Raw genomic sequence first — 57,671 nt, 5'->3', positions numbered from 1 at the left:
AAACCACCACAAGGGAGCAGTGCCCTTGTGGTGGTTTTTTATTGCTCCAGCATGCTGGGGTCGAACTCGCTAGCCGGGATCACGCGATAACCGTGGCGGAGCAGTAAATCAACGAAGACACCGTTGCCCGCCGTAAGGGTGCCGCTGAATGTTCCGTCGTAGATGCGACCTGCGCCGCACGAGGGGCTGCGGTCCTGAAGGATGCACGCGACTATCTCTTCCGGTCCGCCTGCCTGCTCGCACATATCGAGCGCACGTTGGGCACCCAGGCGAAATTCGCGATCAACCGAGATGCCCTCGCAGGTACGGACCTCGCCGTTCACAATCTCGGACGGCTTGCGCGGCGTGGGCAGGCCGCCAAAGACCTCAGGGCACACCAAGAGGACCTCGGTCCCCGTGCGCTCGCAAGCCTCGATCAGCTCTCGATGATAGTTGTCGAGCCCGTTATACTTGCAGCTCTCGCCCATTAAACAGGCGCTCACCACGATCTTCATTTCCATCCCTCTCAAACAAAACGCCCCATTTGAGAAAGCTACTCAAATGGGGCGTCGGCGTCTACTGGCTCGGCCGCGGCTTTACTGTTGCTTGGGCATCAGTGGGTTTTCGCGCGTGAGGAGGTTCATAAACTCCTCACCCGTGATCGTCTCCTTCTTGTAAAGATAACGAGCGAGCTCGTGGAGCTTGAACTTGTTCTCCTTGAGGATCTGCAGGGCACGATCGTGCGCATCCTCGATCAGCTTGGCGACAATCGCGTCCACACGCTCGGCCGTACCGGGGGCGCAGGTGAGCGACGTGTCCTGGTTAAGGTACGCATTCTGAACGGTACCGAGTGCCATCATGCCAAACTCATCGGACATACCAAAGCGCGTCACCATGTTACGGGCGAGCTTGGTGGCCTGCTCGATATCGTTGGCGGCGCCGGTCGTCATCTCACCAAAGATGAGCTCCTCGGCTGCACGGCCACCGCAATAGACGGCGAGCTTGTCCAGGACCTCCTGGCGCGTGGTCAGGAAGCGCTCATCCTCCTCGACCTGCATGGTGTAGCCCAGAGCACCGCTCGTGCGCGGCACGATGGTGATCTTCGTGACCGGAGCAGAGCCCTTTTGGCGGGCAGCGACGATGGCATGGCCAATCTCGTGGTAGGAAACAACCTGCTTCTCGTGGTCGGAAAGCACCGTGGACTTACGCTGCTGGCCGGCGATGACGACCTCCACCGACTCCTCAAAATCGTCCTGCGTAGCGCGCTTGCGGCCCTCACGGACGGCACGCAGGGCGCCCTCGTTGATGATATTGGCCAGGTCGGCGCCCGAGGCACCGGGTGTGGCGCGGGCAATCGCGGTCAGATCGATCGGAGGCTGAGTCTTCACGCTCTTGACGTGGAGCTCGAGGATGTTCTTACGGCCGGTCAGGTCGGGCAGCTCGACGGGAATGCGGCGGTCAAAACGGCCGGGGCGCAGCAGGGCCGGATCGAGGCTGTCGGGGCGGTTGGTGGCAGCAAGGACGACAATACCCTTGTGGTTATCGAAGCCGTCCATCTCGGTCAGCAGCTGGTTGAGCGTCTGCTCGCGCTCGTCGTTGCCGCTAAAGCCGCCGCCATCGCGCTTCTTACCGATGGTATCGATCTCATCGATAAAGACGATACACGGGGCCTTTTCCTTGGCCTGCTTAAACAGGTCACGCACCTTAGCAGCGCCGCGACCAACAAACATCTCAACGAACTCAGAGCCCGAAATGCTAAAGAACGGCACGCCCGCCTCGCCGGCAACAGCCTTGGCAAGCAGGGTCTTACCGGTACCCGGAGGGCCAACAAGAAGAGCGCCGCGCGGCAGCTTGGCGCCGATCTCCTCGTAGCGCTGCGGCTTCTCCAGAAAGTCGACGACCTCCTTGAGGGACTCCTTGGCCTCTTCCTGGCCGGCGACGTCCTTAAAGGTCACGCCCACGTCCTTGGAGGCGATCACGCGCGCGCCGGACTTACCCAGTCCGCCGCCGCCAAAACCGCCGCCGCCAAAGTTCATCGACGGACCGTCATCGCCCATGGCCTTCTTCATGCGGCGGTTGAGCCACCAGCCAATCAGGAAGAAAATCGCCATGGGAAGAATGAGGGTGAGCAGGTAGTAGGTCATCAAACCCGAGTTTTTATCGGGAACGACCGACTCAAGCGAGGCGCCAGATTCAAGCACGCGATCGGTAAAGCCCGCGTCATTCGGCACACCGGTCGTCTTGTAGGCGATGTTCTCGTCCTCGCCCTTCTTGGTGTAATAAATCGAGTAATCGTCCGTGTTGTACTCGACCTTGTCAACGCTCTTCTTATCGAGCGCTTTGACAAACGTCGAGTAATCGGTCTTCGTAATCTGCTGCGTGTGACCGATGTTGGGGAACAGAACGGTCGAGAGCACGAGGTAGACGACGAAGGCGATGAGCACGTAGAGGATCATATTCCGTCTACGTTTGTTGTCATCCATCTCCATCTGCTTGAACTCCATCTACTGGGGTTGATAATGTTTTTAGAATACCCAACCCGGACGGCGATAAACCGACGCCGGGCACGAAAGGACAGAGATGGCATCACTGGAATTCGGCAAGGTTCAAATCTATACGGGCGACGGCAAGGGCAAGACAACGGCTGCGTTGGGGCTCGCCTTGCGCGCGACGGGCTACGGACTTAACGTGCTTATGCTGCAGTTTGCAAAGAAGCTGCACTGCGCCGAGCATGATGCGGCGCCCCGTTTGGGTCTGCACATCGTACAAGCCGACCGCGACACGCCCGAAGCCTGTGCCGCACAAGTCATGGAGCTGGCGCGCGAGCAGATTAGCCAGGTCGACGTGTTGATCTTGGATGAGCTGGGAGAAGCCATGCGGCGGGGCTTTGTGACGCGCAAAGATGTCGAAGCGCTGATCGCGATGAAGCCCGACACCACGGAGCTCGTACTGACCGGCCGAGGCTTGCTGCCCCTCGCCGACCTTGCCGATCTGGTAACCGAAATGCGCCCTGTCAAACACTACTTCGACGAAGGCCTCCTAGCCCGCCAAGGCATCGAATACTAATTCGGCACTTAGGGACGTTCCCTTTCTGCCGGCTAGGCGGTGGCGCGGCCTAGCCAGTTGCCGCTGTGGTGGTAGATGGTGAACATGGTTGCGGTGATGAGCCAGGTTACGGGATAGACCAGCAGCAGGTGCTCGAGCGACGGATCAAAAGGCATAATCGCAAACACCCAGATTACCCTTAGGACGACGGTACCGAAGATGGTGAGAACCATGGGCTGGAAGCTCACGCCGGCGCCGCGGATGGAGCCCGACGCGTTCTCGATAATCGAGAAGATCGCGTAGAACGGTGCAATGAAATGGATGATGGTCGTGGTGTAACCCGAAATCGAAGCATCATCGACAAACAGGCGCGACAGGGGACCCGAGAACACCAACAGTACACCGGACAGACCGCCGATGAGCAAAAACGACAGCACGAGCGACGTGTGATAGCCCTTTCGCATGCGATCGTAATTACGTGCGCCAAAGTTCTGCGCCGAGAACGTGGTGATGGATACGCCGAGTGCCTCGGTCACCATCCAGATGATGCCGTCGAGACGGCCCGAAAGACCCCACGCCGTCGTAACATCGGCACCAAACGAGTTGACCGATACCTGAATCAGAACGTTGGAAATCGAATACGCCGCCGATTGAAAACCCAGCGGCAAACCGCACGAAAGCATGCTCTTGCAAATACCGCGATCGATGCCGAGCTTGGATATCGACAAACGCCATGCGCCCGGAGCACGCATCATGCGAATCACAATCATCGTGGCATTAGAGCAAATGGTCAGTGCCACCGCGATACCGCAACCCAAGGCCTCCAAATGCAGCACGGCAACAAAAATGATATCGAGCACCACGTTCACGAGGCAGCCGGAGGCAATAATCACGGCAGGGCCACGCGTATCGCCCACGGCACGCAGCAGCGCGGTACCCATATTGAGCAGCAGCGCCGCAAACATGGCGGCAAAATAGCAGCGAGCATAGGCTACGCCCTCGGCGAGAAGCGCGTGCGGCGTATTCATCAAAACGAGCATGGGCTCGACAAGCACTATGCCAAGAATGGAAACGACGATACCGCCCACGAGCGCAAGCGTCATGGCTGTATGGATCGAACGGCTCAAGCGCTCGTCATCGTGCTGGCCAAAAAACTGCCCCGTGATAACGGCGCAACCGGCGCCAACGCCAACGCAAAAACCAATGCAGAGCTCCGTGAGCACCATCGTGGCTTGAATGCCGCCCAGCGCAAGCTTGCCGCCAAACTGACCGACGATATAGGTGCCGATAAGCGTGTAAGCCTGCTGGAAAAACGAACTAAAAAAGATGGGAACGCACAGCGACAGCAATTGCTGCCAAATGACACCTTGCGTTACATCGATAGCCGTAGATTTCTTAGCCACACGCCCTCCCCACTCGTATACGTCAAACAACAAGTCAGCAATTTAAAACCAAAGCCAAAACTAGCTTAGCACCGACTAGCGGCGACCGAAACGCCCCGAATCAGAGCGCGGTGCAGAATATCTGCCTAGTGATACAAACCCGGCTGGTAGTGGTACTCGTTGCTCACGTGCGGGCACAGCTGCCAAAAGGCGACGGCGCTCGCCGCGGCCACGTTGAGCGAATCGACCCCGTGCGCCATCGGAATGCGCACGGCTCGGTCGCAGCCGGTAATGGTCTTGGCGCCCAAGCCGGCACCCTCAGTACCCATAAAAATCGCCAGACGGTCAATCTCGCGCAGCGCAGGGTCGTCCAGCGAAACGGAGTCATCCGTCAGCGCCATGGCGGCACAGGAAAACCCGGCATTGTGCAGCGCCGCCAGGCCATCATGCGGCCATACGCGCGCCTCGCTGCCAACACGAGTCCACGGCACCTGAAACACCGTGCCCATGCTCACACGGGCGGAACGACGATACAGCGGATCGCAGCACGTAGGGCTCACCAGAATACCGTCGACATTGAGCGCGGCGGCCGAGCGAAAAATCGCGCCAACATTGGTGTGATCGACAATGCCCTCAAGCACGCACACGCGCACCGGACGCTCCCCTGCCGCCTCAGCGACGCCGCCGAGAAACTCATCGACCGGAATCTGCCGCGGGCGACGAAAAGCCGCCAGCGCGCCGCGCGTCACATTAAAGCCCGTCAGCTGCTCCATGAGCTCCATCGAGGCCACGAACACCGGAACAGGACCCGCTCCCTCGCGCACGACCAGACGCTCAAACAGCGGCATCATCTGATCGAGCCAGCGCTCGCCCAAAAGAAAACTCACCGGGTCGTAGCCGGCGCGTACCGCACGCTCGATGACCTTGGCGCTCTCTGCGATAAAGATGCCCTTTTGCGGCTCCAGCACGCAACGTAGCTCACGCTCCGTCAGTCGCACGTAGGCATCGAGCCGCTCGTCCTCGAGCGAATCGATTCGCAGCACCTCAACGGCATCAGTCATAGTAGCCAGCCCGCGCCTTTCTTTGCAGCACCTATACAAATATCGGGGCAACGCCATGCGCCGCCCCGTCATTCATTTCATCCCGATAATACCGAAGGGATAATCGGTTTTACGCCTCGATGCGACGATACGTCACGAACTCATAATCGACGCCCTCGTCACCCTCACCGGCGGCAATCGTTGCGACCCCGCTACGCTGCGCAATCTCCCACGCAGGATCGGTTCCCAAATCGGGAAAGTACGTATCCACGACATGCACGCAATGGTTGTGCGTGACCTCGGCCTCTGCGCAATACGGCAAAAACTGCCGATAGACATCGCCGCCACCGATCACCCACGCAACGGGCTCATCGGCAACCGCAGCGAGCGCCTCATCAATACTATGCACCACATCGACGTCCACGGGAGCAAAGTCCACGTCGCGCGTGAGCACGATATTGCGGCGGTTCTTGAGCGGACGCCCCCCGGGAAAACTCAGCAGCGTCTTGCGCCCCATAATGACCGGATGGCCTTTGGTGCACGCAACAAAATGGCGCATGTCGGCGCGATTGGACACTACCATGTCGCCCTCGCAGCCAATGCCCCAGTCGTCACACACGGCGACGATGGCAGAAAGCTTACACGTCATAAGCGCCACCTACACCGCAATAGGAATGTTCTTGACTTGCGGGCCGTGCTCGTAGCCCTCGACGATCAGGTCGTCGGTCGTAAACGCGTAGAAATCGTGCACGTCGGGATTGAGCGAAACCTTAGGCGCCGCAAACTGCGGACGCTCGATAAGCTCGCGGACGATATCGACATGGCGGTCGTAAATGTGGGCATCGGCAATCACATGCAGCAGCTCGCCGGGAATCATATCGACGGACTGCGCAACCATCATGAGCAGAATGGCGTACTGGCACACGTTCCAGTTGTTCGCGGCCAAAATGTCCTGGCTGCGCTGGTTGAGAATCATGTTGAGCGTCGGTTTGTCATCCTGCGGGCGCTGCGTCACGTTATATGTCACGCTGTAGGCGCACGGATACAGGTGCATCTCGGACAGGTCGCTGAACACATAGGTGTTCGTCATGATGCGACGGCTATACGGCGTATGCTTAAGGTCGTACAGCACGCGGTCCATCTGGTCAAAGTCGCCCTCGGCATAATGGCTCTTCTGGCCAATCTGGTATCCGTAGGCCTTACCGATGGAGCCGGTCTCGTCAGCCCACTCGTCCCAAATATGGCTGTGGAGGTCATGGACGTTATTGGACTTCTTTTGATAGATCCACAGGATCTCGTCCATGGCAGACTTAAGCGCCGTGCGGCGCAGCGTGAGCGCGGGGAACTCCTCGCGCAGGTCGTAGCGCGCCGTAACGCCAAAGTTTTTAATGGTATAGGCAGGGGTGCCGTCCTCCCACACCGGACGGACCTTTTGGCCCTCGGTGGTGGTGCCATGGTCCAAGATATCGCGGCACATTGCTACAAACTGTTGATCAGCTTTGCTCATTGACCCTCCTGTCAGTCGCCGATAAGCAATTTTTATTGTAGCCCAGGCGCACAGCATCGGATGGGACACTTGGGCCGGCACACGCAATGCACGGCAGCTCACTCTCAGTCGCAACGGCTTTGCCTTTTTCTGACATATGCCAAAAATGCCTTGCGCTGTTCCGCAGATGCGCTATCCTATTTTTGACATATGTCAGATTTGGAGTGTATATGGCAGGAAGACGCGAGAAACTGCGCCGCGTCGGGATCATCCCCGAATACCGCGGCTTTACCCCCGATGGCCTTGCCAGCGGAGACGCCATCGACATGACGGTCGACGAGCTCGAGGTGCTGCGGCTGTGCGACCTGGAAGGCCTCAATCAGGAGGCTGTCGCCCAACACATGGGCATCGCTCGTGCCACCGTGGCGGCCATCTGCAGCCGCGCGCATCGCAAGGTGGCAAACGCGCTGGTCAACGGGCGCGCGCTGAGTATCAAAGGTGGCAACATCGCGTACTCCCCCATTACCACGACGACGGCCGCATGGCCAGCAAAGGAGGTTGACACTATGAGGGTGGCAACGACGTACGACAACGGCAACATCTTTATGCACTTTGGCCGCAGCGAGCAGTTCAAGATCTACGACATCCAGGACGGCGAGGTGATCGACGAGCAGGTCGTGGGCACCGGTGGCACCGGTCATGGCGCGCTGGCGGGTCTGCTCGCCAACGGCGGCGTCGACACGCTCATCTGCGGCGGCATCGGCGGTGGCGCTATCAACGCGCTTGCTCAAGCCGGCATCACCGTCTATGCGGGAGCCCAGGGCAGCTGCGATGCGTGCGTCGAAGCCCTTATCGCTGGCACGCTCGCACAGAACGGCGAGGCCACGTGCGGCTGCCACGGCCATGACCACGAGCATTCCCATGAGCATGGCGAGTCCTGTGGCTGCCACGGCCATCACGAGCACGAGGGCCATGAGGGCTGCGGCTGCCACTAGCGGCAGGCAATCGATGCCATCACGTGCCTGCTCACACAACAAATAACGCACCAACGACGAAGGCCGCCTGGAATACCATCCGGGCGGCCTTCGCCATACACGACTCAGCCAGTCGCTATTTTTTATTACGCATCTGCGCTTCCATCTGGCGCAGCAGATCCATATCGGACTTGGGGCCGCCCGTTCCCAGGCCGCCCATGCCGCCCAGGCCCATGGCATCCAGGCCGGGAATATTGGGCATGCGCATCTTTTTGCCCTTCTTACCCTTTTTGCCCTTCTTGCCGCCGGCCTGTGCCTGGTTGGCCATCGTGCGCATGCGGCCCATCATCTTGTTCATCTCGCCCCACTGCTTCATAAGGCTATTGACCTCGGTTGGGGTTACGCCAGCTCCCTTGGCAATGCGGGCACGGCGCTGACCGTTGATGATGGAGGGACGCAGGCGCTCCTCCTTGGTCATCGACATGATGATGGCCTCGTTCTTATCGAAGATGCCCTCGTCCAGGTTGCCGCCCATCTGGTTGAGCGCGCGCTGGCCACCGGGAAGCATGCCTAGAATGCCCTTCATGCCGCCCATCTTCTTAACGGCCTTCATCTGGTCGAGCATATCGTTCATGGTGAAGCCCTCGCGCAGCATGCGCTCGGCAGCCTCGAGCTGCTCGGCATCGGCTGCCTCCTGGGCCTTCTCGATGATGCCGACGACGTCGCCCATGCCCAAAATACGCTTGGCCATACGATCGGGATAGAACGGCTCCAGCGAATCGGGCTTCTCGCCCATGCTCACAAACTTGATGGGCTTGCCGGTCACCTGGCGCACGGAAAGCGCGCCGCCGCCACGGGCATCGCCGTCGAGCTTGGAGATGATCACACCGTCAAAGTCGGTGCGCTCGGCAAAGGTCGAGACCACGTTGACGATATCCTGGCCGGTCATGGCATCGACGACCATCAGCACCTGATCGGGCTTGACGGCTTTCTTGATGTCCACGGCCTCCTGCATCATCTGCTCATCGATCTGCAGGCGACCGGCGGTATCGACGATGACCACGTCGCGCAGGTGGTCGACGGCCTCCTGGATGGCGCCTGTGGCAATGTCGACCGGATGCGCACCGTCACCGCGGAAGACCGGCACGCCAATCTCGCCGCCAAGCGTTGCCAACTGGTCGGCAGCGGCAGGGCGGTAGACGTCGCACGCGGCGAGCAGTGGCGAGCGGCCCTGCTTCTTGAGCAGGTAGGCCAGCTTAACAGCCGCCGTGGTCTTACCAGAGCCTTGCAGGCCCACAAGCATAATGACGTTGGGAATACGGTTGCTAAAGACGAGCTTGCTCTCGGTGGAGCCGAGCATCTCGGTGAGCTCGTCGAGCACGATCTTGACGACGTTTTGCGCCGGCGACAGCGACTCCATGACCTCTGCGGTCATGCAGCGCTCCTTGGTCTTGGCGACGAACTCCTTGACGACCTTAAAGTTGACGTCGGCCTCGAGCAGCGCCATACGGATGTCGCGCATGGCCGAGGTGATATCGGCCTCGGTCAGCTTGCCCTTGCCGCGCAGGCGGTCAAATGTGTCGTTGAGGCGATCGCTCAGGGAATCAAACACTAGTCACTCCTTAATTGGACTCGCCCACCAGGGCGCGGCAGAAATCTTTGGCATTGAACTCCTGCAGGTCATCGACCTGCTCACCCACGCCGATGCGCAGGATCGGGAGCTTGAGCTTCTCGGCCACGGCCATGGCTATACCGCCCTTAGCCGTGCCATCGAGCTTCGTCATGATAATACCGTCCAGACCCAGCGCCTCGTTAAACTCGAGCGCCTGGTTCAGACCGTTCTGACCGGTGGCGGCATCAATCACGAGGACAACCGAGACGGGCATGGGGCCGGTGGCCATATTGGCGGCGCGCTTACGCGTCACGTTGACCACCTTGGCAAGCTCGCGCATGAGCTCGGGGCTCGTGTGCAGACGGCCGGCGGTATCGATCAGCACCAGGTCGCTGCCGCGCTTATCGGCCTCGTCGAGCACGTCATAGCACACGCTCGCCGGATCGGAGCCGCGGTCGCGCTTGATGACGGGGACGCCGGCGCGCTGGCCCCACACATCGAGCTGCTCGATGGCGGCGGCGCGGAAGGTATCGGCCGAACCGATCACGACGTTCTTGCCGCGGGCGGCCATGGCGCTCGCGATCTTACCGACTGTCGTGGTCTTGCCGGCACCGTTAATGCCCACAAACAGCACGCAGCTCGGCGTATCGGAAAACGGATCGCGCTCGATGGGCACAAAGTGCTGCTCGAGCTGCTCGGCCAGGGCACGGCGAAGCTGCGGAGCGGTCTTGAGGTTCTTCTTTGCCGCGGCATCGCGCAGGTCATCGGAGACCTGAATGGCAACCTCGGCACCCATGTCACCCATAACGAGGGTGTCCTCAAGGTCCTCCCAAAAGTCCTCGTCAACCTCGCCGCCAAAGTAGAAGACCTCGTTGAGTGCCTCGCGGCTGCGCTCAAGTCCGCGCGAGAGAGCGTCAAAGAATCCCATTATGCATTCACGACCTTTCCGGTTTCGCGATCGAGTTTTTGCGAGACGACGCGGCTGACGCCGTCGGCTTGCATCGAGACGCCATAGAGAACGTCAGCGTCCTCCATGGTACGGCGCTGATGCGAAATAACCAAGAGCTGCGTATCGGAACGCAGCACATCGAGGGCGCCGATGAGCTTGGACAGGTTGGCGTCATCAAGCGCCGCCTCAACCTCGTCCAGCACATAGAACGGCACCGTGCGCGTGCGGTACACGGCAAAGAGCAGGGCGAGCGCCGTCAGACTCTTCTCGCCGCCCGACATGAGCATCATCTTGGTGATGCGCTTGCCGCGCGGCTGCGCCACGACCTCAATGCCCGTCTCGGCCGGATGCTCGGGATCGGTCATCTCCAGATGAGCCTGACCGCCCGGGAAAAGCATGGCGAAGATCTCGCGGAAGTTCGCGTCGACCTTCTCAAACGTCACCAGGAACGCCTTGCGCATCTTGCGGTCGATCGCCACCGTGATCTTGGTGAGCGCCTTGCGCGCGCTCTCCAGATCGGCCAGCTGCTCCTCGATGTAGTCGGCGCGGCGCTTGAGCTGCTCGTACTCCTCCATGGCAACTTGGTTCACAGGGCCCAGGTTGTTGATCTGGCGCACAAGCTGGTTGAGCTCGCGCTCGGCGGCATCGCGGTCCGTGGGCGCGGGAAGCATGAGCGCTTCCTCGAGTACCGTGGTGCCATCGGCGGTAATGGCCTTAATGGCGGCCTCTACCTGCACCTCGAGCTTGCCACGCGCGACCTTAAACTCATTCTGCGTGGCGGTGGCGGTATCGACCCGCTCCTTAGCGCGGGCAACCTCTGCCTTGGCATCCTCGATGGTCTTCTTGAGCGAAGCGGAGTCTGCCTCTTCCAGAGAGGCCTGGTCACGCAGGCGCGCTGCCCAATCCGACGCGCGTTCCAACAGGGCAGAATAGCGTTCGTGCATGGGGTCGACGCGCAGGCGCAGCAGCTCGAGCGAGCGCGAAGCCTGGCGTGTTCCGCGAATACGACGGTCGATGCCCTCAAGACGATGCTCCAGGTCGGGCACGCGGCCCTCCAGCGAACGCAGGCGCTCGCTCGTCTGAGCTAGACGAACCTTGGCGTCGGCGAGCTTGCCAGCAGCCTCGGAATCGTCACGACGAACGCGGTCAAGTTCATCGTTGGCCTCGGCAATCTGCAAGCCCAGGTCGCTCGCATGCGCACGAGCTTCGTCACGCGAGCGAGTAAGTTCATCCACGCGTGGACGAGCTGCACGAACGGCCTCTGCGGCCTGCTCACGGCGCTTGGAAATGCGCATGCGCTCGACCTCTGCGTTGTTGGCGCTTTGCTCTAGGCGGCCGATCTCGGAAAGCAGCGAACGGCGCTCGCCCTCAAGGCGGGCAATCTCGCCGGCGGCATCGTCCTCGGCGGCGCGCGCCTCCTCGACGGCCGCATTGGCCTCGACGACCTGGTCCGACACATGTTCAAACACAGCGGCCAAATCGGGCTCAAGCCCCTCCAACTCGCGGATACGGCGCTTGCGCTCCAAGGCACCCGATGCCTCACCGGCATCGAGACCCACGCGCACCAAGCCGCCGCAGGCAACGCGGGCACCATCAGGGGTCACATAGGTCACGCCATCCACAACCGGCGCCGCCAACGCGGCAGCCAAGTCATCGACCACGTAATAGCCGCCGAGCAGAGCCTCGACAACAGGACCGTAGCCCGCACGAACGGACAGGCGATCGACCAGACGGGTACCGGAGGCGCCCTCAGCGGCGGTAGAGCCGCTCACGCCGCGCGCTACCAGCAGCGCCTCGCCCGAGGCCTTCTTCTGGTCCAGAGCCGCACGACCGGCACGCTCAAGCGCGGACGTATCGTCGAACAGCAGCGCATCGATATCGCCGGCGAGCAATTGCTCAACCAGGCCCTCAAGCTCACGCGGGGCCTCGAGCACGTCGCCCAGACGACCCGAGACATCGTCGCCCAGCGCACCCACCAGGCGGCTCACGAGCGGCGAGCTGTCGGCCATGCGGGCATCGAGTTTCTTTTGACTGGCAAGCTCCGAGCGCACCTCGGATAGCTTGTCGCGTGCCTCGCTCTCGCGGGCACGCAGGTCCTTCAGGGCCGCGCGTGCTGTCTCGGTGGCTTCACGCGCATCGACCTGAGCCTGGCGCGCTTCCTCAAGAGCGCACTCAAGCTCCTCGGCGCGGTCGCGACGGCTCTCGAGCGAAGCCGTGACCTCCTCGAGCTGTTCATCGATCTGCTCCAGGCGCGAGGCGTACATGTTGTCCTCGACCTCGGCATTGCTCAAGGAATCCTTCACCTTAGCGAGCTCGAGCGCGGCGTTATCGGCCACGCGCTGCACATCGCGTTGCTCACGCGTAAGCTGCGAAATCTGATTGTCGAGCGCCACGCGGCGCTCGTGGAGCTCGGCGGCGGCAGGACCAGCGGCGTCAACGTCCTCCTGGGCCTGCATGTGCGCACCGGTCACCTCCTCAAGCTGCGCACGCGCGTCCTCGAGCTCCTCGACCACGCGACGGCGCTGATGCTCGGAGCTCGAGATCTGGCCGCGCATGTCCGACAGGCGCGACACCATGTTGTGGCCCTTTTCCTCGAGCAGGCGCATGTCGGAGTTAATGCGACCGACCACATCTTGCATATGGCGGCGCTGCTCGCCCAAGTCGCCCACAAACAGGCCCTTTTCCTCGAGCATGACCTGGAGCTTCTCGAGCTCGCGCTCCTTTTCGCCCAAGCGATACTGCGCAAGCTCAAGCTCGGCCGCACCCTCCTTGGAGCGGCTCTCCAGGTCGTTCCACTGCGACTGCAGCGAACGCAGCTCATCGACAGCCAGCATCTGCGTAAGCTCGTTCGCGCGCGAGGATAGCTCTTTATACTTGCGCGCGCGATCGACCTGACGCTCCAGCGGCCGCAGCTGACGGGCGATTTCCTTATTGATGTCGCGGGCACGCGTCAGGTGCTCGTCCATCGACTTAATCTTTTTGAGCGCACGCTCCTTGCGGCGCTTGTGCTTGGAGATGCCGGCGGCCTCCTCGATGAGGGCACGGCGCTCCTCGGGGCGGCTCTGCAAAATGGCGTCGAGCTTGCCCTGGCTGATGATGGAATGCGTATCCTTGCCCAAGCCCGAATCGTGCAGGATGTCCTGGATGTCCATCAGGCGGCACGGGCTCGAGTTAATGAGGTACTCGCTTTCGCCCGAGCGATACATGCGACGGGTGATGGCGACCTCGTCAAAGTCGACGGGCAGCATATGGTCCGAGTTATCGAGCACCAGCGTAACCTCGGCGACACCCACCGGCTTGCGAGCCGACGAGCCCGAGAAGATGACATCCTCCATGGCCTGGCCGCGCAGCTGCTTGGCGCTCTGCTCGCCCAGAACCCACAGGATGGAGTCGGAGATGTTCGATTTTCCCGAGCCGTTGGGACCGACGATGACGGTCAGGCCCGGCTCAAACGTCATATGGGCGCGGTCGGCAAACGACTTGAACCCTTTGAGCGTGAGGGACTTGAGATACACGGTTCCTCGCTTACACAGGCTTCTTGTTGAGAATCACGCCGTTAGTGGTGTAGCCCATGCGGTCAAGTGCCTCGAGTGCAGCGGCCCCCTCGGCTTCCTTCTTTGAGGAGCCGGAGCCGCGACCCTGGCGAATACCATCGATCAACACCACGGCGGTAAAGGTGGGCGCATGCGCCGGGCCCTCGGAGCCAACGAGCTTATACGCCGGGGGCTCGTGACCGTCGGCTTGCACGCACTCCTGCAAGAACGACTTGGGGTTCGCAGGGTGCTCGGCACGCTCGGAAGCCAGGTGCGGCTTAAGCGTACGGTGGATGAACTCCGCCGCCGCATCCCAGCCGGCATCCAGGTACAGCGCGCCCACGAGCGACTCGTAGACGTTCTCGAGCGCCGAATGCAGGCCGCGCGCACCCGTACCGGTCTCGGAGGCACCAAAGATGATGATGTCCTCGATGCCCAGCTCGTTAGAAACCTCGGACAGCGTGGCGCCCGAGACAAGCGACACCTTCAGGCGCGTGAGCTTGCCCTCGTCAAACTCCGGATAGGACTCAAACAGGGAGCGTGCGACGACGGCGCCCAAAATGGAATCGCCCAAAAACTCAAGGCGCTCATAGCTGGCAGAAACCGGCTGGCCCTCGACCGCCGAGGGATGCGTAAGGGCCGCGCGCAGCAGCACCTTGTCATTGAACTCGTGGCCCAGAATCTCCTGGGCGCGCGTAAGTCGTTCGGATAAAGCCAAGACCTAAGCCTCCCTGGCGTTTTCGATCGCGTCGACGGCGTCGGCGACAGAGTTGAGCGAGAGCAGGGTCTCGTCATCGATCTCGAGATTGAACTCGTCCTCGATAGCCGTAACCAGTTGCAGGCGCTCGAGCGAGTTGGCATCGAGGTCGTCAAAGGTGGTCTCATCGCTAATTTCGGCAACATCGACGCCTAGAACGTCAGCAGCGACCTCGGCGATCTTGTCGAAGATTTCGGAGCGGTCCATAGCGCTTCCTCTCATAGTGCATGAATACCAAAAGAATGGTACCGCCCGGGCGGTACCAAGACACGGTTCTGATTCTACCCCACGAAGCAGGCCGCGAGGCACATAACAGCGCTCTAACTCGCTCTTACAAAACGATGCCGTCCATGGAGTTGGCGACGTTCTCGACCAGCCCTGCGCGCACGGCTTCGGCCGCCGCGAGCGTACCGTTTTTAACAGCCTCGACCGAGGTGGCGCCATGGCCGATCAGGACCACGCCGCGCAGGCCCAAAAGAATCGCGCCGCCCTTGGCGTCGCCAGAGAGCTTGGCCTTTATCTCACGCATCTGCTTTTTAATGAGCAGCGCGGCGATCTTGGTGCCAAGCGAAGACATAAAGACGCCCTTGAGCTCCTGCAACAAAAACTTGGCAGCGCCCTCGGTGGCCTTGAGCGCAATGTTGCCCGACATGCCGTCGGCGACCACGACGTCAAAATTGCCCGACGTAAGATCGGTGCCCTCGCAGTTACCAACAAAGCCGGGAACGACGGCTTTCATGGCCGGGAAGCACGCCTTGGTAAAGTTGGAGCCCTTCTCGTCCTCGGTGCCGTTAGCAAGCAGGCCCACGCGGGGATGCTCAATGCCCAGGACGACGCGGGCATAGGCGCTACCCATCTGAGCAAAACGCACCATGTCATCGACCTCGACATCGGGGTTGGCGCCCATATCGCACAGCACCGTCAGACCGCCGGCGCGATTGGGCAGCGCATTGGTCAGACAGGGGCGCACCGGCTGCTTCTTGCCTTCGGCCTGATACCTAAACGGCGTCACATAGGCGGTGGCGGCGGCGGTCATGGCACCGGTCGAGCCGGCAGAGAAGAACGCGTCCGCATTTCCCTTCTTGATGGCACGGCATGACAAAACGATCGAAGACTTGCGTTTGGTCATCACGGCGCGAATGGGATCGTCATCCATGGCGATAACGTCGGGTGCCTCAAGGGCCTCAACACGTGCATGGGAAGCTGCAAAGGGATTGACGATTTCGGCGGGGCCAGCTGCCAAGACCTCGATATCGGGATCGGCGGCAAGCGCAGCCTCGATACCATTGAGAACAACCTGAGGTTTCTCGTCTCCGCCCACAACGTCTACACAAACGCGAACGTTACTCATATACATGCTCCTTATACAAAAATGGCCGACTCATTGAGCCGGCCATTGTGGTTCCATTTGGAACGGCATCGCATCCAGAGTATACCGTTACTCGGTAACGATAACCTCGCGGTCCTTGTAGAAACCGCAGCTGGGGCACACGTGGTGCGGGAGCTTGACAGCGCCGCAACGGGGGCACGTGGACTGAGCCGCAGCCGAGATCTTCATGTTGGCGGAACGACGGGTGTGAGTGCGGATACGACCCTGCTTTTGTTTAGGTACGGGCATAGTGACCTTCCTTATGAACTATCCAGTGTGGCGATTACGCGCAAGTAGCGATACTACCACAGTTTTACTCGTCAAGCTTGAGATTCTTCAATGCTGCAAATGGATTTTCCGTGGCAGCGGCCCATTCGGCCTCCGCCTGGGCGGCGCAATCGCATTGCTCGACGTTGAGATTGCAACCGCAAGTGGAGCACAGACCGTGGCAATCGGGCTTGCAGAGCACCACAAACGGCGTGTCCATGACGACCGCGTCATTGATGGGCTCACCCAGATCGACGATGCGGTCCTCACCCAGGAGCTCGTAGCCGTCCTCGTAGGCCTCGGGGTCCTCGGGCTCCTCAAAGAGGTAGAACTCCTCGATCTCGCCGGCGATATCAAACGAAGCGGGCTCCAGGCAACGGTCGCACTCGCCGGTGGCGTGCGCGCGGACCATACCCGTGAGCAAGACACCGGTACCGGCGTTGGTAAAGACAACGTCGTAGTCGATGCCGTCCTGTAGCTGGTACTCCTTCTCGCCCACCGTGTAGGTGGCGACATCGACCTTACCGGTCAGCGGATACGAATCTCCAGGAAACTCGAGCTGCTCAGATAGATCGACGGTAACACTCGGGAACTCAGCCATCACCACTGACCATTCTGTTGGGCGGCACCCTCGTTAAGCTGCTGACGGCAACGAGTAACGGTGCCGGTCAGGCTCTTGAGGTTCTCCTCCAGGTGCGTAAAGACCTGCTCTGCGTAGTCCTCGGCAGCATAACGCGTTTCGCGCTCGTACTGCTGGGCACGATCACGGATGTCGTCGGCCTGCTGCTGCGCTAAGCGGACGATCTCCTGCTCACCGGCAATGGTAAGGGCCTGCTGCTGAGCGTCGGCGATGATGGAATCGGCCTGAGCGGCAGCGGAAGCCATAAGCTCCTCGCGCTCCTTAAGGATACGGCGGGACTTCTGCCACTCCTCGGGATAGCTCATGCGGATCTCGTCGAGGATGTTGAAGAACACGTCGGCGTCGATGACCTTGAACTGAGCGTTCTTGCCGAAAGGCGGCTTGGCTTCCTCGATCAGCCCTTCGAGCTCATCGACCAAGCTGACGATCCTATCGCCAGGAAAATTCTCGCCCGGCATCCGGTCTCCTTTCATAGGTAACATATCATCGTGCTAGTTTACCACATGCCACCAGGCAATAAGAAACGTCACGAAAAGCGAAGTCTGAGCGCTTCGACCACGTTGGGCGGGACAAACGTCGATACATCGCTGCCGAGTGAGGCGATCTGGCGAACGACCGAGCTCGAGATATAGCCGTACTGCGGCGCACTCATGACAAAGATGGACTCCAGCTCGTTATCCAAGCGATAGTTGAGATCTGCCTGCTGCAGCTCGTACTCAAAGTCGGTCATGGCGCGCAGGCCCTTGACCACGGCCCCCGCCCCCTGCTCACGAGCGAAGTCGACCAAGAGGCCGGTGAAGGGCAGGACCTCGACGCCGTCAATATCGCCGAGCGCCTCGCGGGCCAGCGCCACGCGCTCATCGAGCATAAACGTCGTGCCCACACCGTTTTTACCCTGCGACTCGGCAACAGCGACGATCACGCTGGGAAAGATGCGGCGGGCGCGGCGGATTACATCGATATGGCCAAACGTAATGGGGTCGAAGGTGCCCGGAACGATGACGCGGTTAATGGTGTCACTCATGGGCGTCCTCCTGAAACGTCGTGGCATCGTTGTTGCCAGCATCGGTGCCGGCGTTATCACCCTCACCATCGTCATCGCCGACCCAACGAAGCAGATCGACCGAGGTGATGCCATAACGCTTCTCACGCACGGTCTCAAAACCTGCCGGATGCGCGCCCGCATCGGTAGCGGCATGCTCAAACAGGGCATAAGCACCAGATGCAAGCAGACCCTGCTGAGCCAGGTTCTGCAGCAGTTCCTCGACCGGCTCGGCACCAAAAGCATATGGTGGGTCGAGCAGGACCAGATCAAAGGGGCCGCCCGGCACACGACCGCGCGAAGCACTCGCCAGCATGTCGCCCGCTACCACGCGCCAACGCGCACGGTCACAGCAGAGCGACTCGATATTCTTGGTAATGAGCCGCGCGGCGTTGCGATCGATCTCAAACGTCGTGAGCGAGCGGGCCCCACGAGAGAGCATCTCTAACCCTAAGGCACCGGAGCCGCCAAAGGCGTCCAGCACACGGACCTCGTCCAAATCGAAGTCGAATGCCGACATGACCATAGATGCGCACGCCTCGCGTATGCGATCAGTCGTGGGGCGGGTGACATCGCGACCACGGGGCTCCTCGATCTTACGACCGCGCCATTCGCCGCCGATGATTCTCATCCTCCGCTGACCTCCTTAAAAATGTGTCGATATCGCATGGCGACCGCATCGCGCAGGGGGCGCGTCGCCACGGAGTCAAGGGTGCAAGCATACCGCAAGAGCTCGACCGCGTCCAAATGGGCCCACTCAATCAGCTCCTCGTCGGAATCCAGGTCGACAAAGCGCAGGGTCACACCGCCATGTTGACGGTACCCCAGGATCTCGCCCTCGTGGCGCAGACGCAGGTCCATCTGGGCGAGCGTAAAGCCATCCGAGGTCTTCTCGAGCGATTGTAGGCGATCTTGTGCTGCCGACGCGCCGCCGTTGCCCTTGGAGTGCGTCATGACCAGGCAGGTGCCCGACACGCCGCCGCGGCCCACGCGGCCGCGCAACTGGTGCAGGGCAGCCAAACCAAAGCGCTCGCCGTTCTCGATGACCATGACGGTGGCATTGGGCACGTCGACGCCCACCTCGACCACCGTAGTCGAGACGAGCACATCGATCTCGCCACGCTTGAAGGCATCGATGACCCGATCCTTCTCCCCCGCCGACATGCGGCCGTGAAGGCGCTCGACGGTAAGTCCCGGCAACGCAAGACGCAGTCGGTCGAGCTCGGTTGCCGTATCGTGCAGCGGCACGGGGACCGTCACGCGGCCCTCGTCGTCGCGGGCGATACCGGGCACGTCCTCCAGCTCATCGGCCGAGTCACTCGGCTCCACGAGCGGGCAGATCACGTAAGCCTGCTGGCCCTTTTCGTGCGCCTCGCGGATGGCGCCATAGGCGAGGTCACGGCTCGACTCGGTCAGCACGCGTGTCGTCACGCCAGCGCCAGAGACGGGCCGATGGCGGATGATGCTCGTGTCCAGATCGCCGTAGACCGAAAGCGCCAGCGTACGCGGGATGGGCGTTGCCGTCATTACGAGCAGATCGGCACCGGGGCCCTTCGCGCGCAGGGCGTTGCGTTGGCCGACGCCAAACCGGTGCTGCTCATCGATGACCACGAGCGACAGGTGCTTGAACGCAACGTCATCCGAAAGCACCGCGTGGGTGCCAAAGAGCACGTCAAGCTCGCCCGATTCCAGCTGTGCATGGATGCGCTCGCGCCCTGCGGTCGGCGTAGCACCCGTCAGAAGCGCCCATGACATGCCGGCCTGCGAGAGCAGAGGGCCAGTCTTATCGGCATATTGGCGCGCCAGCACGCCCGTGGGCGCCATAACGCAGGCCTGCGTACCGCTATCGGCAGCCACGGCCAGCGCGCAGGCGGCAACAGCGGTCTTACCGGTACCGACATCGCCCAGCAGCAGGCGGTTCATCACGCGCCCGCCATCGCACATATCGCGCAGGATATCCTGGAACGCGGCCTGCTGCTCGTCGCTCAGCGAAAACGGCAGGGCCTGCTTGAGCGCGGCCAGGTGATCGCCCGCGGTATGGGCATAGGGCACCACATCGACCAGGCCGCCGTCGTTGCGCAGGCGCAGCGCAAGCTGCAGGTAGAGGCACTCCTCGTAGGCAAGCCGTGCGCGCGCGATATCGCGCTCAGCCATGCTCGAGGGAAAGTGGATCGAGTGCAAAGCACGGGCATTGCTCATGAGCTTCCGCTTTGCGCGCAGCGGTGCCGGAATGGGATCAAAGGGATTGCCGACAACCTCGAGCGCGCCGCTTACAATGCGGCGCATCCATGCCTGGCTCACCCCATCGCTCACATAATGGACCGGCAGGATCGTGCCCGCGGCACGCCCGTCCTCGAGCTTTTCGAAATGCGGAGAGGCCATCTGCTTAAAACCATAGGCAAACTCGACCTTGCCCATCACGGCCAGGCGGTCGCCCTGCTTAAGCTGCTGGGCAATCCAGGGCTGGCGGAAAAAGGCGACCTGCAGCACGCCCGTCTCGTCAACGAGCGAGACCTCGATCACCTGCATGCGCGGACGCGGCTGCTTTTGGACGATACGGTCAACCGTGGCGATGATGGTGCACACGGTACCGATGGGCGCCATCTCGATGGACCACGAGCGGGTAAAGTCGAGGTATCGATGAGGGATATGGAGAAGGAGGTCCCCCACCGTCCGAATTCCCAGACGGCGAAGGGCCTCCTCACGTTTACCCGAAACATATTTGAGTCGCGCGATATCCTCGTCGAGCGCATTGCTCTGGGCAAAGCGCTCCGAGACGCGCGGCACGGAGCACAGCTCGGACATGGGCAGTTGCCTACTCGATCGAGAAGATCACGGGATAGAGCGGCTGCTCGCCACGATGGGCGTCAATCTCCAGATCGGGCTGAGCCTCCTCAATGGCGTCGACGATCTCCTGGAAGGCTTCATCGGACAGCTCCTCGCCGGCCAGAATCGTCAGCGCGTCACCCTCCTCTTCCTCCTGCATGCGGTTGATGCAATCGAGCGTGACCTGCTTCACATCGGAGCCGACCACGTCAATGGAACCGGCAATGATACCCATAACGTCACCGGAGTGAATCGGCGAGCCGTCGGAGGCGCTAGAGTCGCGCACAGCGCGGGTGACCTCGCCATCGCGGACTTCGCTGATGGCGTCGACCATAGCGGCGACGGCTTCCTCGAGCTCGGAATCGGGCAGGACCGCGAACAGCGCGGAGAAGGCCTGCGGAACAGTCTTGGTGGGAACGACGGCAACCTTCTTGTCGGTGCAGGCAGAAGCGGCAGCCTCGGCGGCCATGCGGATGTTACCGTTATTGGGCAGGATGATGACCGAGGTCGCGTTGACCTGGTCGACGGCGCCCAGCAGGTCTGCAGTCGAGGGGTTCATGGTCTGACCACCCGACACGATCACGTCGACGCCGAGGGACTTGAGGATATCGGCCTCGCCGGAACCGGCGGCAACAGCGACAAAGCCCAGCGCCTTGGCGGGCTCGGCGGCCTTCTCCTGGTCCTCATGGATCTTGGCGGTACGGTCGTGGGCCTCCATATCCATGTTGTGGATAAAGACCTCATAGATCTGACCAAGCTGCAGCATGTGCTCGAGCACCAGGTTGGGGGTGTTGGAGTGCACGTGAATCTTGTAATCGGGGTAAGCACCCACGAGCAGCTCGCAGTCGCCCATGGAGCCCAGGAACTTAAGGCATTCGTCCTCATCAAACGGGGCATCGGCCTTAAAGAGGAACTCGTTGCAGTAACGAAACTCCGAGCCCTCCCAGTCGTCGTTGGCCTCGATCTCAACGCGGTCGAGGGCCGCGTCGCGGGCAGAGCCAGCGGAGTCAAACATGGCGGAGAAATCCTCGACAACGGTGCTGCGACCAAGCGCGGCGGCAACAAAGTTCTCAAGGAAGATGGCAAATCCAAAGGCGCCGGAGTCGACCACGCCGTTCTCCTTCAGAACAGGCAGCAGGTCGGGCGTACGGGCGACGGACTGATAGGCCTCGACGACGATGGCGTCGAGCGCGTCCTCGGCCGAGAACTTCTTCTTCTCGCACTCGTCTGCCTTGGTCGAGACGTCGCGCAGCACCGTGAGGATCGTACCCTCGATGGGCTTACGCACTGCCTGGAAGGCAACCTTGACGGCTCGGCGGAAGGCATAGGCGATGCTGGCGGACGTGATGGGCTCATCGGCAGAGACAAGGCCCTCGGCCACACCACGCAGAATCTGCGAGGTGATGACGCCGGAGTTGCCACGGGCACCCATCAGGGAGCCGTGAGTGATGGCGCCGGCGATGGCCTCCATGTCGGCGTCAGCAGGAAGGGCGGAAAGCTCCTTGGTCACCGAGGCGAGTGTGAGCGACATGTTGGTACCGGTGTCGCCGTCGGGTACGGGGAAGACGTTGAGCTTGTTGATCTCCTCGGCCTTGTCGGAAACAGCAGCCGCAGCGATCGGAAAACAGGTGCGAATGGTCTTTGCAATCATGGGTATTTGAATCTCCGTTTTCGGATGCTAGTTCAGACGGCTCTTGAGCGCGTCGATGTGAATGCCGATCTTAAGGCTGGCGGGATCGATCTGGGCGACCTCCTGCAGAGTGAAGGCAACGGAGCTCGAAAGATTGTGGCAGACGGACTTCATGTTGACGCCGTTCTCGAGCACGACGTGAAGGTCGACCGTGAGGCCGTTCTCGTCGGCGGAGACAAGCACGCCCTTGCGGAGGCGCTGACCGGCAAGCAGGCGCACGCTCTCGGCGCCCTGGAGCTGCTCGGCCATACCGACAACGCCATAGCACGTCATCGCGGCATAACCGGCAATATCGGCAATAACGTCGTTCGAGACGCTCAGGCTGCCGTTAATGGTCTCAGACACAAGAATCTCCTTATCTGGTGCTCGCGGCACCATCTCGTGGGAGCAATCATTGCAATATTCTACAACGAGCGCGCCATGTTGAGGTGGTGGGTCGCGGGATTACATCCTCGACACGAAATGTTGATATGGTAACGTTCGCGCCAGGCGATCGCGGTATGAAAAAACCCGCCGCATAAGCGACGGGTTTTACAACCTGGCTCCCCGGGTAGGACTCGAACCTACAACAGCGCGGTTAACAGCCGCGTGCTCTACCATTGAGCTACCGAGGAATTTAAAAGCCCAGCGGAATGGGCTGAAAAAACCTGGCTCCCCGGGTAGGACTCGAACCTACAACAGCGCGGTTAACAGCCGCGTGCTCTACCATTGAGCTACCGAGGAATTTAAAAGCCCAGCGGAATGGGCTGAAAAAACCTGGCTCCCCGGGTAGGACTCGAACCTACAACAGCGCGGTTAACAGCCGCGTGCTCTACCATTGAGCTACCGAGGAATTTAAAAGCCCAGCGGAATGGGCTGAAAAAACCTGGCTCCCCGGGTAGGACTCGAACCTACAACAGCGCGGTTAACAGCCGCGTGCTCTACCATTGAGCTACCGAGGAATTTAAAAGCCCAGCGGAATGGGCTGAAAAAACCTGGCTCCCCGGGTAGGACTCGAACCTACAACAGCGCGGTTAACAGCCGCGTGCTCTACCATTGAGCTACCGAGGAATTTAAAAGCCCAGCGGAATGGGCTGAAAAATTCTGGCTCCCCGGGTAGGACTCGAACCTACAACAGCGCGGTTAACAGCCGCGTGCTCTACCATTGAGCTACCGAGGAATAGGAGCGTGCTCTCAAGCAACGAAGTTTATTATACGGACGAATCAGCTCAGGGCAAGAACTTTTTTAAGAAATTTTCCGACCCAACCGTTGCGGCAAGGAGTGTCCCAAAGTGCCGGCAAAAAAGGAACGTCCCTAACTGCCGGAACGGAAACGCCGTGACTACTAAGACTCAATGTAGTCCTTGAGCTTGCTCGAGCGGCTCGGGTGGCGGAGCTTGGCCAGGGTCTTGGACTCGATCTGGCGGATACGCTCGCGCGTGACACCAAACTCGCGACCGACTTCCTCGAGCGTGCGGGGATGTCCGTCGACAAGGCCAAAGCGCAGCTCGATAACCTTGCGCTCACGATCGGCAAGCGAATCGAGCACCTGGGTGAGCTGCTCCTGCAGCATGGAGAAGCTGGCCGCATCGGGCGGAACGATGGCCTGGGAGTCCTCGATGAAGTCGCCCAGCTGGGAATCCTCTTCCTCGCCGATGGGAGTCTCGAGCGACACAGGCTCCTGCGAAATCTTCTGGATCTCGCGGACGCGGTCGGCACTCATGTCCATCTCGGCACCGATCTCCTCGGGGGTCGGGTCGCGACCCAGGTCCTGGAGAAGTTGGCGCTGCACGCGGACGAGCTTGTTGATGGTCTCGACCATGTGCACGGGAATACGGATGGTACGGGCTTGGTCGGCGATAGCGCGCGTGATGGCCTGACGGATCCACCACGTGGCGTACGTGGAGAACTTAAAACCCTTCTGGTAGTCGAACTTCTCGACGGCGCGGATCAGACCGAGGTTGCCCTCCTGGATCAGGTCCAGGAACAGCATGCCGCGACCGACATAGCGCTTGGCGATGGAGACGACCAAACGCAGGTTTGCGCTGATGAGTGCCTGCTTGGCTTCGAGGCCCACGTTCTCAATGCGCGTAAGACGACGCATCTCGGCACGCGTGAGCTCAAGCTCGCCCGCCTCGGCAGCCTCGAGCTTCTCGGTGGCCTCGAGACCGGCCTCGATCTTCATGGCCAGATCGACTTCTTCGGAGGCGGTAAGCAGGTCGACCTTGCCGATCTCCTTGAGGTACATACGAACCGGATCGCCAGTCAGCATCACCGTGGAGGCATCGATGCCACGCACGCGGGAGCGTGAACGGGACGTGCGCACGGTGCGCTTCTTCTTGCTCTTGGAAGAACCCATCTCGGCGTCGGCCTGACGGGCCATCTTGAGCTCATGATCGTCGAGCGAGCCGGAATCGTGCTCGTCGTCGTCATCGAAATCGTCGGTATCGGTATCGTTATCGTCATCGTCGACGTCCATGGGGGCGTCGTCGTTACCGCTCGCGGAGATAATCTGGATGCCGCTGTTGCGCAGCGCGGAATACACCGCGGTGAGCTGCTCGTCAGAAACATCGATATCCTTCAGGGCGACCTGAATCTCGTCCTCGGTTACCGAAGTCCTGTTTGAGCCGTTGCCCATGAGCTTTGCAACGCAGGATTCCAGCCCAGTACCCGTGCTCTCAGTCTTTTTTGGCACAGATTCTCCCTTCATAGTCCACAGGACTCAATACTTTAGCACACACATAGACGTCTATACCCAAAAAGAGAACTGGATATAGGCGAGAATACGCTGGTTGACCACAACATCTAGGCCTGTTCGGTGCCCGCGGTCTCCAAACCGATCAAACGGAACGGGTCCGCCACGCCGCCGATAGACTTTTGCAGCTCGCGTTGACGCTGCGAATCCTGCGCGGCCTGCACGGTCAGCGCGCGGCGGGCCTCATCATCGAGCGATCGATCCTGGCGCAGTTTGGCCTGTGCGGCACGCATGCGGCGCTTGATGGTGTAGAGCTCGAGCGTATCGAGCATGAACACGATGTTCGTCTCGGTAGGGTGTTTGCTCGTCGCGGAGATGCGCCCGGCACTCACAAGCGTTGCCGCCTCGGGACACACCGAGCGCGCCGCATCCATGCAGGTCGCAGGATCGGTACCCGGCGGCGTTGCCAGCACGGCCCACGCGATGGACTCGTGGCGCGGGTCGACCCACTCGATGGAGCAGATGCGGTCAGCATACGTGCGGAACAGGTCGGGGTAGCTCGTGAGCATGGTCAGCAGCTCGCGCTCCCCTGCCAAGGACTTGCGCTCTAGATCGGTCAAAACCATAGGGAACGAGGCGTCTACCGGAGCACCGGCGGGCGCAGAGCCCATACCATCAGGCACGTCGATCGGCGGCAGGTCGTCGACGACCTCCACAGGAGCGGCACCGTAAGCATCGAGCGGGACATAGTCGTACGGCTCTTCCTCGACCGGCGCCGCTACTGCCGGCGTCGCGCCCGACGCCCAAGCACCACGAGATGTCCCCTGCAAACCAGACGACCGACCGCCCGCGCTACCAGATCGCTCGGCTTGCGCCCGCTGGCGTTCATAATTCTGCTCACGACGTCGTTCCGCATCTTCGCGCTTGGCGACATCGCGAAACACGCGACCCGAACTCGCGCGCACCGTCTCCAAATCCAAACCCAGCAGATCGGCAATCTGGATAAAGTACGTGTCGATCATATAGCTATCGCGCAGCGGATAGATAAGCGTCAGCGCATCTTCCAGCGCCTTGGCGCGACCGCCCGGCGTGGTGATGTCGCTCGCTTCCTGCAGCGAACGGTACACGAAGTCCATGAGCGGCTCGGCGGCGTCGATGCGCGCCTGCAGCTCCTTTCCGCCGTGCGCCGTGATGAACTCCATGGGATCGTTGCCGTCGGGCAGCACCACGCAGCGCAGGTCCATCGAATCCTGCTCGATAAACTGTATCGCGCGACGGGCGGCCTTCTGGCCCGCGGCATCGCCGTCAAACATATACACGATGCGCTTGGCAAAGCGGGTGAGCGTCTTGACGTGATGCTCCGTGAGCGCAGTGCCCAGCGTGGCGACGACGTTTTTAATCCCCGCCTCCCAACAGGCGATGCAGTCGGTATAGCCCTCTACCACGATAGCGGTATCCTGCGCGACGATAAACTCCTTGGCCCAATTAAAGCCGTAGAGGTTTCGCTTTTTATGAAACACGCTCGTCTCGGCGGTGTTGAGGTACTTAGGTTGGCCGTCTCCCATGATGCGACCGCCAAAGGCGATGTTATGCCCCTGCTCATCAAAAATGGGAAACATCACGCGGTCGTAGAAGCGGTCGGCAAGCTGCCCGCGCCCGCGACTCACAGCCACGTTGGCGTCGATCATCTCCTGCGGAGTAAAGCCCGCCTGCGACAGATGAGCCACCAGCATGTTACGACCCGGTGCGAAGCCCAGGCAGTAGCGGCGGCAGACGTCGCCACCCATGCCGCGGCTGGCGAAGTACTCACGTGGACGGCCGTCCTTACCGCGCATAAGCATGGTGTGGTAGAACTGGGCGGTCTGGGCGCACAGATCGTAGATTCGGGCACGCTTAGTACCGCGCTCGCGGCGGTCTCCGGTGTCGTGCAGCTCAATACCCGCGCGATCGGCTAAATAACGGATTGACTCGGGAAAGCTCAGGTTCTCGCGCTTCATGATATAGGTGAAGACGTCGCCGCCCTCGCCACATCCAAAGCAGTGCCACACCTGCGTGGCAGGGATAATGTGAAACGACGGGGTCTTTTCGCCATGGAAGGGGCAGCAGCCCCAAAACTCATGGCCGCGGGGCTTGAGCTCAACCGTTTCCTGCACGATGGCTACCAGATCGGACGCAGCGCGGACCTGGTCTTTCTCCTCATCGCTAATCACGGATACTCACCCCCTGCTCACCCAAGTTATGACGGATATCATCGATATTACCCTCGACGGTCGCGATCAACTCGTCCAGGGAATCGAACACGCGTGACGGACGCAGCCAGCGCGTAAACGCCAGCGAAACGGAAGCGCCGTACAGGTCGCCCGTATACCCAATTAAGTTGGCTTCGAGATGCGCAGATGCCGCATCGTCGGCATACGTTGGCGGCAGGCCGACGTTGACAGCAGCGGGCCACACGGTGTCATCGACCAGCACCAGACCCTCATACACGCCATCGGCAGGCACCTGAATGCCACTGGGAACCTGCAGGTTTGCCGTGGGAAAGCCCATGCCAGAACCCTCGTGACGACCGCGAATAACACCGCCACGCACCATATACGGGCGGCCGAGTAACCCAGCAGCAAGCCCCACATGGCCCTGTCCCAGCTCGTGACGAATGCGGGTGGCGCAAATGGCCTCACCGCCCTCGCAAAGCAGGTCGTGACCATACACATCAACGCCGCGCTCGGAACCCCAGACGCGCATCTCGGCAACACCAGAAGCACCGCCGCGACCCAGCCTAAAGTCGCTGCCAACGCGAATCGAACGAATGTCGACCACGCGTGACAACAGTGCGAGAAAACCGACATGGTCGAGTGCCGCAACCTCAGGCGTAAAGGGAACGGCCACCACTGCATCGACCCCGGTTTGAGCCAAGGCATGCAGACGGTCGGCCGTCGTCATCAATTTTTGAGCGGGTGAAGGGCTCACGACAACGTCCGGGTCGGGATCGAAGGTAACTACGACCGCCTTGCAGCCATGGGCACGGGCATCACGGACGAGCGCCGCAACAAGCTCCTGGTGTCCACGGTGCACACCATCAAACACGCCGATGGCGATGGAGGCAGCACCCAAGTGCTCGCACTCATCAAACACATCGGCAGTAACGATGCGAGCCTCGTCCGACTCGCCCGCGAAAAAGATACGCGCGAGCTCGCGAGCGGAAAACATCATCGAACACCGCCGATTGCCTGCGGAAACACGTGATCCATGACAAAGCGGCCACTCTCAATGCGGGCGAGCGCCTTGAGCCCGCCATCGAGCACCAGCGCGAACGGCGCCTTCGAGGAATCGAAATCGGCAAGCGCACGCTCAACGGGAATGCGTCGGCCGCAGAGCAGGTCGTCGGCAAGATTGCCCGGCAAGTCAACACGCGTGGCGCCCAGGGCCGCAATGGGATCAAGGGCAAAGCCAGCCGCGGACTCGGGAGAAAGCTCCTCGACCGCATGACAAGCGCCAATGGAAACAACACCGGAGGCCGTGCGGCGCAACGCGGAAATGTGCGCGGCGCTCTCACAGGCGCGGCCCAAGTCGCGAGCGAGTGCACGGATATAGGTACCCTTGCTCACCGAGAACGCCACGGTCCACACACATGTATCACCTTCACCGCCCACGGCGATCAGGTCGGCGGCATAGACCTCGGCAGGGCGCGGAGGTAGGTCCACCGCATTGCCCTCTCGAGCAGACTTGTAGGCGCGAACGCCATTTACCGAGATAGCCGAAAAAGCCGGCGGCACCTGCATCTGCGGGCCCAAGATGGCGGCCAAGCGCTCGCGGGCATAGGCCGGATCGCGCAGCTCGGGTGCAACGGGCACCGTGCGGACCGCCTCGCCCTCCGCATCATCGGTATTGGTCTCGGCGCCAAACGAGATGTCGGCGACGTAGCTTTTGGTATCGAGCGTGAGCATGCCCAGCAGACGGGTGGCCTGGCCCACACCCACCACCATGACACCCGATGCCATGGGGTCGAGCGTGCCGGCATGGCCGACGCGCCGCTCATGGAGGGCACGCCGGCATTGCGAAACCACATCGTGGGACGTGCAGCCCACCGGCTTATCGACAGCAAGCAGCATATTCAGTTGAGAAGGTGTACGACGAGCCATGTACCATCCAAAAAATTAAAGCTCGACGGTCACCGAAGCGGGATCCTCCCCCACCAGCTCGGCCAGCATGGGAAGTGCCACGGTAAGCGTCTCGAGAATCGTTCCGTTGTTGGAGAAACCGGCGGCAGCGGGATGTCCGCCTCCGCCAAAAGCAGCAGCGATCTCAGACACATTGAGGTCGCCCTTGGAGCGCAGGTTGCCGCGCACCTTGGTATCGCCCTCAATGCCCTTCAGAAACAGGCAGACCTCGACGCCCATCACCGAGCGCACCACGTCAACTAGGCCGTCACACTCATCCGAGGTGACACCGCAAGCCTCAAGGTCACTCTGGTACGCGTAGCTATACGCGACGCGTCCGTGGGCCACCGTCTTGATGCGGCCCATAACGATGGACTTGAGGTGCAAAAACTCAACGCGCATGCTCTGGTAGACCTCGAGCGCAACACGGGCCGGATCGGCACCGTGGGCAACCAGACGCGAGGCCGCATGGAATGCGGCGGCATCGGCGTTTTGGTACTGAAAACGACCGGTGTCGGTAACCAGGCCACACAGCAGACAGGTCGCAACGCCATCACGTGCGACAATGCCGCAATTGTCCAAGAAGCGGTCGATAATCATAGCGCAGGCTGCAGCTTCGACGCGTCTCAGGCTTAGCTCGGCAAACTCCTCGCGCGCCGGATGGTGATCGAAGCACACCACATGCTTGGAGCGGCGAAGCACCTCGGCGGAATTATTGAGGCGCTCGACGACCGGTACGTCCACCGAGATGAACAGGTCAGGATTGCCGGTGTACGCAGATGCCGGCACCAGGCGATCGGAGCCTTCCATAAAGCGGTAGATGCGCGGAACCGGGTCATCGTCTGCTAGCAGCAGGGCAATGTCCTTGTTGGGGAAAAACTTCATAAGCGAGAGGCCCAGACCCAGCACGGAGCCCAGGGCGTCGCCGTCGGGAGAAGTGTGTCCCGAAATCGCAATGGAGGACGCATCCTCGATGAGCTCGAGGATGCGTCGCTGAATATCTGCAGACTCGCACGAGGCGAGGTCGGCGGAATTAGTCATCTAAAGCTGCCTCCTGGGCGGCATCCGCTATGGGGTAGCCGTCCTCGTCCTTTTCGATCGCAAGCGTGGCGGGAACGTTTTCCAGCGCACGCGTGATGCGCTCTGCCTCATCGGTCGAGCGATCGATGCGAAAATCGAGCTCGGGCGTAACACGCCAATCGAGCGAGCGAGCCAACAGGCTGCGAATACGGCCCTTGGCGCTTGCGAGCGCCTCCATGACCTCATCGTAGCGGCTCGCATCGCACGACACGTACACGCGCGCGAACGAACGGTCCACCGCGACCTCGACCGCGGTCAAAGTAACCAGGTCGAGACGCGGATCGGAAACCTCAAAGAGCAGGATATAACCGAGCTTCTCGCGAAGCTGCTCGCCCAGACGGCGGGTTGCCTGCGTTTGCTTCATAGCGCTACCCCCTACTCGGTGCGGGCAACCTGGTCGATGCGGTAACCCTCGATCTGGTCGCCGGGCTTGATGTCCTGGAAGTTCTCCAGGCCAATGCCGCCCTCGGAACCACTCTTGAGGCTCTTGGCCTCGTCCTTGTAGTGGCGCATCGAGGCGATCTTGCCGTTAAAGACCACGATGCCGTCACGCACCAGACGCACGGAATCGGTCGCGGCGATCTCGCCCTCTTCGACGCGGACACCGGCGGCGATACCGACTTTGGGCACCTTGAAGGTGTCCAAGACGGTCGCGGTACCCGTGGAGACCTCGACCTCGGTGGGCTTGAGCATGCCGATACGGGCGGCGTCGAGCTCCTCGAGGCACTTGTAGATGACATCGTAGCAACGGATCTCGACGCCCTCGCGCTCCGCAGCGGAGCGGGCCTTACCGTCGGGACGGACACCAAAGCCGATGATGATGGCGTTGGAGGCGTCGGCCAGGACGACGTCGGTCTCGTTGATGGCACCGACTGCGGAGTGGATCGTGTTGATGCGCACCTCGGACTGGTCCATCTTGTCGAGCGAGTCCTGAAGGGCCTCGATAGAACCCTGAACGTCGGCCTTGATGATCAGGTTGAGCTCCTTGACCTCGGCGTCGGCAATGGTCTCGAAGAGGTTCTCGAGCGTGACGTGCTTAACGCGACTCTGCTCCTCGATACGGGCCTTGAGCGAACGCTCGTCGGCAAGGGCGCGAGCCTCGCGCTCGTCCTCGAACACGCGGAACTCATCACCGGCGTTGGGCACGGACTGAAGACCCAGAATCTCGACGGCGTCGGAAGGACCGGCCTCGGTGACGGCGTTGCCCTTCGGGTCGAGCATGGCGCGGACGCGGCCGTAGGTAAGGCCGGCGACCAGCGTATCGCCCACGTGCAGGGTACCGCGGGTGACGAGCACCGTGGCAACCGAGCCGCGACCCTTGTCGAGCTTGGCCTCGAGGACGTTGCCGGAGGCAAAGGTGTCGGGATTGGCCTTGAGCTCGAGCACGTCGGCCTGGAGCAGCACGGTCTCGAGCAGATCATCGATACCAATCTTCTGCTTTGCCGAGATGTTGACGAACATGTTCTGTCCGCCCCACTCCTCGGGGATGATGCCGTACTCGGTGAGCTCTTGGCGCACGCGGTCGGGGTTGGCACCCGGCTTATCGATCTTGTTGACGGCGACGACGATGGGTACGCCGGCGGCCTTGGCGTGGTTGATCGACTCGATGGTCTGGGGCATGACGCCGTCGTCGGCAGCCACGATCAGAATGACGATGTCGGTCACCTTGGCACCACGGGCACGCATGGCCGTAAAGGTGGCGTGGCCCGGGGTATCGATGAAGGTGATCTTGCGGTCGTTAATCATGACCTGCGAAGCGCCGATGGCCTGGGTAATGCCGCCCGCCTCGCCGGCAGCGACACCGGTGTGACGGATGGCGTCGAGCAGCGACGTCTTACCGTGGTCGACGTGGCCCATGACGGTGACGACCGGTGCGCGCGGCTTAAGGTCGGCGGGATCGTCGTAGAACGAGAAGGTGTTCTCCTCCTCGGGGGTGATGATCTTGATCTGACGACCCAGGTCGTCGGCAACGAGCTCGACGAGGTCGTCGGACATGGACTGCGTCATGGTGAGCGGCGTACCCAGCAGGAACAGGCGCTTGATGATATCGTTGGCCGGAACGTCAAGCGCCTCGGCGAGCTCCTGGACCGTAACGCCCTGGGAGACCTTGATGGCATCGAGCTCCTCGGGGTTCACGCCCTGGGCCAATGCCTCCTCTATCTTGCGCTCCTCCTGAGCCTTTGCAGCCTCGCGCTCGCGCTTCTCCTTGCGCTTCTTGCGGCGACCGGTGGACTCGCGAGAGGCCTCCTCGACGGCGGCACGGGCCTCCTCGAGCACCTTCTCGCGGCTGTACTCCTCGGCCTCGCGAGCCATGCGGCTGTAGTGGTCCTCTTCGTTGTTGTGACCGCCCTTGCGCTTCTTACCCTTGCCCTGCTTGTCGGGGTTGGGGAAGTCCATGCCGGCAGCGACGTTGTTGCTGGCGTTGGTGCGATGGCTGTGCGGGCGGCTCTCGGAGACGTTGCGCTCGGAGTTGTTGTCGGAGGCGTTGCGGTCGTTGCGACGGCCACCGCGGCGGTCGTTGTTACCGCCACGACGGTTACCGCGCTCGGCGGCGCGCTCGGCCTTGGCCTTGTCCTCGGCGTCCTTCTTCTCCTTGAGCACGGTCTCCTGTGCGGCGATCTGGTCGAGCAGCGAACGGAAGCGCGAACCGGAGTCCGAAGCGGGAACGGCGCGGCGCTGAGCCTCGCGGGCTGCCTCCTCCTTCTCGCGGGCAAGGCGCTCCTGCTCGGCCTTCTTTTTGGCCTCGGCCTCGGCGCGCGCAGCCTCCTCGGCAGCCTGGGCTGCGGCAAACTGGCGGCGCTCCTCCTCGCGGGCCTTCTCGGCGGCGATGCGCTCGCGCTCGGCCTCGGCGGCGCGAGCGGCCTCCTCGGCGGCGGCAGCCTCCTCCTCGGCCTGCTTGGCGGCCTCGACTTCCTGAGCGCGGGCCTCGATCACCGAAGCGAGCTGCTTGCGGACCATAGCGACATAGGCGTCCTCCAAGGTGGAGGAAGCGGACTTAGCGGGAATCTTCATATCGGCGAGATGACCCATCAGTTCCTTGGAGGTCATGCCGAACTCTTTGGCCAGGGTGGACACACGGACTTTTGCCATATGACTTCACCTACCCTTTCTGGCACCTTGGGTGCCTAGAGACTGAACGAGCGTGGGAGATGCGCCGGGACCCGCCCGGCGCGACCGCGCGCTAGATCAGGTCCTCCGCATCATCGAAGGCGTCGGTGTCGTGGACACCGCAGAAACGGGAGCCGGGACGAGCCTGGTTGCGGCACTGGATGCCGTCCTCGGACACGTACTCGCAGCGGCGGACATCCTCGTCCTCCTCGTCACCGATCAGGTCGGCGGCGGGCTCCTCGTGAACGGGAACGTTCTTGAGGATGTCGGCGGCAAGCGTCTCGGACTTGATGTCGATGTGCCAGCCGGTCAGGCGCGCGGCGAGGCGGGCGTTCTGGCCCTCCTTGCCGATGGCGAGGGACAGCTGGTCGTCGGGCACGATGACGCCGGCGTAGGCCTTCTCCTCGTCGATGAGGACGCGGGTGACCTTAGCGGGCGAAAGGGCGTTGGCGACGTAGACGGCAGGATCGGCATCCCACAGGATGACGTCGACGCGCTCGCCACGGAGCTCGCCCACGACAGCGCGAACACGGCTGCCCTTGGGGCCGACGCAGGCGCCCACGGGATCCAGACGATCGTCGAGCGAGTGGACGGCGACCTTGGAGCGCTGGCCGGGCTCGCGGGCGATCGACTTGATCTGGACGGTGCCCTCATAGATCTCGGGCACCTCCTGCTCAAACAGACGACGCATGAGCTCGGGGTGGGTACGAGAGATGACAATCGGCGGACGGCTGTGTTCGCCGCGAACAGGCTGCAGGTTGGAGTTGGGGTCGCGAACGTCGATGATCACGGCCTTGATGTGCTGGTTGTGCAGGTAGCGCTCGCCCATCGGACGCTCGTTGCGCTCGTTCTCGTAACGGCGCTGGTCGAAGTGCGGAAGCTCGGCCTCGACGCCCTCGCGAATCTTGACGATCGTAAAGTCGGGGGTGGACTGCAGCACGGTACCGCTGATGAGGTCGCCGATGCGGCCGGAGAACTCCTCGTAGATCTGCTCGCGGGCGGAGTTGCGAACGATGGCGTTGATCTCGGACTTGGCGTGCTGGGCGGCGATGCGGCTCGTGTTCTTGGGAGTGACGTCGATCTCCTCGAACTCGGTAAAGTTGCCCTCCTCGTCCATGGAATCGTCGATCGGCTCCAGGCGGTAGACATAGATCTTGCCGGTGGTGCGGTCGATGGTCACCTTGGCGCCCCACTCAAGATGCAGGATCTCGGCGTAGCTCTTGGCGAGCGACTGCTCCAGGCGGTCGATCAGGTAGAGCTGGTCGATGTGCTTCTCCTGGCAAAGCTCCATCAGGGCGGACATCATGTCGGATGCTGCCATCTTACTTTCCTTCCTTCGCGGGCTTGAAGTCGTAGGTGGGCTTCAACTTGCATTTTTTAACATCAGAGAAATCGAGGGTAACGGACTCGCCGTCCTCGAGCTCAAGGGTCACGTTCGTCTCGGTGGCGGCGGCAATCTTGCCGGCGTACTTGCGACGGCCCTCGGTGGCGGTGGAGGTGAGCTCGCAGTCCTCGCCCACAAAGCGGGCAAAGTCGCACGGGCGGCGCAGCGGGCGCGCCATGCCCGGGCTCGACACCTCGAGCATATAGCTCGAAGAGATGGGGTCGAGCTCCTCAATCACATCGCCGACCCACTTGGTGTTGGCTGTGACGTCGTTGAGGGACAGGCTCTGACCCTCGGCACCCTCGATACGCACACGCACGCAGGGGGCCTTGGTGGCACCCACGAGCTCGACGTCGACGATGTCGACATCGTGCTGGGGAGCGACGGCCTCGAGCGCGTCGATGATCGCCTGCTCGGTCTTGGTCTTGACCATTGCGGCACCTCCATCCATACAAAAAAGAAGCGGGGCCGAGACCCCACTTCTTTCAATTACAACTTCATTTGCAAGCAAACTATACCAATACCTGCGGAAACACGCAAGTGCCACAGAAACCCGCAGGTCAGCGTGCCCACAGCATCTCCACAAGAATAAGACAATTGACCGCAGGCGCTTTGAGCAGACAAAACAAAACGGGGGGCAACCCAGCCGGATCGCCCCTCGTCGTTTATGCGTCAGCTATGCATGCAGCGTTTACTTGACCACCAGGTTGACCAGCTTGCCGGGCACGCAGATGGCCTTGACGACCGTCTTGCCCTCAAGCCACTTGGCAACGGCGGCCTCGGCGGCAGCCTGCATCTCCTCGTTGGAGGCGTCGCGGGCGACGTCGATGCGGCCACGGACCTTGCCGAGCACCTGTACGACAATCTGCACCGTGTCCTCGATGGACTCGGCCAGGTCAAACTCGGGCCAGGCGGCGGTGTAGGCGTTGCCCTCACAGCCGAGCGCCTCATGCCACAGCTCATCGGCCCAGAACGGGCAGATGGGGGCAAGGACGCTCACGATATCCTTGGCCACGCCGTAGCACAGGGCCTTGTCACGGAAAGCGCCCTCAGTAGCGTTGAGGTAGGCGCTCGCGGCGTTGACGAGCTCCATGACGGCCGAGATGGCAGTGTTGAACTGGCCGCGGTCAAAGTCCTCGGTGCACTTGGCGATGGTGCGGTGACGCTCGCGATAGAGCTTGAGTGCGGCCTCGTCGAGCACGGACTTGTCGAAGACCACGTTGGCATCGCCAGACTGGACGAGCTGCCACACGATACGCCAGGCGCGCTTGATAAAGCGGTTGGCGCCCTCAACGGCCTTGGGATCCCAGTCAAAGTCCTTTTCGGGCGGGGCGATAAACAGGATCGCCAGACGCATGGTGTCGGCGCCGTAGGGCTCGATAACCGAGCTCGGGGGCACAACATTGCCCTTGGACTTGGACATGGTGTCGCCGTTCTCGTCCTTGACCATGCCCTGGCACAGCAGGTTGGTGAAGGGCTCGTCCACGCTCAGCAGACCCAGGTCGCGCAGCGCCTTGGTAAAGAAGCGGCTGTAGAGCAGGTGCAAAATGGCGTGCTCGATGCCGCCGATGTAGTTATCGACGGGCATCCAACGGTCGGCAGCTTCCTTGGAGAAGGGCAGCTCGGTGTTGTGCGGGTCGGTGTAGCGCAGGTAATACCAGCTGGAGCAGGTGAAGGTGTCCATGGTATCGGTCTCGCGCTTGGCCGGGCGACCGCAGACTGGGCAGGTGGTCTCGTAGAAGTCCTTGCACTCGGCGAGGGTCTCGCCGGCGCCCAGGTCCAGGTTCTCGGGCAGCGTCACCGGCAGCTGATCCTCGGGAACGGGCACGATACCGCAGTGCTCGCAGTGGATGGCCGGGATGGGGTTGCCCCAATAGCGCTGACGGCTGATGAGCCAGTCACGCAGGCGGAACTCGACCTTGCGACGACCGCAGCCCATGGCCTCGAGGTCGGCAACGATGGCAGACTCGCCCTCGGAGTGCTTACCGCCGCGCATGCCGGTGTACTTGCCCGACTGCACCAGCGTGCCCTCGGCGGCATGGGCGCAATCCCAGTCGACGGTCTCGGCATGGAAGGTGTCGATGGTCTCGCCGCTGGCCTCGACGGCAGCGCGATCCTCATCGTCCAGGATGATCGGCACGATCGGCAGGTCGTACTTACGGGCAAACTCAAAGTCGCGCTGGTCGCCACAGGGAACGGCCATGACGGCACCGGTACCGTAGTCGGCAACGACATAATCGGCAACCCACACGGGGACCTTCTCGCCGTTGACGGGGTTTACCACATAGCGGCCCGTGAAGGCACCGTGCTTCTCGAGGGTGCCCTGGGCACGCTCGACGGCAGAGATATGCTTGGAGTCCTCGACGATCTTGGTGACGGCCTCCTCGTACTCCGTGCCCTCGACGAGCTCGTGCAGACGAGCGTACTCGGGAGCCAGGACAAAGAAGGAAACGCCAAAGAGCGTATCGGCACGCGTGGTGAAGACGGTGATCTTGCCCTCGTCGCCCTCGATGGGCTCCCCATCCCGGTCGCACAGGGTAAAGTCGACCTCGGCGCCCTCGGAGCGACCGATCCAGTTGGCCTGCATCTGCTTGACGCGCTCGGGCCAGCCGGGGAGCTTCTCCAAGTCGTCGAGCAGCTCCTGGGAGTAGTCGGTGATTTTGTAGTACCACTGCTCGAGGTCACGCTTCTCGGGCTCGGTGCCGCAGCGCCAGCACTTACCCTCGGTTACCTGCTCGTTGGCCAAAACGGTCTTACAAGTGGGGCACCAGTTGACCGGATTCTTCTTGCGATAGACCAGACCCTTTTCCCACATCTTCTCAAAGATCCACTGACCCCAGCGGTAGTAGTCGGGGCTGCAAGTCTTGACCATGCGATCCAGATCGTAGGAGAAGCCCATGCGCTTCATCGTGGCGAGCGCCTGGTCCATGTTCTTATACGTCCAGGCGGCAGCCTGCGTGTTGTGCTTGATGGCGGCGTTCTCGGCAGGCAGACCAAAGGCGTCAAAGCCGATGGGATGCAGCACGTCAAAGCCGCGCATGCGGGCCTGACGGGCCATGGCATCGCCGATGGTGTAGTTGCGCGCGTGGCCCATGTGCAGGTCGCCCGACGGATACGGGAACATCTCGAGCACATACTTCTTGGGCTTGGTGGCATCGGTGTCGACGGCAAAGAGGTTCTCGTCGTCCCACGCCTTCATCCACCGGGACTCAATGGCCTGCGCGTCGTAGGCAGGGATCTCGTCCTTATGATCTGTGCAATCGCACATATCAGCTCCTTTAATCTTAGCTGGGGTCGGACGGCTTAGCTTTATTCGCTACTGCGGACAGTCCTGCGCAAGACGAAGAGCACATTAAGTGCTCTTCTTTGCGTGCGGAACTTGTAGCGAACAAAGCTAAGCCGCCCGACCCTAAGGTTAACTTGGTTGATGATAGCAAATACAACAAGCGAGATGTCTGCGACTTGCAGGCATCTCGCTTTATCTAAATAACGTGGATGAGAATCAACCTTTGATATGCAGCTCTTACCTTATCGATAGGAAACGCTCTGCTGGGAATCTTTGACGACAACATCGTGGGCGCCGCCTTCGACGATGGAGGTGGAGCTCACCAGCGTCAGGCGCGCCTTTTCCTGGAGCTCGGGGATCGAGAGGGCACCGCAGTTGCACATCGTGGACTTGACCTTGTAGAGCGTGCCGCCCACGCCGTCCTTGAGGGAGCCGGCGTAGGGAACGTAGGAGTCGACGCCCTCGACGAAGCTAAGCTTCGCGGCGCCGCCCAGGTCGTAGCGCTGCCAGTTGCGGGCACGCGCAGAGCCCTCGCCCCAGTACTCCTTCATGTACTGGCCGTTGACGTTGACGCGCTCGGTCGGGCTCTCGTCAAAGCGGGCGAAGTAGCGGCCCAGCATCATAAAGTCGGCACCCATGGCAAGGGCGAGCGTCATGTGGTAGTCGTAGACGATGCCACCATCGGAGCACACGGGCACGTAGACGCCGGTCTCCTCGTAGTACTCGTCACGGGCGCGGCAGACGTCGATCAGCGCGGTGGCCTGGCCACGACCGATACCCTTGGTCTCGCGGGTGATGCAAATGGAGCCGCCGCCGATACCGACCTTGATGAAGTCGGCACCGCAGTCGGCCAAGAAGCGGAAGCCTTCGGCGTCGACGACGTTGCCGGCACCGACCTTGACGTCCTCGCCGTAGTTGGCACGAATCCACTCGATGGTACGCTTCTGCCACTCGCTGAAGCCCTCGGAGGAGTCGATGCACAGGACATCGGCACCGGCCTCGATAAGCAACGGCACGCGCTCGGCATAGTCGCGGGTGTTGATACCGGCGCCAACCATGTAGCGCTTATCACCGTCGAGCAGCTCGTTGGGGTTGGTCTTGTGGCTGTCGTAGTCCTTGCGAAAGACGATGCCCATGAGGTGATCGTTGTCGTCGACGATCGGCAGGGCGTTGAGTTTGTTGTCCCAGATGACGTCGTTGGCAACCTTGAGGCTGATGTTCTTGTCGCCCACGATGAGCTGCTCACGCGGGGTCATGAACTCGGAGACCTTCTTTTGGTGATCATCGCGGCTGGGGCGATAGTCACGGCTGGTGACGATACCCACGAGCTTGCCCTTGGGGGTGCCATCGTCGGTAACCGGCATAGTGGAGTGACCGGTCTTTTCCTTGAGGGCGATAACCTGCTCCATAGTCATGTCGGGAGTCAGCGTGGAATCAGACTGGACAAAGCCGGCCTTGTGATCCTTGACGGCCTTGACCATAGCGGCCTCGGACTCGGGGGTCTGGGAACCGTAAATGAAGGACAGGCCACCCTCGGTAGCGAGCGCGACACCCATGTCGACGCCCGAGACGGACTGCATGATGGCGGAAACCATGGGGATGTTCAGGGTGATTGCCGGCTTCTCACCGCGCTTAAAGCGGGTTAACGGCGTCTTAAGAGAGACGTTATTGGGGATGCACTGCGAGGACGAGTAACCAGGGACCAGCAGATACTCCGAAAACGTGTGGGACTCACCGGGAAAGAACGTAGCCATGTTTCTCCTTTTTCCATGCGACCGGTCGGCTGCAGGCCTCGTAGGACCCAGCCCAACCTTGGGCGCCCAATACTGGGGAAGTATCTTAACGCACTTTGACTGCTACAAAGCATGAATTAAGAAGAGCACACGAGGGCTTGACGCAGGCATTGCGTTTGCCCAGCAAACACTTTAGCGGGAAGACGTGGGGCACATGGAGTACAAGACGACGGCGCGACTGGTCATTCAATCGTGTGACAACGATCTGCCGGGCGTGTTCGGCCACGGCTGCGTCTTGCTGCTGCAGGGTATCGCCCGCTAGCACTCGCTCAACCGCGCCGCCAAGAGTATGGGCATGGCGTATTCCAAGGCCTGGCGCATTGTGAACGAGGCCAAAGGGCAACTGGGCTGCAAGCTCATCGAGCGCGACGGCGCCCGCGGATCCACGCTCACCCCCACCGGCGAGCGAGCCGTAGCGGTCTACAAGGGCCTGCAAGCAGAAATCAATCAAGTGATCGCCACCAAGGCCAACGACCTCATCGCCAGCATCAAAGAGTAGCTAATTTGGGACGGGGCTTATTTAGCTACCCATCCAGAGCATTCTTGACTCATAGCCAAAAATTGACATTGGGTAGCTAAAAAAGCCCCGTCCCAAATTAGCTACTTGCGGAGGGCGTGGTCTAGGGTGGCCGCTACTGCCAGAGGATCGTCGGTGCCGGCGAAAAGGCGGATGGTACTCCCCTGCTTGCCGCGTGGAGCAGAAAGGCGCGTCGCGGCGCCGCCGGCGGGCGATGTGCGAAACTCCCCCGGCAAAGCCTCGAACAGCTCACCTGCGCTGCGCTCGATAAGGTCAAACTCAACTACCGGACCAAAGCCGTGCTCGAGGATTCCCGTTGCAACTGCATGATCGGGATGCGAACTCAGCCCGGGGTAACGCACATTGCGCACCATCTCGTTCGCAGCCAAATACTCTGCCAGCGCACGGGCGCGGTCGAAGTGAGCCTGCATGCGAGCGTTGAGCGTCTCGAGCCCGCGCTCCAGCACATCGACCTCATCGGCAGGCAGATCAAGCACAGGCGCACCGCAGCCGGTAAGCAACGCATGCGCGCACTCGGCAGCGGTGTCCACACGTTGCCGTTTGAGCTGCGAGCGCGCCACCGACGCCGCCACAAGCTTGCGCGGAGCCCCACCGGCACACACACGATCAAGGGCCTCGAGCGACAGCACGGCTCCCAAGCGCAGCGGATCACACCCAAAGACGCTTGCCACAGTGTTATCCACCACGAGGAGTGCACGGGCATCACGAGCCGCGCGGCCAAGAGCACGAAGATCGGGCACGCGCAGGCCAAACCCGCCAATGGAGTTAACGAACCACCACAGATGCGGGCCCACGGCATCAAACGAAGCATCAAAGCCCGCGGACGCGGCGTCAAACGCTGCAACCGACAGCTCCCCCACCATAGCCACGTTGAGGGCATCAAAGCCGTGCGCAAACGCATCGACAAAGTCATCGGCAAACGCAACTAGGCGGTCACCGGGGCGCACAATCCCCAATTGCGACAACGCTGCTGGCACATGCGAGGCCGTGAGCAACCGCGCTTCACGCGCGCCGGTCCTCAAAACCCAGGCCTCTTCTAGCTGCTGTACGCCCATACGGCACCGTCCCCTCAAAACAAAAACCCACGCTGCGGGTGTTCCCCGCATCGTGGGCAACGGCTGCAGTATAGCGCCGATATGAGACGAATCACCTAGATGATGAGCGTGTGATAGTTCACGCTCGCACCCGGAGCGTCAACGGTCACGCCATAGGCCTCGGGATAGATGCGTGTCGAAAACACGAGCGCGCCATCGTTCACAAACACCTCGACCGACGAGACATCGCCAACAACGCGCACGTTACGAACCTCGTCGACGGGCTCCCAGCGCACGGTACGACCGCAGCCGGCAGAAGCGCGGCCTTCATCGGCAAATCGCATCTCAAAGCGCGCGGGCAGCTCGCCCTCGGCGGGCACAAACGCCAGCTTCAGCTCGTCATCAACGGTCGCGGTAAACGCGTCGTTGACACCGTCGACAACAACGTCAAAGCAGGTATCGCTGGCAACCTCTAACGAGCCCACCCCCACACGCACCGAGGCATAATGGCGCTCGATCTCGCGCGCCGGCTGCTGCAGCACCACGCCGCCGGCACCGGCTGTAAGCTCACGCGGCACCGTCATGCAGTGCTGCCAGCCGCACACCACGGTGGGCGCGTTGCCATAGGTCGGCTCATCGGGCATGCCCATCCAGCCGATCAGCATGTGGCGACCGTCCTCGGCCGTGAACTCCTGCGGAGCATAGAAGTCAAAACCGGCGTCCCACAGGCGGAACTCGCCCAGCTCATAGGCACCGTCGCCGCCGGTAATGTCGCCTGTTACAGGCATGTAGCCAGCAGCGTATACGTTGCCGCGGTCCCAACGACCGCCTTCGAGCCCCTGGGGAGAGAAGGACAGCCACTTCGCCGGCGCACCGCCATCCGCCTCAAGCTCAAGGTATCCCGGGCACTCCCACATAAAGCCAAAACGCTCGGGCGTAGACACACGGCTCTCGAGTTCCCAGCTCAACATATCGGCCGAGCCATATACCAGGATCTCGCCCACATCGCGCCCGGCACCCTCGCCGTGCATCGCACAAAAATGGCTTTCGATATGCGGTCCATCCACGCGACGACGGGCGCCCAGCACCATGTGATAACGCCCGTCCGCGTCACGCCACACCTTGGGATCGCGCACGTGGCAGGTCAAATCCTCGGGATAATCATCGGACGCCAGCACCACGCGCTTTTGGCTGAACTCCCGACCGGCAAGACCATCAATGCTCTCGACATAAACAGTATCGGCTCGTCGACCGGTATTGACGTAGTCGTACGTGCCGTCTGCATCGGAAAGCTTAACGTTGCCCGTGTACAGCACGCGAATGCGGCCGTCCTCAGCAAGCGCGGAGCCCGAATACACGCCATGGCAATCGAACGGCTCGTCGGGCAGCAGCGGGGCGCCAACGTAGTCCCACGTCATAAGGTCGCGGCTCGTCGCATGACCCCAGACCTTAACGCCACCCTCGACATCAAACGGCGCATATTGAAAATAAGCGTGGAACACGCCGCCCGCTTGGCAAAGACCGTTGGGGTCATTGAGCCAACCCGCCGGCGGCATAATATGGAAGTGCTGGCCATACGCGCCATGACCGCACTCAGAGGCGGCAGCGTCAACAGCGGCAACCAGCTTTACAAGGTCGCGACCAAGTGCATTAGACATATCAAAGTCCTAACGGATCGAAAGTTACTAGGCACCAGATATCGGCACCAGATACGGGAAACGCCCGCGAGCATACAACCCGCGAGCACCCCCTCAATCAAAAGCCCTTAGGCCTGCTCGGAAGCCTTGAGCTCGTCCTTGTACAGGACAAACGAGACGCCAAAGGAAACCAGCGCGGCGACCGCAAACATGATCGCGTACTGCACGGGCTGGGCCAGGCACAGCAGGATACCGAAGATACCGGTAACGCCCGTGCCGGAGGCAGCCAGCGAGGTGAGCGCGCAGACCAGGGCACCGCAGCCGCCGCCGATGCAGCCGGCGATGAAGGGCTTAAAGAAGCGCAGGTTCACACCAAAGATGGCAGGTTCGGTAATGCCCATAAAGGCGGACAGAGCCGAAGGAAGCGCCAGGCCCTTGATCTTGGCATCGCGGGTCTTAAAGGCAACGGCAAGCGCGGCGCCACCCTGGGCGATATTGGCAGCGCTAGCGATGGGCAGCCAGTAGGTCACGCCGTACTGGGCGAGCTGGCCCAGGTCGATGGCGGTGTACATCTGGTGGATACCGGTAACGACCGTGGGGGCATAGAACAGGCCGACGATAAAGGAACCGATGCCGAAGGGCAGGGTCAGCAGGGTCTGGATCAGACCGAGGATGGCGTTCTCGGCCCAAACAAAGATGGGGCCGACGGCAACGAGCGTCACGAGCACGGTCACGAACACCGAGACAAGCGGGGTCACAAAGAGGTCGAACATCTCGGGGACAACCTTGTGGAGACGCTTCTCGAGGAAGGCGAGAATGGCGCAGGCGATAACGATGGGAATCACATGGCCCTGATAGCCGACCCACTCAAAGCTGTACACGCCGGGGATGACGGTGACCATGGTCTGCACGCCCTCGGAGGCAACCGTGTAGGCGCTCTGCAGCGAGGAGTTGATGAACGCACCGCCGACGACGGCACCCAGGTACGGGTTGGCGTCAAAGGCCTTGGCGGCGGAGTAGCCGATCAGGATCTGCAGAATGCCGAAGGACGTTCCCGAGACCAGGTCGGCGATCTTGTAGATAAAGTTATTGGTGTCGAGCGCGATAAAGCCGTTGGAGGCCATAAAGTTGAGGGCGCTCATGATTCCCAGCAGCAGGCCCGAAGCCACGATGGCGGGGATGATGGGGACAAAGACGTCGCCGAGTACCTTAATGGCGCGCATAAAGATGTTCTGCTGCTGCGCCGCGGCCTCCTTGACCTCGGCCTTGGTGGCAGCCTCGACGCCACTAAGCGCGATGAACTCCTCGTAGACCTTGTTGACAGTGCCGGTGCCAAAAATAATCTGAAGCTGGCCCTGAGCCTCAAAGACGCCCTTGGCGCCGTCGACGTTCTCGATGGCCCCCTTGTTAACCTTGGCGTTATCGGCGATCACCAGGCGAAGACGCGTAGCGCAGTGCGCGGCCGAAACAACGTTGTCGGCGCCACCGACGTTGTCGAGCACCTCTTGGGCTGATTTGCGGTAGTCCATGACTTCCCTTTCCTCCAACGGGTGCATTCGCACCCGGCCATCTTTGACACTTATACTGTAATCGTTTTCAGTTTCATAATTCTGTAATCGTTTTCATAATAGGATGAACGGTAGGAAAAAGCCGGCGAAAGGTAGTTTTAAGGCAAAAACAGGCGACTCAGAGGCAGACAGACGTGCCCAAAACCTAGACATTCATAAGCTGATGGCCGAGCTTGAGCGTCTTGAGACCGCTCTCCCCCTCCACGCCATCGAGCGTGTTGAGCAACATATTGGTCGCCTCGACGCCACTGGTCAGGTAGCCATAGTGCACGGTGGGAATGCCGCCCGTCAGCGCGCGCAAAAACGCGTTGTCACCAAAACCGCTTACGCGGTGCATGCCCTCGCCCACGCCGCGAACCTCATCGATGGCACGCAGCGCACCCGCCGCCATGGTGTCGGTCGCGCAGGCGATAAACGAAACATCGGGAGCGACGGAAAGCAGTTCACGCGCCGCACCATAGCCCGAGTCGAGCGTAAAAGACCCCTGGCGAATCAGGCTCGGATCAAGCGCCACGCCTGCGGCGCGCAAGCCAGCCTCAAAACCGCGACGGCGGTCATAGCCAGCAGCGCGGTCCTCCTCGGTAACTCCAATGTAGGCAATCTTGCCATCCACGCGACCCGCAAGCGCATGACCCAGCTCAAAGGCGGCCTCGTAATCGTCGTGATAGACGCACGCCGCGCCCTCAACATTCTGACCGATCAGCACGATGGGCACGCGGCACGACTCAATCGCCCGGCGATGCTCGTCGGTAATCATGGTTGCCACCAGCACAATGCCATCAACCGGGTGGTTTTGGAATAAATCGAGGTATTCGAGCTCGCGATCGGCCGCGTTGTCGGTATTGGCAAGCAGCATCTGGTAGCCACGGCGACCGAGCACCTGGCCAATGCCGGCGGTAATGCGGCTCACGGATTCCGAGTTAATCTTAGGTACGATGACGCCGATGAGCTTGGTGGAACCGGTGCGCAGCGCGCGAGCCTGGCTGGACCGCACGTATCCTGTCAGCTCAATCGCCTGCTTAATGCGCTCGGCCTTGTCCGTCGATATGTAGCCACCGTTGAGGTAGCGCGAGACGGCGGCGCTCGAAACGCCGGCCAGCTCGGCCACATCTTTCATCTTTACCACGAGTACCCCTGTCGTTGAAATCGCTTTCACCATAATACCCGTGCGGAGCTACATGCGTGTCGCAAGACGGGACGTCACGGTCAATTTAGCTGTCGCAGCACGGGCATCGCAGGGCTTCAACTAGAAACTTCGAAATATAAATGCCGAATCAGTCAAACTACCGATTCGGCACCCCGTTACATTTGCACACAGCGGCAGGCAAAATCCAACTCGAGAACAACTTACTCACTTTGGAAAGACGCATCGCTGTCCGCTGCCAATTCCGAAGGAAGAATTGCCGGCAGCGTCAAAGCCCCCATGGGCGAAAGACCAGTAACGACCATCAGATAGCTCTTAGCGTGACCATACGCCATGGAAATCGCATTAGAGAGAAGATAACGGCGCGCTTCATCGTCTGAAATGTCGAACGGCATTTTTGTTGACACCGAAATGGCAACCGTCACATCAGCGCGCATTTTTTCCTTTGCATCGTCCCTATCAATCAGACTGCCACACACATACAGCTTTAAGTCTGCACGCTCGCCCGCCTTGTTCCTCAATAGATGGACGTCCTGATAGCTAACGTCAACTTTTAAATCCATATTCTGGGAGGGCTCATTCTCGATATGAAAAGTTGAGTCGACAACAAACAAATGAACAACCTGAATAGGCGCAATGAAATCCTTGCTCATGCAGCCAAACCTCCCGGAATCATCTCAAAGTTCAATCGTTTCGCCGAGCAGTCGCTGTTAAATGAAGACCATTGTTCTCGGACAGAATTATTAGACGAAGAAAACGGCGCCTCATTCGAATAACTGGAAATGACCTGAGGAATGATTTTGATACCCAACGCAAGCTCAAACTTTGCGATTGTTTTCAGCGTCATGTTGGGCTGAGAATTCAACAATTTCGAAAGCGACTGAAGACTCACGCCCATACGCTTTGCCAGCTCACTTTTACTCAAGCCCGAGCGCTGCATCTCGCGATGAACAATAAACTCAATATCTAGTGCGTGCTCATAGGCACGGGTTTCGCTCGTTTCCGTTTCCGCGTAAAAGTCTGATAAATCGACCTTAACCATTACAAGTCTCCGTTTCGTAAGCGGGCAAAAAAAGCCGACGCTATGACTCCAAAAGCTGCTTTGCTATCGGGGCCAACTGTTTTGCGCGTTTAATTTCTTTGGAAATATTTCCCGAGCCTTGATGGCCCTTAAACCAAAAAAGCAAAACAATCTTGTCCACGCCTTGGCAAATCGCGTAGACCATTTCTCGATTAACCCCATCAAAACCCTTGAGTTCGTATAGTCCAATCTTAGGATCGATACATCGAAGCTTTGACGTTCCACTGACATCCTTTAGCCCGTAGTCATAGACTTTTGAAATCTGATTGATCATTTTACGGGCGGTAAACTTCGTTTTAGGATCAGACATCATCTTCTGAAATTGAGAGTTCTCAGGGGAGGTGGTTAGTTCCCAAAAAGGTCGTCCCTCGGGATCAGCATATTCGACAAGTTCATAGTCACTAACCAAAGGCCACCCCCTCCGCCTCAGATAAAACCAAATGTGGTTAACTTATAGGTTAAGTTTAGCCAAATTCAAATACATGGCAAGCCCCAAGCCGAGTTCAAGCAATCTGCATTATTGACTCAGAGAAATGTAGGAAAGAAGCGGCAGAAACTACATTGGCAAATAAGGCCCTCAGCGAAGTGCCCAAACTTTTATGGTGACCAACAACATACCAAGATAGACGAAGGCAAGGCACGCAACCGCCCAGTCACCGTCGCCGGACTTGGTCTCATCGCCAGGCTTTTCTTCGCTGCCAGGCTTCGTGTCGCCCGCGGGATTACCGCCAGTGGGTTCATCGGTACCAGGCTGGGTCTCCCCCGCAGGCGGCTGGGCGCTTGTGGGTTCAATTACCACATGCTGCGCTACGGCCCCGCTGGCGTCCATCACGCAGGCGGCACCAAAGGCCCCGCCCGCCGGCGCCATAAACTGCGCGGACGTAAGTGAGCCGCTCTCGCAGGCAACACCCCCGCTGGCGCCGGTCGCACCCACCCAAGAAGCGTCCACGGCAAACTGGCCATCGGAGGCGTACACGCCAAAGAAGCGGCAGTCATCGCCCGATCCACTGCTAGCAGCAACGACATGCGCGCCACCCCGCACGGTAACGGTAGCCCCGCGCACGCCGGCTACCGAGGCATCGTTCATGCCCTTGCCGTCTGCCCAAGCTTCGACCGAACATCCGTCGATTACCAGCGCGCCCAGTGTAAAGACGCCGCACTGCGAACCCGTCGCGCGCAACGAGCCCGTGCCGCAAAGCGTAAGGTTGCCCCACACCTCAAGACCGCTCGTGCACATGTCCGCATCCTCGGCCTGCGCCTCGTCCAGAACGTTTTGGCCCACCAGCGTTACCGCCAGATCGCCTTCCGCGCCAATGGCCTCGCCCGCGTAGCCATTAAGCTGCAGATGGTCAGCATCAATCCAGGCCCAGCCGGGGCCCGAGACACCCGGCTCGTCATAGGTCTGGCCCGCGATGGTGAGGCTATCCGCACCCGCGGCCTAAGAAGACCCGCCCAGCAAAACGCATAGGCAGGCCACAGCAGCAAACAGAATCTGATGACGATGATGACTGGACAAAACGACTGACATGACCGCCCCAATCCCTACGGAAAGCCAATAGAGGCGCCCTTGCCCGTTCGCCCCGCGGCATCGGCGGCACCCTCGGCGCCCGCGGGCCCCGCTACATACAGCAGTTGGACCCGGCGACCCGCGCACGTACGAAAGACCGAACGCAGCAGCTCGATATCGCCCACGGTATCGGTATGCGGGGTAAGGTAATTAGACAGGTAGACCACGCGGTCGAACTCGTAGGCCTGCTCCAAGTGCTGAAGCAGCTCTTTCCACGAGGCATGAGGCGACGACTCATCGCGGTGCGCATCCTTGGCGGCTACAACCTTAACGTGGTCCCCGGGGAATGCCTTGGCGCAAAAGTCATTGTCAACATATGCGGTGTTGCCAACAACCAGCACCTCCATGGCGTTCCCCTCCCCAAAATTCTTACTTTTGCCAAAGTCAAACACGCGTATTGTACGCTGCCAACGCATATGTCCAAAATCCTTAAGGCTGTTTTAAGAACATCTTTAGAGGGAGGAGACAGCTTTGATTGGACTAGAGGGCAAAGCCTCGAGCGTCTGCTTCATGTTGGAACCCCTCAAAAGAGAGTTATTGTCCCGCGCGACATAAACCCAGCTATCCTGATATGAGCCGACAGGAGCAAGGAGCGCGAGGAGCTCCAAGAAACCAATAACGTCCGTACCGTATTTTTTAGAAAACTTGCGCGCCAGATCATACTTTTTCTGCTGCGTTGCCCTACCTGAATAATCGGACAAAGCATGCTCAAGGTTGCGTGACATATATGCAGCTTTAAAAGGAATCTTCCTTTTATTACAGGTCAGCTCATGCGTCCTAGATAACGTCTTAAGACACGAAGATTTACATTGATTTCTCTGGCGCAGCGAGGCGACGCTCGACGTTTCGATACTATCTTCAAAATAGGGACAACGAGGCTCATCTGCATCAAAGACAACCAGCGAATCATCGATAAATGCACCATCGGTATCGGACAGCAGCACAATGGCGTCTAAATCGGTGACACGTAGCTTGTCCTTAGCGAGAAATTCCTTTACAGCATCAACCAGCCGCTTCTTAATAGTCGAAGCGGGATTTCCCGCACCGAGAGCATGTACCGATGTGATGTCGCCGCGCACAATCCCAAAACGAGGACCAGGATGTTCCCCGCTTGCAAACAAACTTGTAAGAGCACGGCCCAATGCGAGCTCATCAGTTTCACCTTCGACGATAAAGAGAACGAACTTGGTAGCACCCATTACTCGTCTCCATCCAAGCAGAGCGCGGCATCGATCGAGTACCTGTCCGTAGAATCGTACAAACGCTGTCCGCTATCGCCAAGGCTAATCGCGCGCAAGTACTGATCACGCATGTTATTGGTGGGCTTAACGCCCTTAAAGCGAACAAACCTATTATCAGGATCTGCAGTGGTCAGAAGAATCTCCGATGCCGGCAGCAATTCAAGAACACGTAGGTTGTGGGCAGTAAACAAGAGCTGGCCCTTGCCAAACGACTCAAGCACGGAAAGAAGCTGCCCCAAGAGGAATTCGAATACGCCCGAGTCGAGCTCATCAATTGCAAGGAATGCGTCGGAGTACGAATGGACTTCCATAAGGCACAGCGAGAAAGAAATGAGTTTTCTTACGCCCTCAGATTCACAGCGCAGTGGAATCTCGACCCCATTGCGGCAAGAAAGAAACTCGACTTGCTTAGCGGGTGAATCGCCCTTATCAAGAAGCTGAGAGCCGACAACTTTAACCTCGATGGAAAGGCCCGGTACAAGCGTACCGATCAATTCGCTCACACGCTTAATCGCAGACGAAACGGCTGGGAAATCATCATCCTTTATAACAGCGGGCTTAAAAAGATTGACAGAAAGATGGCCCTTCTGCCCAAACACGCGATCATCGATAATATCCATCGATAGCACGTTTAAGCTGCAAGTTGCATTTGCCAACGTCGTAAACACATTGACTCGGTAACGGAAATAAAACCCAAGCTCGGCGAGTAGACAATAAAGCGGAGTGAGAATCTCTTGATGGGCACTCTTGAAAGAAGCCGATTGCAGCTTGTACATAGCCTCATTAATCTGCAATTGCTCCGGAGGTTCCTCCTGCAAATAAAGATTGAAATCGCAGGCATAAAGCGAAATCAGATATTTGACAGTCTGTATGGAAAGCATGGGAGACATGTTGCCCCGCTGAAGAACACCCAACGAGACAAGCATTGACATCTTGAGCTGCTGATTCGCGTTCAAAAGATGGGACCAGCGATTTCTGGGCAGAACCGCCGCGGCAGACTCGGGTGCCTCTTGAACAAGCTCTATGAGAGTCCTCTTAGGCCCCCATTTGTCTTTATCGACATTAAATTGTTTTACAGCCATTTTTTCGTGCGAAATCCAGACAGAGGCTGCTCTACGCGAAAAAGTGACGGTGTAGAACGTAAGAAATGATTCATCCGTGGTATCAATGTTAAACTCAATGTCTATTGAAAAAGAGTCTTTGCCAGGATAAAAGTAGTCGAGGACTTTCTGTCTGTCATATGCGGCACCCGTCATCAGGGTTTTGACCAGGTCAATCGCCTCAATTACAGAAGTCTTGCCGGAGCCATTTTGACCATAAATGCCTATAACGTCCGCCCCGGGCACAAACGCAGAGCCGGGCTTCGATTTCGTAAAGGCAATCTCGCCAAAGGCAATATTCTTAAAATCATGCAACGCGATCTGAACAATACGAACCATCAGCAGTCTCCTAGCTTGGAAGTTACTGATAATCATACTAGATATCGATAGATTTTTGCGAATTAGTTATAAATTATTCCGAAATCTAGAAATAATTAACCTCGAAAGCCTTGTCAATCGAATTGTTTTGACAGTCGATCGACCGCAACGATGGCTAAAACCAGAAGTATGCGGCAAAATCAGGACAGGTCGACCACGCCAAGTAGCGCCAACGCATCTACCTGCACTGATAATTGTTCTCGGGGGAAGCGGGCACTGCGGGGCGCGGCAACGGCGCGCGATTTCCGCGTCGCAGCGCTACCCTGATGCTGAATGCCGGGACGATGACCCACTGACCTGCTGACGCCTCTTCGGCCGTCCTCAAATCCGACCTGTCTCGCCCCGGCATCCGCGTCCCGGAGTCCTGCCATGACCTAATAGGAGCATGAGCGCGGACAATCGGACAAGCCAATTGGATTGTAGCGCTCCCGTCAGTGCAATGTCTGGGAGACCCGGGCGCGGAGCAGGCGGCAGACCGAGGGGGGCGAAAATGGAAGGCGAAACGGTCATCGCGGGCGTCGACACGCACAAGGACGTGCATGTTCTGTGCCTGCTCGACGGCCTCGGGAGGAAGATCTGGAGCGGGAGCTTCGGGGCCGACCCCGAGGGCTACGACAGGCTGGCGGAGGCGATAGGCGACCCGGGGAGCTGCATGGTCGTCGGCGTCGAGGGCACGGCATCGTACGGGGCCGGGCTGACGAGGAGGCTCGTGGAGCTCGGGTACAACGTCGTCGAGGTGCTCAGGCCCAAGAGGGACAAGGTGAGGCCCGGCGAGGGGAAGAGCGACCCGCTGGACGCCGAGCGCGCGGCGCGCAAGGCGGCGTCCGGGAAGGGCTGCTCCGTGCCGAAGTCGCAGGACGGCTGGGTCGAGGCGGTGCGCCAGCTCTACGTCGCGCGCAGGCTGGCCGTCGCGACGTCCACGTCCTGCGTGGCCTGCGCGAAGTCGATGCTCACGACGGCCCCGAGCGCCCTGAGGGAGCGGTTCAGGGGCCGCGAGCGGCCGAAGGACCTCATGCCGCTGCTCGCGCGCGGGAGGAAGGCGGGCGACGCGCTCGAGGAGAGCGTGCTGGCCTCGCTGCGGTCCGTCGCGGCGGTCTGGAAGGAGGCCCGCAGCCAGGTCGAGTCCCTCGACGAGCGCATCCGCGCGCTGCTGGAGGCGAACGCGCCCGCGCTGCTCGGCGTCGAGGGCTGCGGCACCACGACCGCCGCCGCCCTGGTCGTGGCCGCCGGCGACAACCCCGGCAGGCTGAGGGGCGAGGCGGCGTTCTCGATGATGTGCGGCGCCTCCCCGATCCCCGCGTCGAGCGGGAAGACGGACCGGCACAGGCTCAACCGCGGCGGCAACCGGCAGGCGAACTGGGCGCTCTACGAGATCGCGATCAAGCGCATGGCGTACGACGAGAGGACGAGGAGGTACGTGGCGAGGCGGACCTCCGAGGGGAAGTCCCGGCGGGAGGCGGTCCGCTGCCTGAAGCGCTACATAGCGCGGGAGGTGTACCACGTGCTCATGGACCCGAACCCCCGACGGCGCCGCGCCGGAAGGCCCCGAGCTCGCGAAGATGCGCAAGGCGATGCGGGTGACTCAGAAGAAAGCCGCCGCGGAGCTCGGCCTGTCCGCAGCCACACTCGGGCACTTGGAACGGGGGAAACGGCGGTCGACGAAACTGGAGAGGAGGTATTACGAGCTCCTGTGCGAATTGGAGAGAGCGCTCCCGCAAACTGCCTCTTGACAACTTATAGGAGCGTCGGTTTTGTTACAAAAAATCGGGTTGTGCTCGGCGGTTTTCGATTTTTCCCCACACTTCCGGAAAACGAGGCCCTGTATCATGTTTTCTTGTAAAAAAACGGCTTCCGCGACAACATCCAGTTGTCGCGGATACGTCAAAGGGCCGTTGCCGGAAAACCGAACAACGACCCTTCTTTGTCTCCGTCTCACGTAGAGTCCACGGCGACTGCGTCACCGAGAGCATCTTACCGTAACGTCAAGCAACTTTGATTCTCAGAGATGCGATTCTAAACTGCAAACAGATACCTAACCTTGAGGCTATTCAACTGGCTATATGGCAGATAACCGTCTTTTTGTAAACGACCCACAACAATTCCTGGGGCAATCCGCATCTCATTGGCAAAAGACGCGACGGAGCTACGTGTCTTGCTTCCAGCAACGAGCTGAGCATATGCCTCTGGCGGAATCAAAGTATCACGCGCGAAAGCATCCGCCTTGCGCTCCTCCTCTTCGGTAGTGCCAGCGATCCGTCCAATGTGCCCATAAATAACATGCGCCAATTCATGGAAGAGGCTGAACCAGAACTTATCGGCATCGGCCCCACGCAGCGTAAGCGCGAGAACAATCTTTGATCCGTCATAGAAAGTTGCACCATTGAGAAACGTGTGCTCAAGATGGGGCAAAAAGACGATCGCAATCCCACATTCAGCCAACATAGACACAAGGAGCGGCTGAAAAGCTGCAGGATCCATAGTCGTAAGCTCTCTGAGCTTGGGAATACACTCCTCAAGCTTGCCGACATTGATCTTGCCGGTCTTTATCTCTCGCGCATCTATCTTAGCCTTCTGAGCCCACGCCAAGAGTGCATATTCGGATTCAGCGGTTTCCTTCTGGCGACGATAGGCGATTCCCGGAGCAAGGCGATTTTCACTCAATAAGCTAAGCTTAACCACCTCGAAAAATTTTCTAAGCTCGACCACTTTAACAGCGACGGAGCGCGTCGGCTCAACCCATCCCAGTTTGGCCATTTGCGCATAAGGAAACTTCCTGGCTATCTGCTTATCCTCATCGATGGAATTTTCATCCTCGACCTGTAGCAACTTCTCACGATAGCGCGCCTCAAGATTCATCCAAAACGCTGAGGGAACGCCCAGCACCATCTCGAGCCTATGTGCAGTATTTGGAGTAAGCTCAACTTGTCCATTTATAAGCTGACTTATGAACTTCTCAGAGTAATCCATGCGCCTAGCAAACTCGCGCTGGCTCATACCGCGATACTCAAGCTGCTCCTTTATAGTAGCCCCTGGTGGTGTTGCGATATAAGTCTTACTCCTTGCCATGATCTCTCACCTCTTAAGCATTCTTCTGTTTCAAACCTCATGCTAGTGGTAGTCAACGATTTCTTGAATTTCCGCTATCTGAATCTCATCCCTAATGACTTCAAATACCAATCGCTGGGGATGTACCAAGTCCATTGCAAATTGCCCTTTACGGTCACCAACAAGTGGATGACATCGCCCGATCCCAAACTGGACGAGCATCTCAACGGAATCAGCGGCATGAATCTCATCTACACGTTGTTGGATAAGCCCCACAGTACGCTTATCGAATCTTTTGGCAGCAACAGAAGCGTTTGTGCAGATCTTTTCGATTTGATGGTTCTTATAGTTGACCTGCATAACCACCTCCTACCAAAGTTTTACCCCTGCGGTAAAACTACTATAGCAGCTAAGTAAAACAAGAACAATATCAGCAGGAAAAGGAGGCCAATCACACCGGAATGACACAGTGCATCTACCTGCGGTTCTTGTATGCGAAAAACCGTTGCGCTCAGGGGTTCCAAAGCTTGCCGCATGCCGGAAACAAACGCTTCCGGAAGTGCGGTGAAAAACCGAGATCTGTCGACCAGACAGCAGTCTTGCACTTGTGCCCTGCGGTTCTGTTGGTAAAAATCGGGTTGCGCTCGGAGGTTTCCGGTTTTCCCGTACTTCCGAAAACGGCGATAAAAACCCACTGTCCCAAAGCGAAAACGTGACAAATACCCTTTGGAAACAGTCCCTTAAACGCAAAAACCGCCTTTCGGCGGTCCCCGCGGACCAAGCCGGACGTACCGTCGCAAGGCCTCTTCACGGTTGGTGCTTTAAGGAAAAGTCCAATCCCAGCCAATCCTTTACCGAGGAACCCTAGCGAATTAAGGCCGAGCAACAACGCGTCAGTAAAGTTACGTGCGAGCAGAAAACCACAAGCAATTTCGCCTTCTCTCAATTGAGATGTAAGTTTTGACAGGCCGAATCTTACATCCAAACAAAAAGAGGGCCGACGCATCAACCCTCTTCAGGTGTCGCCCGAAGGCTTCCACCGTAATTGACTTTATTTTAGTCAAAGGCAATTGTTTGTCTACAGGCTGCCCATGAGTGAAGGCTGCCAAGTCGAGACGCCATAAAAATAGGGGATGCCCTCCATTAGGAAGGAACCCCCTTGCAAAACTTCAGCCAAAGAAAGGCTTCTGTTTTTTGTTGTAAAGTTAGTTTAGCTCATCTTTGGCATCCAGGGCGTTGCGCCATGACTCACCACAGATTCATCGCTAATCAACGTTCACCGGAAACCACGCACTAATCACCTTCGTGAGAAAGTCAAATCCAGTAGACACCTGAAGATTGCCCCGATAGTAATCGACATGCCTATTCATTCTTTGAACAAACACAGCCAGGCTCTTTGCTCGATGTTCGGAAACGCCTTGTGAAGCAAGTTCCCGGTGCGCATATAACGTAGTGACAAGCTGCTGCATACGGTCATTGCTCATCTTTGACTTACGCTGCTCGAGACCGATGCCAGCTATGGTCGACAACTCCCGCGTTACAACGTAGCTTGGCTTAAATTGCGGTCTATCAGCACGCAGGTTATTCAAAATACAGCTATTGTGAGCGCAGCATTTCTTAATGACTTGACGGCTTGAAGAATATAGAACTCCTTAAGCATCTCGCGGTCATTGAACCTTTTGGCACAGAACTTGTAAAAATAGAGAAAAGAGCCAAAGGAAACGACTTCGACAAACGCCCACGCGGGGAAGTCGAAATCAGCATACTTGGCAATCAGCCCACCAGTGTAGGGGCTGTTCTTACATCTAAGAATCTCGTTCTTGAGCGAATAGTACGGCGTTCCATCGGGTTTCACGCCATCGTAGGAGGAAATGAACTCTGACACGACCGCATAACCGTCCTCCCCCTCCATCTCGATTCGCTTTAAGAGCTTGACCTTTGCGAAATGCTCTACATCGAGCGTAAGCGGCAACATTTCATAGCGAAGGAGCATGTCAACGATCGATAAGTCGACCAACATCTTGAAATCTAGATTTGCATACTCCCCTTTACGAACTCCTTCCTCGACTTTAGGAAACCCGAGCCGATAAGCCCGCAGACGAAAATAATTGCTGTTCTTCTCCAGATATGCTCTGGCATCGTCTTCACTCATCAACGAGAAATGGACACCTCTCGATTTGAGATGGTCAATCTGCTCAGACGCCGTAAGCCACGGCTTTCTATTAGCGTCGGTCATCAGATCTCCGTTCTCAAAATAAGGATGAGTTCATTAGTACCGCGCAAAGCCAATGAAGCAAAAGGGTGCAAATGTGAGCGATTAAAGCAAAACGAAAATGTGACCCAACCCATCGCTTTGCCGTCGAGTCAATATGATAATTAACAACGTACAACGAGGAGGAGCCCGAGCGGAACTCAAGTAGACAGGAACAACGTGCAATCAATCGAACCTCTAAAAACAACGGACGGTCTGGGCGAAGGCAGAGGCGGCATTTGGAAGAAGTGGCCTTGGAAAGACCTAGATCACTATGAATTAATGTCTGATCTTATTCTTAAGGCCAACTACAGCATTCAGGACTTCAATGCTGCCATCAAAGACGGATTTTCTCTCAACATTAAGGACACTGTATTTCTGGTAGCACTTGCCACTTGGATTAAAGATGCATACTGGCAGATTAATTGCACCTGCTTGAAAGAAGAAATTAGAACCAAATTCGAGTTCTCAAGACAGAATGAGCTCACAGAGGCGCGAAATTATCTTGAGGCGGTTCGCTCAATCGTAATTGCACACCCCTTAAATTCGACGAGGCATGAAGAATACGGCTTTGGTCCAGAAGGACGAATTTGTATTGATATGCGACGGAAAAGCCTTCTCGACTCATATCCAGGCAGAGTAATCTATCGCATCACACCAAAAGGATTCGAAGAAACCGACAGTGTCGAGGACAACGAAATTGCACTAATGACCTGCCGCCGTACTCAAACAGAAAAAGGCAAGCTACATTTTGAAAGATGTTGCCTGGATATGTGCGATATCCGCAACTCAGCCCAAATCTACATTGACGCTTTATACGAACTCGATCGATATCTCGGCCGACTAAGAAAGAAGGACTTCGCAACATAAGTGTGATCTTCTCTGGCGAATTGATCTACGCTCAGCCGTAACTGCATTTTGAACATCTTTTAGATGCTTCTGCGCATTTCGGCATATATCTTTTTTGACAGTCTAGGAAACGGGTGATGGAGCCGGCCCCGACATGGTCCGCCG

Annotated in this window: 49 protein-coding genes, 6 tRNA genes and 2 pseudogenes; 6 read left to right on the top strand and 51 right to left on the bottom strand. The window is 59.5% G+C overall.

Features of this window, described 5'->3' with window-relative positions; all coding sequences use genetic code 11:
* Positions 1-38 precede the first annotated feature (38 nt).
* Positions 39-494: a DUF523 domain-containing protein gene (locus DW029_RS04705; protein ID WP_118345416.1), complete on the bottom strand. Its 456-nt coding sequence runs from the start codon at positions 492-494 to the stop codon at positions 39-41.
* An 81-nt stretch (positions 495-575) separates the two neighbouring features.
* Entirely contained in the window at positions 576-2,468 is a 1,893-nt protein-coding gene (gene ftsH / locus DW029_RS04700) for an ATP-dependent zinc metalloprotease FtsH (RefSeq protein ID WP_199582542.1), read from the bottom strand.
* A 91-nt stretch (positions 2,469-2,559) separates the two neighbouring features.
* Here ftsH and DW029_RS04695 point away from each other — a divergent pair, with 91 nt between their 5' ends.
* Complete coding sequence (locus DW029_RS04695) at positions 2,560-3,045, top strand: cob(I)yrinic acid a,c-diamide adenosyltransferase (protein ID WP_118345414.1); 486 nt, start codon at positions 2,560-2,562, stop codon at positions 3,043-3,045.
* Between the two features lie 32 nt (positions 3,046-3,077).
* Here DW029_RS04695 and DW029_RS04690 read toward each other — a convergent pair whose 3' ends face one another.
* The 4 genes from DW029_RS04690 to thyA form a co-directional block, all read right to left on the bottom strand.
* Positions 3,078-4,427 (bottom strand): MATE family efflux transporter, encoded by a 1,350-nt coding sequence (locus DW029_RS04690; RefSeq protein ID WP_118345413.1) that lies wholly within the window; start codon positions 4,425-4,427, stop codon positions 3,078-3,080.
* 125 nt (positions 4,428-4,552) lie between these two features.
* Positions 4,553-5,467, bottom strand: coding sequence for an RNA methyltransferase (locus DW029_RS04685; RefSeq protein ID WP_118345412.1), 915 nt, complete (start codon positions 5,465-5,467; stop codon positions 4,553-4,555).
* Positions 5,468-5,576: 109 nt separating this feature from the next.
* Entirely contained in the window at positions 5,577-6,095 is a 519-nt protein-coding gene (locus tag DW029_RS04680; protein WP_118345411.1) for a dihydrofolate reductase, read from the bottom strand.
* A 9-nt stretch (positions 6,096-6,104) separates the two neighbouring features.
* Positions 6,105-6,953 carry a thymidylate synthase gene (thyA, locus tag DW029_RS04675; RefSeq protein WP_117735047.1) on the bottom strand — a complete coding sequence of 283 codons (849 nt, stop codon included), beginning with the start codon at positions 6,951-6,953 and terminating at the stop codon, positions 6,105-6,107.
* A 209-nt stretch (positions 6,954-7,162) separates the two neighbouring features.
* On the opposite strand from thyA, the gene DW029_RS04670 reads away from it, so the two are divergent.
* On the top strand, positions 7,163-7,927 hold the full coding sequence (locus DW029_RS04670) for a NifB/NifX family molybdenum-iron cluster-binding protein (RefSeq protein WP_118345410.1): 765 nt from the start codon (positions 7,163-7,165) through the stop codon (positions 7,925-7,927).
* A 115-nt stretch (positions 7,928-8,042) separates the two neighbouring features.
* Here DW029_RS04670 and ffh read toward each other — a convergent pair whose 3' ends face one another.
* The 31 genes from ffh to DW029_RS04515 form a co-directional block, all read right to left on the bottom strand.
* Positions 8,043-9,518, bottom strand: coding sequence for a signal recognition particle protein (gene ffh / locus DW029_RS04665; protein WP_117794255.1), 1,476 nt, complete (start codon positions 9,516-9,518; stop codon positions 8,043-8,045).
* Between the two features lie 10 nt (positions 9,519-9,528).
* Positions 9,529-10,446 (bottom strand): signal recognition particle-docking protein FtsY, encoded by a 918-nt coding sequence (gene ftsY, locus DW029_RS04660; RefSeq protein WP_117762911.1) that lies wholly within the window; start codon positions 10,444-10,446, stop codon positions 9,529-9,531.
* On the bottom strand, positions 10,446-13,982 hold the full coding sequence (gene smc / locus DW029_RS04655; RefSeq protein ID WP_118345409.1) for a chromosome segregation protein SMC: 3,537 nt from the start codon (positions 13,980-13,982) through the stop codon (positions 10,446-10,448). Before smc ends, ftsY begins: the two co-directional genes overlap by 1 nt.
* A gap of 10 nt (positions 13,983-13,992) precedes the next feature.
* Positions 13,993-14,718: a ribonuclease III gene (gene rnc / locus DW029_RS04650; RefSeq protein ID WP_118345408.1), complete on the bottom strand. Its 726-nt coding sequence runs from the start codon at positions 14,716-14,718 to the stop codon at positions 13,993-13,995.
* Positions 14,719-14,721: 3 nt separating this feature from the next.
* A complete protein-coding gene (locus tag DW029_RS04645; RefSeq protein WP_055309519.1) occupies positions 14,722-14,964 on the bottom strand; it encodes an acyl carrier protein in 243 nt (80 codons plus the stop codon).
* 124 nt (positions 14,965-15,088) lie between these two features.
* Positions 15,089-16,108 carry a phosphate acyltransferase PlsX gene (plsX, locus tag DW029_RS04640; RefSeq protein ID WP_118345407.1) on the bottom strand — a complete coding sequence of 340 codons (1,020 nt, stop codon included), beginning with the start codon at positions 16,106-16,108 and terminating at the stop codon, positions 15,089-15,091.
* Positions 16,109-16,195: 87 nt separating this feature from the next.
* Positions 16,196-16,375: a 50S ribosomal protein L32 gene (rpmF, locus tag DW029_RS04635; RefSeq protein WP_022094017.1), complete on the bottom strand. Its 180-nt coding sequence runs from the start codon at positions 16,373-16,375 to the stop codon at positions 16,196-16,198.
* A gap of 64 nt (positions 16,376-16,439) precedes the next feature.
* Entirely contained in the window at positions 16,440-16,994 is a 555-nt protein-coding gene (locus tag DW029_RS04630; protein ID WP_117735041.1) for a DUF177 domain-containing protein, read from the bottom strand.
* Positions 16,994-17,491, bottom strand: a complete 498-nt coding sequence (locus tag DW029_RS04625; protein WP_040358176.1) for an ATPase — start codon at positions 17,489-17,491, stop codon at positions 16,994-16,996. Before DW029_RS04625 ends, DW029_RS04630 begins: the two co-directional genes overlap by 1 nt.
* A gap of 68 nt (positions 17,492-17,559) precedes the next feature.
* On the bottom strand, positions 17,560-18,057 hold the full coding sequence (gene coaD / locus DW029_RS04620) for a pantetheine-phosphate adenylyltransferase (protein WP_117742816.1): 498 nt from the start codon (positions 18,055-18,057) through the stop codon (positions 17,560-17,562).
* On the bottom strand, positions 18,050-18,706 hold the full coding sequence (rsmD, locus tag DW029_RS04615) for a 16S rRNA (guanine(966)-N(2))-methyltransferase RsmD (protein ID WP_118345406.1): 657 nt from the start codon (positions 18,704-18,706) through the stop codon (positions 18,050-18,052). Before rsmD ends, coaD begins: the two co-directional genes overlap by 8 nt.
* On the bottom strand, positions 18,703-20,880 hold the full coding sequence (gene recG / locus DW029_RS04610) for an ATP-dependent DNA helicase RecG (protein ID WP_118345405.1): 2,178 nt from the start codon (positions 20,878-20,880) through the stop codon (positions 18,703-18,705). The genes rsmD and recG overlap by 4 nt, the downstream gene beginning before the upstream one ends.
* A 10-nt stretch (positions 20,881-20,890) precedes the next feature.
* On the bottom strand, positions 20,891-22,552 hold the full coding sequence (locus tag DW029_RS04605; RefSeq protein ID WP_118345404.1) for a DAK2 domain-containing protein: 1,662 nt from the start codon (positions 22,550-22,552) through the stop codon (positions 20,891-20,893).
* Between the two features lie 27 nt (positions 22,553-22,579).
* The gene (locus DW029_RS04600; RefSeq protein WP_195919456.1) at positions 22,580-22,969 is read right to left on the bottom strand and encodes an Asp23/Gls24 family envelope stress response protein; all 390 of its coding nucleotides are present in this window, start codon (positions 22,967-22,969) and stop codon (positions 22,580-22,582) included.
* A 161-nt stretch (positions 22,970-23,130) separates the two neighbouring features.
* Positions 23,131-23,205: transfer RNA gene (locus DW029_RS04595), tRNA-Asn, on the bottom strand.
* A 34-nt stretch (positions 23,206-23,239) separates the two neighbouring features.
* Positions 23,240-23,314 (bottom strand) — tRNA-Asn (locus tag DW029_RS04590).
* Positions 23,315-23,348: 34 nt separating this feature from the next.
* A tRNA-Asn gene (locus DW029_RS04585) sits at positions 23,349-23,423 on the bottom strand.
* 34 nt (positions 23,424-23,457) lie between these two features.
* A tRNA-Asn gene (locus tag DW029_RS04580) sits at positions 23,458-23,532 on the bottom strand.
* 34 nt (positions 23,533-23,566) lie between these two features.
* Positions 23,567-23,641, bottom strand: a tRNA-Asn gene (locus tag DW029_RS04575).
* Positions 23,642-23,675: 34 nt separating this feature from the next.
* Positions 23,676-23,750, bottom strand: a tRNA-Asn gene (locus tag DW029_RS04570).
* A gap of 165 nt (positions 23,751-23,915) precedes the next feature.
* On the bottom strand, positions 23,916-25,265 hold the full coding sequence (gene rpoD, locus DW029_RS04565; protein ID WP_117742812.1) for an RNA polymerase sigma factor RpoD: 1,350 nt from the start codon (positions 25,263-25,265) through the stop codon (positions 23,916-23,918).
* Between the two features lie 110 nt (positions 25,266-25,375).
* On the bottom strand, positions 25,376-27,475 hold the full coding sequence (gene dnaG, locus DW029_RS04560; protein ID WP_118098492.1) for a DNA primase: 2,100 nt from the start codon (positions 27,473-27,475) through the stop codon (positions 25,376-25,378).
* Positions 27,468-28,475 (bottom strand): riboflavin biosynthesis protein RibF, encoded by a 1,008-nt coding sequence (gene ribF, locus DW029_RS04555; protein WP_233543799.1) that lies wholly within the window; start codon positions 28,473-28,475, stop codon positions 27,468-27,470. Before ribF ends, dnaG begins: the two co-directional genes overlap by 8 nt.
* On the bottom strand, positions 28,472-29,404 hold the full coding sequence (gene truB, locus DW029_RS04550; RefSeq protein ID WP_118345403.1) for a tRNA pseudouridine(55) synthase TruB: 933 nt from the start codon (positions 29,402-29,404) through the stop codon (positions 28,472-28,474). Before truB ends, ribF begins: the two co-directional genes overlap by 4 nt.
* A 15-nt stretch (positions 29,405-29,419) precedes the next feature.
* A complete protein-coding gene (locus tag DW029_RS04545; protein ID WP_089571696.1) occupies positions 29,420-30,463 on the bottom strand; it encodes a bifunctional oligoribonuclease/PAP phosphatase NrnA in 1,044 nt (347 codons plus the stop codon).
* Positions 30,456-30,866: a 30S ribosome-binding factor RbfA gene (rbfA, locus tag DW029_RS04540; RefSeq protein WP_006234038.1), complete on the bottom strand. Its 411-nt coding sequence runs from the start codon at positions 30,864-30,866 to the stop codon at positions 30,456-30,458. Before rbfA ends, DW029_RS04545 begins: the two co-directional genes overlap by 8 nt.
* A gap of 11 nt (positions 30,867-30,877) precedes the next feature.
* A complete protein-coding gene (infB, locus tag DW029_RS04535; protein ID WP_117735032.1) occupies positions 30,878-33,592 on the bottom strand; it encodes a translation initiation factor IF-2 in 2,715 nt (904 codons plus the stop codon).
* 91 nt (positions 33,593-33,683) lie between these two features.
* Positions 33,684-34,931, bottom strand: a complete 1,248-nt coding sequence (gene nusA / locus DW029_RS04530; protein WP_118345402.1) for a transcription termination factor NusA — start codon at positions 34,929-34,931, stop codon at positions 33,684-33,686.
* A 1-nt stretch (position 34,932) separates the two neighbouring features.
* Positions 34,933-35,427: a ribosome maturation factor RimP gene (rimP, locus tag DW029_RS04525; RefSeq protein WP_117794244.1), complete on the bottom strand. Its 495-nt coding sequence runs from the start codon at positions 35,425-35,427 to the stop codon at positions 34,933-34,935.
* 258 nt (positions 35,428-35,685) lie between these two features.
* A complete protein-coding gene (gene leuS, locus DW029_RS04520) occupies positions 35,686-38,262 on the bottom strand; it encodes a leucine--tRNA ligase (protein ID WP_118345401.1) in 2,577 nt (858 codons plus the stop codon).
* A 260-nt stretch (positions 38,263-38,522) separates the two neighbouring features.
* Positions 38,523-40,034, bottom strand: coding sequence for an IMP dehydrogenase (locus tag DW029_RS04515; RefSeq protein ID WP_118237491.1), 1,512 nt, complete (start codon positions 40,032-40,034; stop codon positions 38,523-38,525).
* A 316-nt stretch (positions 40,035-40,350) separates the two neighbouring features.
* Between DW029_RS04515 and DW029_RS11665 the strand changes: the two are divergent.
* Positions 40,351-40,572 (top strand): annotated as a pseudogene (locus DW029_RS11665) (winged helix-turn-helix domain-containing protein); the annotation flags it as partial.
* Between the two features lie 101 nt (positions 40,573-40,673).
* Here DW029_RS11665 and DW029_RS04505 read toward each other — a convergent pair.
* From DW029_RS04505 to DW029_RS04455, 11 genes are all read right to left on the bottom strand, one after another.
* Positions 40,674-41,666 (bottom strand): PLP-dependent transferase, encoded by a 993-nt coding sequence (locus tag DW029_RS04505; RefSeq protein ID WP_158572613.1) that lies wholly within the window; start codon positions 41,664-41,666, stop codon positions 40,674-40,676.
* 95 nt (positions 41,667-41,761) lie between these two features.
* Complete coding sequence (locus DW029_RS04500; protein WP_118345399.1) at positions 41,762-43,303, bottom strand: glycoside hydrolase family 32 protein; 1,542 nt, start codon at positions 43,301-43,303, stop codon at positions 41,762-41,764.
* Positions 43,304-43,410: 107 nt separating this feature from the next.
* On the bottom strand, positions 43,411-44,811 hold the full coding sequence (locus DW029_RS04495; protein WP_118345398.1) for a PTS transporter subunit EIIC: 1,401 nt from the start codon (positions 44,809-44,811) through the stop codon (positions 43,411-43,413).
* A gap of 184 nt (positions 44,812-44,995) precedes the next feature.
* Positions 44,996-45,967 carry a LacI family DNA-binding transcriptional regulator gene (locus tag DW029_RS04490; RefSeq protein WP_233539337.1) on the bottom strand — a complete coding sequence of 324 codons (972 nt, stop codon included), beginning with the start codon at positions 45,965-45,967 and terminating at the stop codon, positions 44,996-44,998.
* Positions 45,968-46,197: 230 nt separating this feature from the next.
* Entirely contained in the window at positions 46,198-46,647 is a 450-nt protein-coding gene (locus tag DW029_RS04485; RefSeq protein ID WP_055251170.1) for a hypothetical protein, read from the bottom strand.
* Positions 46,644-47,036 (bottom strand): helix-turn-helix transcriptional regulator, encoded by a 393-nt coding sequence (locus DW029_RS04480; protein ID WP_055251172.1) that lies wholly within the window; start codon positions 47,034-47,036, stop codon positions 46,644-46,646. The genes DW029_RS04485 and DW029_RS04480 overlap by 4 nt, the downstream gene beginning before the upstream one ends.
* A 40-nt stretch (positions 47,037-47,076) precedes the next feature.
* Positions 47,077-47,484, bottom strand: a complete 408-nt coding sequence (locus DW029_RS04475; protein ID WP_118345397.1) for a hypothetical protein — start codon at positions 47,482-47,484, stop codon at positions 47,077-47,079.
* A 168-nt stretch (positions 47,485-47,652) separates the two neighbouring features.
* Positions 47,653-48,357, bottom strand: a complete 705-nt coding sequence (locus DW029_RS04470; RefSeq protein WP_118345396.1) for a hypothetical protein — start codon at positions 48,355-48,357, stop codon at positions 47,653-47,655.
* 260 nt (positions 48,358-48,617) lie between these two features.
* The gene (locus DW029_RS04465) at positions 48,618-48,989 is read right to left on the bottom strand and encodes a type VI secretion system contractile sheath large subunit (RefSeq protein ID WP_147351872.1); all 372 of its coding nucleotides are present in this window, start codon (positions 48,987-48,989) and stop codon (positions 48,618-48,620) included.
* Between the two features lie 105 nt (positions 48,990-49,094).
* A complete protein-coding gene (locus tag DW029_RS04460) occupies positions 49,095-49,841 on the bottom strand; it encodes a hypothetical protein (protein WP_118345394.1) in 747 nt (248 codons plus the stop codon).
* On the bottom strand, positions 49,841-51,322 hold the full coding sequence (locus DW029_RS04455; protein ID WP_158572612.1) for an AAA family ATPase: 1,482 nt from the start codon (positions 51,320-51,322) through the stop codon (positions 49,841-49,843). Before DW029_RS04455 ends, DW029_RS04460 begins: the two co-directional genes overlap by 1 nt.
* Positions 51,323-51,746: 424 nt before the next feature.
* Between DW029_RS04455 and DW029_RS04450 the strand changes: the two are divergent.
* Both DW029_RS04450 and DW029_RS11860 read left to right on the top strand, forming a co-directional pair.
* Positions 51,747-52,862, top strand: a pseudogene (locus DW029_RS04450) (IS110 family transposase); the annotation flags it as partial.
* A 58-nt stretch (positions 52,863-52,920) separates the two neighbouring features.
* The gene (locus tag DW029_RS11860; RefSeq protein WP_273700594.1) at positions 52,921-53,091 is read left to right on the top strand and encodes a helix-turn-helix transcriptional regulator; all 171 of its coding nucleotides are present in this window, start codon (positions 52,921-52,923) and stop codon (positions 53,089-53,091) included.
* 283 nt (positions 53,092-53,374) lie between these two features.
* Here the strand turns inward: DW029_RS11860 and DW029_RS04445 are convergent, their stop codons facing one another.
* From DW029_RS04445 to DW029_RS04435, 3 genes are all read right to left on the bottom strand, one after another.
* A complete protein-coding gene (locus tag DW029_RS04445) occupies positions 53,375-54,427 on the bottom strand; it encodes a helix-turn-helix domain-containing protein (protein ID WP_118345391.1) in 1,053 nt (350 codons plus the stop codon).
* Positions 54,428-54,469: 42 nt separating this feature from the next.
* Positions 54,470-54,766 (bottom strand): type II toxin-antitoxin system RelE/ParE family toxin, encoded by a 297-nt coding sequence (locus DW029_RS04440; protein ID WP_118345390.1) that lies wholly within the window; start codon positions 54,764-54,766, stop codon positions 54,470-54,472.
* Between the two features lie 1,225 nt (positions 54,767-55,991).
* On the bottom strand, positions 55,992-56,642 hold the full coding sequence (locus tag DW029_RS04435; RefSeq protein WP_118345389.1) for an Abi family protein: 651 nt from the start codon (positions 56,640-56,642) through the stop codon (positions 55,992-55,994).
* Between the two features lie 195 nt (positions 56,643-56,837).
* Between DW029_RS04435 and DW029_RS04430 the strand changes: the two genes are divergently transcribed.
* Complete coding sequence (locus DW029_RS04430; protein WP_118345388.1) at positions 56,838-57,527, top strand: hypothetical protein; 690 nt, start codon at positions 56,838-56,840, stop codon at positions 57,525-57,527.
* Positions 57,528-57,671 lie beyond the last annotated feature (144 nt).

Origin of the sequence: Collinsella sp. AF38-3AC, assembly GCF_003474365.1 — a bacterium.
Taxonomy (GTDB): Bacteria; Actinomycetota; Coriobacteriia; order Coriobacteriales; family Coriobacteriaceae; genus Collinsella.
This window is presented reverse-complemented; position numbering and strand designations above follow the sequence as displayed.

What these genes read in the sequence shown, in the direction of transcription:
- DW029_RS04705 (WP_118345416.1), bottom strand. Translation starts at nt 494, where the DNA reads ATGAAGATCGTGGTGAGCGCCTGTTTAATGGGCGAGAGCTGCAAGTAT.
- ftsH (WP_199582542.1), bottom strand. Translation starts at nt 2,468, where the DNA reads ATGGAGATGGATGACAACAAACGTAGACGGAATATGATCCTCTACGTG.
- DW029_RS04695 (WP_118345414.1), top strand. Translation starts at nt 2,560, where the DNA reads ATGGCATCACTGGAATTCGGCAAGGTTCAAATCTATACGGGCGACGGC.
- DW029_RS04685 (WP_118345412.1), bottom strand. Translation starts at nt 5,467, where the DNA reads ATGACTGATGCCGTTGAGGTGCTGCGAATCGATTCGCTCGAGGACGAG.
- DW029_RS04680 (WP_118345411.1), bottom strand. Translation starts at nt 6,095, where the DNA reads ATGACGTGTAAGCTTTCTGCCATCGTCGCCGTGTGTGACGACTGGGGC.
- thyA (WP_117735047.1), bottom strand. Translation starts at nt 6,953, where the DNA reads ATGAGCAAAGCTGATCAACAGTTTGTAGCAATGTGCCGCGATATCTTG.
- DW029_RS04670 (WP_118345410.1), top strand. Translation starts at nt 7,163, where the DNA reads ATGGCAGGAAGACGCGAGAAACTGCGCCGCGTCGGGATCATCCCCGAA.
- ftsY (WP_117762911.1), bottom strand. Translation starts at nt 10,446, where the DNA reads ATGGGATTCTTTGACGCTCTCTCGCGCGGACTTGAGCGCAGCCGCGAG.
- DW029_RS04645 (WP_055309519.1), bottom strand. Translation starts at nt 14,964, where the DNA reads ATGGACCGCTCCGAAATCTTCGACAAGATCGCCGAGGTCGCTGCTGAC.
- plsX (WP_118345407.1), bottom strand. Translation starts at nt 16,108, where the DNA reads ATGAGTAACGTTCGCGTTTGTGTAGACGTTGTGGGCGGAGACGAGAAA.
- rpmF (WP_022094017.1), bottom strand. Translation starts at nt 16,375, where the DNA reads ATGCCCGTACCTAAACAAAAGCAGGGTCGTATCCGCACTCACACCCGT.
- DW029_RS04630 (WP_117735041.1), bottom strand. Translation starts at nt 16,994, where the DNA reads ATGGCTGAGTTCCCGAGTGTTACCGTCGATCTATCTGAGCAGCTCGAG.
- DW029_RS04625 (WP_040358176.1), bottom strand. Translation starts at nt 17,491, where the DNA reads ATGCCGGGCGAGAATTTTCCTGGCGATAGGATCGTCAGCTTGGTCGAT.
- coaD (WP_117742816.1), bottom strand. Translation starts at nt 18,057, where the DNA reads ATGAGTGACACCATTAACCGCGTCATCGTTCCGGGCACCTTCGACCCC.
- rsmD (WP_118345406.1), bottom strand. Translation starts at nt 18,706, where the DNA reads ATGAGAATCATCGGCGGCGAATGGCGCGGTCGTAAGATCGAGGAGCCC.
- recG (WP_118345405.1), bottom strand. Translation starts at nt 20,880, where the DNA reads ATGTCCGAGCTGTGCTCCGTGCCGCGCGTCTCGGAGCGCTTTGCCCAG.
- DW029_RS04605 (WP_118345404.1), bottom strand. Translation starts at nt 22,552, where the DNA reads ATGATTGCAAAGACCATTCGCACCTGTTTTCCGATCGCTGCGGCTGCT.
- DW029_RS04600 (WP_195919456.1), bottom strand. Translation starts at nt 22,969, where the DNA reads ATGGTGCCGCGAGCACCAGATAAGGAGATTCTTGTGTCTGAGACCATT.
- ribF (WP_233543799.1), bottom strand. Translation starts at nt 28,475, where the DNA reads ATGATGTTTTCCGCTCGCGAGCTCGCGCGTATCTTTTTCGCGGGCGAG.
- truB (WP_118345403.1), bottom strand. Translation starts at nt 29,404, where the DNA reads ATGGCTCGTCGTACACCTTCTCAACTGAATATGCTGCTTGCTGTCGAT.
- DW029_RS04545 (WP_089571696.1), bottom strand. Translation starts at nt 30,463, where the DNA reads ATGACTAATTCCGCCGACCTCGCCTCGTGCGAGTCTGCAGATATTCAG.
- rbfA (WP_006234038.1), bottom strand. Translation starts at nt 30,866, where the DNA reads ATGAAGCAAACGCAGGCAACCCGCCGTCTGGGCGAGCAGCTTCGCGAG.
- infB (WP_117735032.1), bottom strand. Translation starts at nt 33,592, where the DNA reads ATGGCAAAAGTCCGTGTGTCCACCCTGGCCAAAGAGTTCGGCATGACC.
- nusA (WP_118345402.1), bottom strand. Translation starts at nt 34,931, where the DNA reads ATGGCAGCATCCGACATGATGTCCGCCCTGATGGAGCTTTGCCAGGAG.
- rimP (WP_117794244.1), bottom strand. Translation starts at nt 35,427, where the DNA reads ATGGTCAAGACCAAGACCGAGCAGGCGATCATCGACGCGCTCGAGGCC.
- leuS (WP_118345401.1), bottom strand. Translation starts at nt 38,262, where the DNA reads ATGTGCGATTGCACAGATCATAAGGACGAGATCCCTGCCTACGACGCG.
- DW029_RS04515 (WP_118237491.1), bottom strand. Translation starts at nt 40,034, where the DNA reads ATGGCTACGTTCTTTCCCGGTGAGTCCCACACGTTTTCGGAGTATCTG.
- DW029_RS04505 (WP_158572613.1), bottom strand. Translation starts at nt 41,666, where the DNA reads ATGGGCGTACAGCAGCTAGAAGAGGCCTGGGTTTTGAGGACCGGCGCG.
- DW029_RS04500 (WP_118345399.1), bottom strand. Translation starts at nt 43,303, where the DNA reads ATGTCTAATGCACTTGGTCGCGACCTTGTAAAGCTGGTTGCCGCTGTT.
- DW029_RS04495 (WP_118345398.1), bottom strand. Translation starts at nt 44,811, where the DNA reads ATGGACTACCGCAAATCAGCCCAAGAGGTGCTCGACAACGTCGGTGGC.
- DW029_RS04490 (WP_233539337.1), bottom strand. Translation starts at nt 45,967, where the DNA reads ATGAAAGATGTGGCCGAGCTGGCCGGCGTTTCGAGCGCCGCCGTCTCG.
- DW029_RS04485 (WP_055251170.1), bottom strand. Translation starts at nt 46,647, where the DNA reads ATGAGCAAGGATTTCATTGCGCCTATTCAGGTTGTTCATTTGTTTGTT.
- DW029_RS04480 (WP_055251172.1), bottom strand. Translation starts at nt 47,036, where the DNA reads ATGGTTAAGGTCGATTTATCAGACTTTTACGCGGAAACGGAAACGAGC.
- DW029_RS04465 (WP_147351872.1), bottom strand. Translation starts at nt 48,989, where the DNA reads ATGGAGGTGCTGGTTGTTGGCAACACCGCATATGTTGACAATGACTTT.
- DW029_RS04460 (WP_118345394.1), bottom strand. Translation starts at nt 49,841, where the DNA reads ATGGGTGCTACCAAGTTCGTTCTCTTTATCGTCGAAGGTGAAACTGAT.
- DW029_RS04455 (WP_158572612.1), bottom strand. Translation starts at nt 51,322, where the DNA reads ATGGTTCGTATTGTTCAGATCGCGTTGCATGATTTTAAGAATATTGCC.
- DW029_RS11860 (WP_273700594.1), top strand. Translation starts at nt 52,921, where the DNA reads ATGCGCAAGGCGATGCGGGTGACTCAGAAGAAAGCCGCCGCGGAGCTC.
- DW029_RS04445 (WP_118345391.1), bottom strand. Translation starts at nt 54,427, where the DNA reads ATGGCAAGGAGTAAGACTTATATCGCAACACCACCAGGGGCTACTATA.
- DW029_RS04440 (WP_118345390.1), bottom strand. Translation starts at nt 54,766, where the DNA reads ATGCAGGTCAACTATAAGAACCATCAAATCGAAAAGATCTGCACAAAC.
- DW029_RS04435 (WP_118345389.1), bottom strand. Translation starts at nt 56,642, where the DNA reads ATGACCGACGCTAATAGAAAGCCGTGGCTTACGGCGTCTGAGCAGATT.